Consider the following 55,229-nt stretch of genomic DNA (forward strand, 5'->3'; position numbering starts at 1 on the left):
GCTCATTCGCCCTGCGGGGGCAGGTCCTTGATCCACTGCGGGTCGTGGCTGGTCTTGCCGATCTTCGACGCGCCGCCCGGCGAGCCGAGTTCGTCGAAGAAGTCCACGTTCGCCTTGGTGTAGGCGCTCCACTCGTCCGGGACGTCGTCCTCGTAGTAGATCGCTTCCACCGGACAGACCGGCTCGCAGGCTCCGCAGTCGACACACTCGTCGGGGTGGATGTAGAGCATCCGCTCGCCCTCGTAGATGCAGTCGACGGGGCACTCGTCGATGCATGCCTTGTCGAGCACGTCGACGCAGGGCTCGGCGATCACGTAGGTCACTGCGTTCTCCTGCTGTTCTCTGGTCGGCCGCTCACGGACATTACGCGGTCCCGGCAGGCATCCTAAGCGCAGCCCGCCCTCAGTCGAGCAGCCGTACGGGTGTGCGGACGCCGCCGGCGGTCAGCGACGCTTGCGATCTTCGTTCCGCTTGTCACCGGTGACCACGAACCGTGGCCGGTCCTCACCGTCGGCAGTCTCGGAGCCGCCGGAGCCCTCGCCCTGAGCGTTCACAGCGCGATCGAAGCCCTCGGCGATCTCCCGCACGAGGTCGGCGTTGCGCCGATCGTCCTTGCGCGCGATGCTCATCAGCTCTCCTTTCAGGGCTTTTGGTACCAATCTAGTCATGACCGAGGCCGAGCGGATCGAATCCGCATGCGCGGATGCCTGGCCCGCGCTGACGGAGAAACCGCTCGGTGCGTGGCGACTGCGGGCGGCGGACGGCTTCACCGGCCGCGCCAACAGTGCCCTCGCCGTCGGCGACCCCGGGACCACGCCGGCCACGGCGTTGCGGCAGGTCTGTGACTTCGCCCACGCACACGGAATCCCGCCGATGGTGCAGGTCATCCAGGACGGGCCGATCGAACGGCAGCTGGCCGGGCTCGGCTGGCGGTCCTGCGACGAGTACCCGGCGGGCAACGAGGTCGCGGTCCTGGAGGGCCCCCTCATGGCCGGCGCGGAGCCGGGGCGCACCCGCGTGCTCGCCGAACCGACGCCCGGCTGGTGGGAACTGACCGTGGACCGGCGGGAGCCGGCGGACGCGGAGCGCGCGGTGCTCACCGGGGGCGAGGTGGTCGGCTACGGCGTGGCCGAGCTCGACGGGCTCACGGCAGGCGCGGTCCGCGGCGCGGTCGCGGACGGGTACCTGCTCGTCGCGCGCCTGGCCGTGCGCCCGGAGCACCGCAGACGCGGACTGGCGACCGAGCTGATGACGGCGATCGGCGGCTGGGGCACGCGACACGGCGCCACGCGGTGCGTCCTGCAGGTCTCGGTGGGCAACACCGGTGCGCTGGCGCTCTACGACCAGCTCGGGTTCCGCGAACACCACCGCTACCGCTACTGGGTTCCGTGCGAGGATCGACCCCTGTGACAGAGCGCGGACGCATGGACAAGGGGCAGGCGCTGTGAAGGTCGTGGTCGTGGTCGGCGGAGTGGGCGGTGCTCGCTTCCTGCTGGGGGTCAAAGCCGCCCTGGGACTGCCGCCGACGGGGGAAGGCGAGTCGCCGCACGAGATCACGGCGCTGGTGAACACCGGCGACGACGTCTGGATGCACGGGCTGCGGGTCTGCCCGGACCTCGACACGTGCATGTACACCCTCGGCGGCGGCGTCGATCCGGAACGTGGCTGGGGCCATGCCGACGAGACGTGGTCGATCAAGGCGGAGCTCGAGGCCTACGGCGCCGACCCGACGTGGTTCCAGCTCGGCGACAAGGACATCGCGACGCACCTCGTCCGCTCGCGGATGCTGCGGGCGGGCTACCCGCTGTCGGCGGTCACGGAGGCGTTGTGCGATCGCTGGCGGCCGGGAGTGCGGCTGCTGCCGATGACCGACGACCGGGTGGAGACCCACGTGGTGGTCGACGACCCGGACGACCGGAGCAAGCGCAAGGCGCTGCACTTCCAGGAGTGGTGGGTGCGCTACCACGCGGAGCTGCCCGCCCACTCGATCGTGCCCGTCGGTGCCGACGAGGCCCAGCCCGCGCCGGGCGTGCTGGACGCCATCGCCGAGGCCGACGCCGTGTTGCTGGCGCCGTCGAACCCAGTGGTGTCGGTCGGCACGGTGCTGGCGGTGCCCGGCGTGCGGGAGGCGCTGCGCAAGACCGAGGCGGGCGTCGTGGGTGTCTCTCCGATCATCGGCGGGAAGCCGTTGCGCGGCATGGCCGACGCGTGCCTGAAAGCCATCGGCGTGGAGACGTCGGCGGAGGCGGTGGGCCGCCACTACGGTTCGCGGTTGACCTCCGAGGACGGCCTGCTCGACGGGTGGCTCGTGCACTCCGGCGAGTCCGTGGACGTGCCGGGTGTCGCGGTCCGGGCCGTCCCGCTACTGATGTCCGATGTGGACGCCACGGCGCGCATGGCGCGGGACGCCCTGGAGCTGTCGGGAGTGGACGTTGACTGAGCACGCGGGGGAACGGCTGGAGATCCTGCCCGTCGAGGGCCTGCCCGAGTTCCGGCCCGGCGACGACCTCACCGGTGCGATCGCCACCGCGGCGCCGTGGTTGCGGTCCGGCGACATCGTGGTGGTGACGAGCAAGGTCGTGTCCAAGGTGGAGGGCCGGCTCGTCGCCGTGCCGACGGACCCGGAGCAGCGGGACGCGGCCCGGCGCAAACTCATCGAGGAGGAGTCCGAGCGGGTCCTGGCCCGCATCGGGCGCACCCTCATCACGCAGAACCGTAACGGCATCGTGCAGGCCGCGGCGGGCGTGGACGCCTCCAACGTAGCGCTCGACCGGATCGCGCTGCTGCCCTTCGACCCGGACGCCTCGGCGCTCGCGCTGCGCAACGGACTGCGCGAGCGGCTCGGCGTGGAGGTCGCGGTGCTCGTCACGGACACGATGGGCCGCGCGTGGCGGGTCGGCCAGACGGACACGGCGATCGGCGCGTCCGGGCTGCGGGTGCTGCACTCGTACGAGGGCACGATCGACAGCCACGGCAACGAACTGGCGGTCACCGAGGTCGCGGTGGCCGACGAGATCGCCGCGGCCGCCGACCTGGTGAAGGGCAAGCTCGGCGGGATCCCGGTCGCGGTCGTGCGCGGGCTGGAGATCGGTGACGAGACGTCCACCGCACGCGATCTGGTGCGCCCGGTGGAGGAGGACCTGTTCCGGCTCGGCACCAACGAGGCCATCGCGCAGGGTCGCCGGGAAGCCGTGCTGGTGCGGCGCTCGGTGCGCGAGTTCACCGACGAGCCCGTGGCGGCCGACGCGCTGCGCCGGGCCGTCGGCGCCGCGCTCACCGCACCCGCACCCCACCACACCCGCCCGGTGCGGTTCGCCTGGCTGCGCAACCGTCCACAGCGGACCAAGCTGCTGGAGGCGATGCGGGACGCGTGGCGGGCCGACCTTGCCGCCGACGGCTTCACCGAGGAGCAGATCACCAAGCGACTGCGCCGCGGCGACATCCTGTTCACCGCGCCCGAGGTAGTGGTGCCGTTCCTCGTCGCCGACGGTGCGCACACCTACCCGGACGCCCGGCGCAACGCCTGCGAGCACACCATGTTCACCGTGGCGGGCGGGGCCGCCGTCCAGGGCCTGCTGGTGGCGCTGGCCGCGGAGGGGCTCGGCTCCTGCTGGATCGGCTCGACCATCTTCGCCGCCGACGTGGTGCGGCAGACGCTGGACCTGGACCCGGCGTGGGAACCGCTCGGGGCCGTCGCCATCGGCCACCCGGCGGAGCCGCTCGCCCCGAGATCACCCCGCAGCGACGACGGACTGGTGGAGTTGTAGATGCCGCACGAAGCCCTGCACACCTCGGCGACGTCCACGTTGGACACCTGGCGCCCGGGCACGGCGAGCCAGGAGTCGCTGCGGCAGAGCTATCTCGGCTTTCTCGCGGCCCGGGCGGACGCGTGCGCGCGATCGTGCGAGCCGGGGCACCTCACCGCGTCGGCGGTGGTGCTGGACGACGCCGGCGAGCACGTCCTGCTGACACTGCATCCTCGCGTGGGCCGCTGGCTGCAACTCGGCGGGCACTGCGAGCCCGAGGACGCCTCACTGGCGGACGCCGCCCTGCGCGAGGCTACGGAGGAGTCCGGTATCGCGGGACTGAAGATCGACCCCGAACCGCTGCGGCTCGACGTCCACCCGATCACGTGCTCGCTCGGGCTGCCGACGCGGCACTTCGACGTCCAGTTCCTCGTGCGCGCCCGGGCCGACGCCGAACCGGTGGCCAGCGACGAGTCGGACGACCTGCGCTGGTGGCCGGTCAACGCGCTGCCGCCGGGCACCGAGGACCTGACCGAGCTGATCGCCGCCGCGCTCGAACGTGTCTGACGCACACGACGGCCACTGGACGCCGAGGCCGGAGCGCGAGTGAGGAGTGCGCACCCCGGCCGGGCCCGACCTCAGGGCAGGGCCGCGAAGGCCTTCTTGGTGTCGCGATACCACCCCGTCGCCTTGATCGGGTGCTTCCAGCGGCCCTTCATCTGCTCGTAGGCCGGTTCGTGCGCCGTGTCGCCACCGCGAGCTGCCTCGCGCAGGTGACGCTCCTGCGCCTTGATGACGTCGTCGGCGGTCTCGCCGCTCAGCTCCTGGTCGCAAGGGCCGCCCAGCTGGCGGCAGGTCATGGTCTTCATATGGTGTCCTCCTGTTGGTGAGCCTCAACCGTTCATCCAGCGCGGCGCCGTCGGTGCGAGTCGTTCCTCAACCGCCCGCCCGCCGGACGAGTTCGCCGATCCGCGCCTCGACCTCGGGTGTCACCTCGGCGAGAGCGAAACCCGCCGCCCACATCGGACCGTCGTCCAGCTTCGCCTGATCACTGAACCCGAGGGTCGCGTAGCGTGCCTTGAACTTGTCCGCGCCCTGGAAGAAGCAGACGATCTTGCCATCGAGTGCGTAGGCGGGCGCGCTCGGCCATGATCCGGCGCGAGTCCTGCATCGGGGCGCCTACCGCGCGGTCATCGCCGAGGCTCAGGCGGACCCCGCACTGCGGGCGACCCTGCACGAACGATTCCTGGCTACCGTCGAGCAGCGCACCTTCGATCGGCTCAGCCAAGCCCAGCACAACGGCGAACTGGTCGCCGAGGCGAACCTCGACTACGCCGCGGAGGTGCTGTGCGGAACTCTCTACTACCGCTGGCTGCTGACCCCCGCCCCCATCGACGAGAAAGCGATCGACGGACTGCTGGACATGTTCATGGCCGCATACGGAGTGCCGAGCTAGGTCGGCTTTTGTCCGGATTGCCCGCGCACCCGGCGCTGTGCCAGGCTCACGAACAATGAGTGCGACAAACCACGACACCGTCGTCACCGTGGACGCCACGTCCAAGGTGCCGCCCTACGAGCAGGTGCGCTCCGAGCTCGCCCGCAAGATCAACGACGGCACCCTGGCCGTGGGGACGAAGCTGCCGACCGTCCGTGGGCTGGCCGCCGACCTCGGCATCGCACCCAACACCATCGCCCGCGCCTACCGCGAACTGGAGGAGGCAGGGCTGATCGAGACGAAAGGCCGGTCCGGCACGTTCGTCGGGGCGACCGGGGACCGCAGCAGGCAGCGCGTGCGCGACGCCGCCCGCGAGTACGCGGCCACCGCGCGCAGGCTCGGCCTGAGCGATGAGGAGGCGCTCGCCATCGTCACCGCCGCCCTCGAGGCGTGACGCTCAGGGCAGCTGGAATCCGGAGTCGCGGGCGTCGGTGATCGCCATGTGCCCGGGGGCGTGGCCGATCGCGAACGACGGCTTGGACCGCATCACCGCCGCCTGCGGAGTCACCCCGCAGGCCCAGAACACCGGGACCTCGCCGGCCCGGATCTCCACGGCGTCGCCGAAGTCGGGGCTGCTCAGGTCGTCGATGCCGAGCAGGCCGGGGGCTCCGATGTGGACCGGCGCGCCGTGGACGGCCGGGTACCGCGACGTCACCCGCACCGCCGTCGCCACCAGGTCGGCGGGGACGGGCCGCATCGACACCACCAGCGGGCCGGACATTCCGCCCGCGGGCCTGCACTCGCGGTTGGTGCGGTACATCGGCACGTTCGACCCGGCCTCGATGTGCCGCACCGGCACCCCGGCCTCCAACAGCGCCGCCTCGAAGGTGAAGCTGCAGCCGATGAGGAAGGTGACCATGTCGTCGCGCCACAGGTCCACGACCTCGGTGCGTTCGTCGACGAGGGCGCCGTCCCGGTACACGCGGTAGGCCGGCAGGTCGGTGCGCAGGTCACCGGCGAAGATCGACGCGCTGGTCTCGCCGGGCTCGGTGACGTCGAGCACCGGGCACGCCTGCGGGTTGCGCTGGGCGAAGAGCAGGAAGTCGTAGGCGTACTCGCGGGGCAGGCTGAGCAGGTTGGCCTGCGTCCAGCCCGCGCAGTAGCCGGAGGTCGGCACCCGGAGTCCGGCGCGGAACTTCTCGCGCGCCTCTGGTGGGGTGAGCATCAATGTCCTCCTGTTCGTAACGTGGAGAAGCGCAGCCGCATGCCCGGGCGGGCCTGAGCCGCTTTGTCGACATCGGCGGCGACGACGACCGCGATCACCGGGTAGCCGCCGGTCACCGGGTGGTCGGCGAGGAAGAGCGTCGGCTTGCCCGACGGCGGCACCTGCAGGGCCCCGGCGACCATGCCCTCGCTCGGCAGCTCCTCGTCCCGGGCCCGGGCGAGCTCGGGACCGTCGAGCCGGATCCCGACCCGGTTGCTCTCCGGCGTCACCGTGTACGGCTCGTGCAGCAGGGTCCGCAGCGCGTCCGCGGTGAACCAGTCATGCCGCGGCCCCGGCACGACCCGGAGCACCAGCTCCCCGGCAGGCAACGGGGGAACCGGCGCGAACTCGGTCACCGGGAACCGCCGCGGCGGCGCGCCGACCGGCAGGACCGTGCCGGGGGCCACCGGGTCGGGGCCGACGCCGGCGAGGACGTCGGTGGAGCGCGACCCCAGCACCGGCTCGACGGCGATCCCGCCGCGCACGGCGACGTAGACACGCAGGCCGCGTTCGGGAACACCCAGCCGGAGCTCGGCACCGGCGGGGACGCGCAACACCGCGTTCGTGCCCGCGCCGCGGCCGTCGACGGTGACCGGACAGGGCGCGCCCGTCACGGCCACCGTCAGGTCCCGCAGCGCCCGCGCCGCGAACCCCCCGAAGGTCACCTCCACCGCGGCCGCGCCCTCGTCGTTGCCCACCAGCCGGTTGGCCAGCCGCAGCGAGGCGCGGTCGGCCGCGCCCGACACCCCGACGCCCACGCCCGCGAGCCCGGGCCGGCCGAGGTCCTGGATCGTCGACAGTGGACCGGTGGCGAGCACCTCGAGACCCTTGGTCATCAGCGCCCCCTCGGCCCGGCCGCGCCGGGTTGTGCCGTGTCCGCGCACCGCGTCATCGCTCACTCCGCCTCCACGAACCGCACCCGCACGCCGGGTCGCAGCAGGGCGGGCGGGTCGCGGTCGACCTGCCACAGCACCAGATCCGTGTGCCCGATGAGCTGCCAGCCGCCGGGCGAGGAGCGCGGGTAGATGCCGCTGAACGTCCCGGCCAGGCCGACCGACCCGGCGGGCACCCGGGTCCGCGACTCGGCTCGCCTCGGCACCTCCAGCTTCGGCGATCCGCCGGTGAGGTAACCGAAACCGGGTGCGAATCCTCCGAACGCGACAGTCCACTCCGTCCCCGTGTGCTCGGTGACCACCTCGCGTTCGGTGAGCCCGGTCAGTGCGGCGACCTCGGCCAGGTCGGCACCGTCGTAGACGACGGGCACCCGCAGCAGCTCCCCGCTTCCCTGGGAGACGTCGGCCGGCTCGGCGGTCCGGACGGCGCGCTCCACCTCGGCCGGGTCGGCCAGCGCGGGATCGAGCACCAGCAGGAGGGTCCGCGCCGCGGGCACCAGGTCCAGCACGCCCGCGGGCGGGGCCGCCTCCAGCGCCGCGTGCAGGGCGCGGACCTCGTCGAGCCCGGCCAGCTCGACGAGCAGCCCGGAGTCGGCACACGGCAGCACGCGCATGGTGGGTTCCGTCAGCTCCACAGGTCCGCGATCCCGCTGAGCGAGTTCCACCCGAGGTAGAGCGTCAGCAGCCAGGCGAGCACGCCGATGCCGAGCAGCCAGCGCGGGTACCGGTAACCGCCCATGAGGTCGCTGCGCCGCGCCGCGACCCACAGGAGCACGCCGAACCCGACCGGCAGGATGAGCCCGTTCAGCGCACCGGCGAGGATCAACAGCGTCGTGGGTGCCTGGTTCAGCAGCAGGAACGCCGCGGTCGACACGGCGATGAAGCCGATCACCAGCCAGTTCCGCCGCCGCGCGAGCGCGGGCGAGAACGTCACCACGAACGACACCGAGGTGTACGACGCGCCGATCACCGAGGTGATCGCGGCGGCCCAGAGCACCATGCCGAACAACCGCAGCCCGACCTCACCGGCCGCGTGCTGGAAGGCGTCGGCGGCCGGGTTCCCCGCCGCCAACGTCACGCCGCCCGCGACGACGCCGAGGATCGCCAGGAACAGCACCGCGCGCATCACACCGGTGACGACCAGCGCCACGACCGAGCCCCGCGACACGCGGGCGACCTGCTCGGGGCCGGTGCCTCCGGAGTCGACGAGGCGGTGCGCGCCCGCGTAGGTGATGTAGCCGCCGACGGTCCCGCCGACCAGCGTGGTGATGACGAGGAAGTCGATGGTGTCGGGCAGCACCGCCTGCCGCAGGGCCTCCCCGACCGGCGGCCCCGACACGATGGCGACGTAGGTGGTGAGCCCTATCATCACGACGCCGAGGACCACCACGAGCCGGTCCATCGCGATACCCGCCCGCCGGCTCAGGAAGATCGCGATGGCGATGACCGCCGAGATGGTCCCGCCGATCTTGACGTCGAGCCCGAACAGCGCGTCCATGCCGAGCGACGTGCCCGCGACGTTGCCGATGTTGAACACCAGCCCGCCGAGCACGACGAGTGCCGCCATCACGTAGCCGACCCCCGGCAGCACCTTGTTGCCGAGTTCCTGCGCACGCAGCCCGGAGACGCCGATGACTCGCCACACGTTCAGCTGCACGGCGATGTCCACCAGGATCGAGAGCAGGATCGCGAACGCGAACGCCGCGCCGATCTCGGCGGTGAACGTCGTCGTCTGCGTGATGAAGCCCGGGCCGATGGCACTGGTGGCCATCAGGAAGATCGCGCCGAGCAGAGCGCCCTTCTTGGTGGCGCCCTTCAGCGGATTCGGCTGGGTCGTCGTCTGTCCGGTGCTGTTGGCTTCCTCGGCCATGTGGGGCCTCCCATGCCCTCGGGTTTCGAGAGACGGTACAGAATTGTTCAACAATCCGGCAATACCCTGGTGGAACGTTCTTGTTACACTGCGCCTACCCGCAGTGCGCCAGAAACGGAGGGCGATGACCGCCACGGATCCGTGGGTCGACCTGCTCGCGGGCGACCGCGCGCTGCTCGACCGGACGAGCACCGCCGAACGCGTCGCCGACGTCCTCCGTCAGCGCATCACCGAGGGCGCACTTCCCCCGGGTACCCAGCTCTCGGAGCTCAGTGCCGGCAGGGCCCTCGCGGTGTCCCGCAACACGCTGCGCGAGGCGTTCCGGCTGCTGGTCCACGAACGCCTGCTGGTGCACGAGTTCCACCGCGGGGTGTTCGTCCGGCTGCTCGACGCCGACGACATCGTCGACCTCTACCGCACGCGGCGGCTCCTGGAGACCGGCGCCATCCGGTTCGCCGCCGGCGCGCCCGTCGAGCGGATCGAGCCCATCGCGGCGGCCGTCGCCCAGGCCGAGGAGGCCGCCGCCGAACAACGCTGGCTCGACGTCGGCACCGCGAACATGCGGTTCCATCAGTCGATCACCGCGCTCGCCGGCAGCCCGCGGGTGGACGAGATCATGCGCCAGGTGGTCGCCGAGCTGCGCCTGGGCTTCCACGTGATGTCGCGGCCACGGGAGTTCCACGAGCCCTACATCGAGCTCAACCGCGGCATCGCCGACCTGCTCGGCAAGGGCGATGTCGACGCCGCCGCGCGCAGTCTCGACGCCTACCTCACGACGGCCGAGCAGCAGCTGGTGGACGCCTACCGTCAGATGGCGCGGTAGTCGCGAACCGGGTGCCGCGGCCCGAACCGGGGCCGGGAGAAGCCGGCGGCCTCGAGGTAGCGCACGGCCCGCTGGCGATGCGGCGCGTAGGGCGCCAGCACCTCCTGCAGTCCGGCGTCGTCGAGTTCGTGGCCCACGAGCGCGTGCCCGACGACGGCCGGGATGTGGAAGTCGCCGAAGCTGACCGCGTCCGGATCGCCCCAGGCGCGCTGTGCGACCTCCGCGGCCGTCCAGACGCCGATGCCGGGAACCGTGCGCAGCAACCGGCGTCCCTCGGCACCACGCAGCTCGGCCGCCCGTTCCAGCCGGTCCGCGACGGTCGCCGCCGCCCGCAACGCGCGGCGCCGGGACAGGTCCACGCCTGCCTTGTGCCAGTTCCAATCCACAATAGACAGAATCGCGGCAGGCGTCGGCGGTACGCGCATCCCGGCGGGAGCGGGACCCGGCGCGGGCTCGCCGAAGCGGCGGCACAGCTCCCGCCACGAGCGCCGCGCCTCGTAGCCGGTGACCTTCTGTTCCAGCACAGCAGGCACCAGCACGTCCCACACGCGGCCGGTCGCGCCCAGGCGCAGCAGCGGCAGGCTGCGCCGGGCCCGCGCCACCGCGTCGTGATGCGCGACGAAGCCCGAGTCGTCGTCGTCCGCGCCGAGCAACGCGGGCAGACCGTCGAGCAGGACCTCGGCTCCGTCGCCCCACGCCTTCGCCTCCACGGCACCGTCGGTGCGGTGCACCAGCACCAGCGTCGCCGGACCGAGCGCCGTGTTGCCGGTGAGCCACACGCGGCCCAGCTCGTCCTGGCGCAGGCACGGGTCACCGCGGCCACGCCGGAACGGGGCGAGCACGCCGCCGATGTCGACGACGAACCCGGGCTGCCAGCGGCGGTAGAGCTCAGGCATCGCTGGAGAACCGGATCGACCCGTCGGGCAACGCGGCCCCCGGCCACACCCGGGCACCGTCGAGCAGCTCGCACCCGGCACCGACGGACGCGCCGTCGCCGAGCACCACGCCACGCAGCACGGCACCGGCGCCGACTCGCGCGCCCGCACCGAGCACCGACCGTTCCACCACGGCACCATCATCCACCCGGGCGCCGTCGAAGAGCACGCAACCGGCCACCCGCGCGCCCGCGGCGACCACGCTCCCCGCGCCGAGCGTCGTCCCCCCCGTCACCTCGGCGTCGTCGGCCACGCGTGCACCGTCCAGCCGCAGCGACTCGCCCACCGGGCCCGGCAGCGCCGAGGTCGGCGCGAGCCCCCGCACCAGGTCCGCTGATCCCCGCACGAAGGCCTCGGGCGTACCGACGTCGAGCCAGTACGAGTCGTCCACGAACCCCTGCACGCGCGCGCCTTCGGAGAGCAGGCCCGGGAAGGTCTCCCGTTCCACCGACACCCGGCGGCCCGCCGGAATGGACTTCACCACCTCACGCCGGAAGACGTAGCAACCCGCGTTGATCTGGTCGGTCGGCGGATTCTTCGTCTTTTCCAGAAACGCCGTCACCCGCCCGTCCTCGTCCGTGGGCACGGACCCGAACCGGCTCGGGTCGTCGACCCGCTGCAGGTGCAGGGTCACGTCCGCCGACGTCGTGCGGTGGGTCTCGACGAGCGCGCCGAGATCCGCGCCGGAGAGGATGTCGCCGTTGAAGATCACGACGTCGTCGGCGCGCAGGCAGTCGTAGACGTTGCGGATGGCGCCGCCGGTGTCGAGCGGCTCGTCCTCCACGACGTAGTCGATCTCCAGCCCGAACCGCGAGCCGTCGCCGAAGTGGTCCTCGAACACCGCGGCGCGGTAGGACGTGCCGAGCACCACGTGCGTGATCCCCGCCGCCCGGATCCGCGAGAGCAGGTGCGAGAGGAACGGCACACCGGCGGTGGGGAGCATCGGCTTGGGAGCGGAGAGGGTCAGCGGGCGCAACCTGGTGCCTTTGCCGCCGACCAGCACCACGGCATCGACTCCGGACACGGACGCCATCGCGAGCACCTTTCCTTTCTCCCTCCCCTCGCCCGGCGACAAACCGGGGGGAAACGCTGACGGTATCTGACCGGAGGGCCTACCCTAGACGCAGAATGCGGCGGCCCCGACGAGAGAGGGCCTCGGTGAAGTACGGGGAGGGCGAGGGCATGGACCCCCGCGATCGGGCGGACGCCGTGTTGTCCCGCGCACAAGCACGAGCGGGCGTGGTCACTCCGGACAACATGACGTCCCCGATGGACGCCGCCGACACCCAGCAGATCCCGGGGTCGGTAGTCCGGCAGCTGGAGAAGCAACAGGATCCCGACACCACGACGAAGCTGCCCGCGTCGCTGATCGCGAGCAACGACGCGAGCCATCTCGCTCAGTCGCAGCCGACGGTGCCGCTTCCCACGCCCACGGGCGAGGGCATGCCGGACGGCGCGACGACCCCCATGCCCGTTCCGGCGCGGCCCGCCGCCCCGGAACGGCAACCGGCCGAGGCCGACGCCGGGCCCGAGATCACCGAGGTCGACGGATTGGTCCCGACCACTCGCACGACCGCGGGCAAGTCGGAACTCGCCCGCCGGCTCGAGGGCCTCTAGGGGACACCAGCCAGCTGGGCGAGCGCGTCCGGGTGGAGCTCAGCCGCGCCTGGTCTCGAGGCGCAGCCGCACGGCCAGCCCGAGCCGCACCACGGCGAGGAAGGGCTTCCACTGCAGACCCTGATGCCGGTCGGCGAGGTAGCGGTAGGCGCTCTCGTGGTGGGCGGCGAGCATCTTCGCCGACACCTTCGACGTCGCCTGCCCGCCGATGTGCATCACGGCCGCCGAGGGCACGTAGACGTTGAGCCAGCCCGCCTTGCCGAGCCGGTCGCCGAGGTCGACGTCCTCGAAGTACATGAAGTAGCGCGGGTCGAAACCGTCGACGGAGTCGAACGCCTCACGCCGGATGAGCTGACACGAGCCGGACAGCCAGCCCGCCGTGCGCTCGGTCGGTGCCGCGGTCTCCTGCCGGTAGGCGCGCGTCCACGGGTTGGCGGGCCAGATCTTGCCGAACACGGCGTGCCCGATGCCCCGCCCCGGCGACGGCAGCAGTCTCGCCGACGGGTACACCGAGCCGTCCGGCTCGCGGATGAGCGGGCCGAACGCGCCGCCGCGCGGCCAGCGCTCGGTGGCCTCCAGCAGCGTGTCGAGCGAGCCCGGGTCCCATTCGAGGTCCGGGTTGGCGATGACGACCCAGCCGATGTCGTCGCCGAGTTCGGCCACCCCGCGATTGGCGGCGGTGCCGTAGCCGAGGTTCTCGCCCATCGGCACGAGCCGCACGTTCTCGCGCTCGGCGGCCTTCTCGGGCGCGCCGTCGACCGAACCGTTGTCGGCCAGCACCACCTGGACGTCGCGGTCGGTCGCCTTGTCCAGCGTGTCGAGAAAGCGCTCCAGCGTCTGGCCGGGCGAGTACGTCACGGTCACCACGGCGACGCCGTCACCGTAGGTCTTCGGCTCGGTCACGCGGCCATTGTGCACCCGTCACGCTCGGTAGCCGTTCGGCGGGCCGGGCGTGGCGGCGTCAGCCGGCGGCGCGGCGGTGCCGGTGCCAGGCGCGGTCGTAGGCCTCGCGGTGCCGCTCGGCGCTCGCCGCCCACGAGAACTCCTTGGCCCTGCGCTGGGCGGCCTCGGCGAGCATCGCCCGCCGTGCGGGGTCGCCGAGCAGCTCGGCCAGGGCCACGGCCACGTCGCCCGCGCCGACACCGCAGTAGGCCACCGCGTCGCCGCCGACCTCGGGCAGCGCGAGCCGCTTCGTCGTCAGCACGCACGCGCCCGACGCCATCGCCTCCAGCACGGGCAGCCCGAACCCCTCGCCGAGGCTCGGGTAGGCGACCAGCTCGGCACCGCCGAGGAAGCCGGCGAGCGTGTCGAACGGCAGGTAACCGGCGCGGATCACGCGCAGCCGGTGCGGCACGGAGTCGAGCGCGTTCTCCACCTGGCGGTCCCAACCGGGCTGGCCGGCGAGCACGAGCGCGGGCGGATCCGGCATGCCCTCCACGGCGTGGGCGAACCCGCGGATGAGCGCGGGCACGTTCTTGCGCGGTTCGAGAGCGCCGAGGAAGGCGACGTAGGGCATCTGGCCGAGGCCGATGGCGGCACGGGCGGCGCGGACCTCGTCCGGCGACGGCGGATGGAACCGCTCCTCGTCGACACCATGCTGGATGATCTCGACCTCGGCGCCCGACACGCGCGTCACCCGCGCGAGTTCCGCCGCGGTGGCCGCGCTCGGCACCACGCACACGTCGGCGCGGCGCAACGCCGCCACCGTCCACGCGCGGAAGAACCGCGCCTTGACCGACGAGTGCAGCACGGGGTCGGTGAAGAACGTCGCATCGTGCAGCGTCACGACCGATGCCGCCCGGCTGGCGAGCGGCATCGTGTAATGCGGGGAGTGGACCAGGTCCACGCCGAGGCTGCGCACGAGTCTCGGCAGCGTGGTCTGCTCCCAGGCCAGCCGGGCCGTGCGGGTGGTGGTGGATTCCGCGGTCGGGACCACGCGGGAATGGGGCGCGAGCGTGGCGTACAGGCGGGCGTCCCGCGGCTGGCACACCACGGCGATCGGGGCGCCTGCCTCGTCCAGAGCGGCGACGAGCGAGTCGACGTACCTGCCGACACCGCCGCGGTCGGCGGGCACGGCGGTGGCGTCGATCAACACGCGCGGTTCGGCCACCCGTGCAGCCTACGACCACACGCTCCGTTGTTGGTCAACATCCAACAAAGTCACCGTGTGTGCAGCGCCCACACGGCTTCGGCCGCACGCAGCCAGGAGAACTCCGCGGCCCGGGCGCGTCCGGCGGCGGCCAGCTCACGGACCCGCGCCTCGTCGGTGAGCACCGTGCGCAGGGCGGCCGCGAGGGCGGCGGGGTCCCGGCGTGGTACCACCATTCCGGCTCCACCGGCGACCTCGACGAGCGCGGGCGCGTCCGAGTGCACGACGGGCACGCCGGCGGCCATACCTTCCAGCACCGGCAACCCGAAACCCTCCGCGAGGCTGGGCACCGCGAGCACGGTGGCCCGCCGCAGGACCGTGGCCAGCCGGGCATCGGTGAGCCTGCCGAGCACCCGCACCCGCCCTGGCGGCAACCCGGCGTCGGCCGCGAGGCGTTCAGGGTCCAGACCGCCCCAGCCGGGCTGCCCGGCGAGCAGCAACGGCACGGGGACGTCGGTGAGCTCGGTCATGGCCTCGACCAGCACGTCGATACCCTTGCGCGGTTCGACGGTGCCGACGGCGAGCACGTACCGCTCGGGCAGGTCCATGGGCTCCTCGCCCGCCAGCTCGGTGACGCCGTGGCCGACGACGTGCACCGGCGCTCGCGCGGGCGAGTGTCGGGCGAGCTCGGCGGCGACGGCGTGCGTGGGCACCACGAGGGCGTCGGCGTTCCGTGCGGCTCTGCTGACCGCCGACCGGTGCCAGCTCACGCCGTGCGGCGTGAGCGTCTCGGGATGCGTCCACGGCACGGTGTCGTGCACGGTCACCGTCAGCGTGCGGCCGCGGGGCGCGCGGGGCGGGGCGAGGGGCGTCGGAGCGTGCACGCCGTCACCGCCCGGCCACCACGGCACGCCCAGCCGCCATGCCGCGACCAGCGCACGGCGCGGCAGCGGCAGCATGCGGGGTCCGCGCACGCCCGCCACGCGAGCGGGTTCGACGTCGGAGTGCCGGGCCACGACGCTCGAGACGGTCCAGCCCTCCGGCACGCTCGCCGCGAGCGCGCGCAACAGCTCCGCGGTGTAGCGGCCGGTGCCTCCGGGAACCGGCGCCAGCAGCTGCTCGGCGAGCACGACCAGTTCGGGCACGGCTTCATTCTGCCCAGCGCCGTTCCGCCCGCTGCACCCGATATCCTCGCCGGGTGCCCGCCACCACGGTCGTCGTCGTCACCTGGCGTGGCGCGGCGCACGTCACCGCCTGCCTGGACGGGCTCGCCGCGCAGACTCGTCCACATCGGACCATCGTGGTGGACAACGCCTCCGACGACGGCACGGCCCGGTTGCTCGCCGAGCATCCCTCCCGTCCCGAGGTGCTGCGCCTGCCTCGAAACGGCGGTTACGCGGGTGGGATTGCCGCCGCCCTGTCGCGTGTGGACACCGAATTCGTCGCGTGGCTCAACGACGACGCGGTGCCGGAGCCCGGCTGGCTCGCCGCGCTGGAGGACGCGGCGGGCCCGCGGGTGGCCGCTGTCGCGTCGCGGCTGACCTACGTCGGCGGCCGTGTGCAGTCCGTCGGCGTGGGACTCACCCCGGACGGGCACGGGCGCGACCTGACCGAGGGCGTGCCGTTCGGCTTCTGCGGCGGCGCGGCACTGCTGCGGACGGCGGCACTGCGAGCCGTGGGCGGGGTCCCGGCGGACTTCTTCTGCTACTACGAGGACACCGACACGGCGTGGCGGCTGCGCCTCGCAGGCTGGGAGATCGTCACCGCGCCCGACGCTGTCGTGCGGCACGAGCACGGTGCGAGCACTCACCCCGGGTCGGCCCGGTTCCACCGGTGGAACGAGCGTAACCGGCTGCTCATGCTGCTGCGTTGTGCGCCGGCGCTCGTCGCGCTGCGGGAGCTCGCCCGGTTCGCGGCGATCACGGCGGCACTGCCGCTCCGGACGATCCTGCGCCGGCAGGTGCCGGACGCGGCGAACTTCCGCGTCGCGCTCCGCTGCCGGGTGCTGGCCGACGTCGCCGTCCGGCTGCCCGCGGCCCTGCGCGCGCGCCGGGACGTCGGCCGGCGTTCGGTGGTGCGCCGAGGCGTCCTCTGGCGGCGCTGGGCCGCCGGATAAGCTAGCCGACCAAGGTGGGAGGGAGCGTGACCTTGGCAACGCCGGACCCGGTACGACCGCTGGTCTCGGTCATCGTGGTGAACTACCGCGGCGCCGACGACACGATCACGTGCCTGCGCGCCCTCGCCCAGCACGACTACCCCCGCCTGGAGATCATCTGTGTCGACAACGCCTCGCCCGGTGACGACGCGGCCCGCATCCGCGCCGCCGTCCCCGGCGTGCGGGTGGTCGAGTCCGGGCGCAACCTCGGGTTCGCGGGCGGCTGCAACCTCGGCGCCCGCGAGGCCACCGGCACCGTCCTCGCCTTCCTCAACAACGACGCCCGGCCCGGTGCGGGCTGGGCCGAGGCCGCCGTGTCGGTGCTGCGGGCCGAGCCGACCGTGGCCGCCGTCGCCAGCAAGGTGCTCGACTGGGAGCGCACGGGCACCGATTTCGTCGACGCCGGCCTCACCTGGTTCGGCATGGGATACAAGCGGCACGCAGGCAGCCCGCTCGCCGACGTTCCGGCCGCCGAGCACGAGACCGCCAAGGACGTCCTGTTCGCCACCGGATCGGCGATGTTCGTCCGCGCATCGGTGTTCGCCGAGCTGGGCGGCTTCGACGAGCGCTTCTTCATGTTCTACGAGGACGTCGACCTCGGCTGGCGGCTGAACCTGCGTGGCTGGCGGGTGCGCTATGTGCCCGAGTCGGTCGCCTACCACCGCCACCACGGCACGATGTCCACAGTGGACACGCCGGACAGCGGCCGCGAGACGTTTCTGCTGGAACGCAACGCGTTGTGCGCGCTCTACAAGAACCTCTCCGACGAGACCCTGGCCACGGCGCTGCCCGCCGCGCTGGCACTCGCCGTGCGCAGGGCCACCGCGCGCGGGGAACTGGACGCCACGCAGCTGGACCTGGGGCGCGACGCCGGGCCCGCCGAGACGGCGCCGGTACCCGTCCCGCGGGGTGCGCTGGCCGGGGTGCTCGCGATCGACCAGTTCGTCGAGCTCCTGCCCGCCCTCGCCGAGGCGCGGGCCGCCGAGCAGGCCGCGCGGGTCCGCACCGACGCCGACCTGCTCCCCCTGCTCCGCAACGCGCTCGAACCGGCGTATCCGCTCCCCCGCTACCTGGCCGCGCACGACATCCTCGTCGAGGCGTTCGGCATCGAGCAGGCGTTCGGCAGGCGGCGCAAGGTCCTGGTGCTCACCGGGGACGCGATCACCGAGCGCATGGCGGGCCCCGCGATCCGGGCGTGGAACATCGCCGAGGTCCTCTCGGGCGAACACGACGTCCGGCTCGTCACCGTCAACCCGCTCGCCGACCCACCGCCCGCGCCGTTCCCCGTGAGCGCCGCGCGCCGGCGCGACCTCACCGAGCCCGTCGAGTGGGCCGACATCGTCATCCTGCAGGGGCACGTCCTGGAGATGGCGCCGGCGCTGAAGGCGGAGCACGCGCACAAGATCGTCGTGTGCGACCTGTACGACCCGATGCACCTGGAACTGCTGGAGCAGGGCAAGGACGCTCCCGACGACCGGCGCGCGGCCGACCTCGACGGCGTCACCCGGGTCCTCGACGCGCAGCTGCAGCGGGGTGACTTCTTCCTGTGCGCCTCCGAGCGCCAGCGGCACCTGTGGCTCGGCCACCTCGCCGCCAACGGCAGGCTCACGCCCCGGCTCTACGACGCCGACCCGACCACGCGCTCACTGCTGTCGGTGGTGCCGTTCGGGCTGCCCGCGCGTCCGCCCGAACGCACCGGACCGGGGCTGCGCGCCGCACTGGACGGCGTCGGCGAGCACGACCGCGTCGTGCTGTGGGCAGGCGGCGTCTACAGCTGGTTCGACCCGCTGACACTCGTGCGCGCGATCGAGCGGCTCAGCATGCGCCACCACGACGTGCGGCTCGTCTTCCTCGGCATGAAGCACCCGAACCCCGAGGTCGCCGAGATGGACATCGGGACGCGCACGATCCGGCTCGCCGACGCGCTCGGGCTCACCGGCAAGCACGTCTTCTTCAACGAGCAGTGGGTGCCCTACGGCGAGCGGCAGAACTGGCTGCTCGACGCCGACTGCGGCGTCACCACGCACTTCGAGCACATCGAGACCACGTTCGCCTTCCGCACCCGGGTGCTCGACTACCTGTGGGCGGGCCTGCCGATCGTCACCACCGACGGTGACGCGTTCGCCGACCTCGTGCGCGAGGAAGGCCTCGGTGTCGTGGTGCCCGCCGAGGACGACGAGGCACTGGCCGAGGCCCTCGAACGCTCCCTCTACGACACCGAGTTCGCGACGGCCTGCCGCGAACGGATCGCTGTGGTGGCGCAGCGATACACGTGGCCGAGCGTGCTGGAGCCGCTCGTGCGGTTCTGCCGCGATCCGCGTCCAGCCGCCGACCGGCTGCCGGGTGCCGGTGACCTCACTCCGTCGGAGCCACTGCGCGGTGCCCAGCTCGTCCGACGGGACCTGGCGCTGGTCAAGGAGTACCTCGCCGACGGCGGTCCGGTCGAGCTCGCGCGGCGCGCGGGTGGCCGGCTGCGCAAGCTCGCCCGCCGGGGACTGCGCCGTGGCTGAGAAGCCGTTGCGGGTGCTGCTCGACGGGACACCTCTGCTCGGCGACCGCACCGGCATCGGCCGCTACACGGCTTCCCTGTCCGAAGAGCTCGCTTCGCTGTCCGGTGTGGACACCCGCGCCGTGGCGTTCACGCTGCGGGGCTGGCGCAAGCTCCGCACGGTGCTCCCGCACGGTGTCCGGGCGCGGGGCATGCCGGTGGCCGCCCGGGCTCTGCGGAAGATGTGGCTGCGTTCGTCGTTCCCGCCGGTCGGACTGTTCGCCGGCTCGTGCGACGTCGTACACGGGACGAACTTCGTGCTCCCGGGCACGTTCCGCGCCGCGGGTGTGCTGACTGTCCACGACCTCGCCTTCCTCGACGCGCCCGGCGAACTGCCGCCCAGCGACGCCGAGCTGCCCGAACTGGTCCGCCGGGGCGCCGCGCGGGCCGACGTCATCTGCACCCCCCACGGCCGCGGTCGCCGACGCGGTGGCCGAGCGGCTGGACGTCGACCGCGGCAAGATCGAGGTGACGCCGCTCGGCGTCGACGCGGGCTGGTTCACCGGGCGCCCGCCGAGCCCGCAGACGCGGGAACGACTGGGACTGCCGACCCGCTACCTGCTCTTCGCCGGCGCCGCCGGTCCGCGCAAGGGGCTCAACTGGCTGCTCAAGGCCCACGCCGCCGACCCCGAGCTGCCGCCGCTGGTGTTCGCCGGCCCCGGGGCGTTCCCGGCGACCGACCGCACGCAGCACGTCGGCTACCTCTCCGACCTGGACCTGCAGCGCGTGGTGGCCGGGGCGTCGGCGCTCGTGCTGCCGTCCCGCGACGAGGGATTCGGCCTGCCGGTGCTGGAGGCCATGGCGTGTGACGTGCCCGTGGTCTGCACCGATGTCCCGGCCCTGCGCGAGGTGTCGGGCGGGCTCGCCCACCTGGTGCCCTACGGCGACGTGGACGGGCTGACTGCCGAGCTCCGCGCCGCCGTGGAGGAGCCGAACGCCGCGTCGACGGCGGCCACCCGGCGCGCCCACGCCGCGGGGTTCACGTGGCTGCGATGTGCCGAGGCCACCGTCGCCGCCTACCGCCGCGCCGTCGAGTCCCGCTGACGAGCCGGAGCGCCGGCGGGGTGAGCGGCCGCCGCGTCGTGTCTGCCGTTCCCGTCGCCGTGTCTGCCGTTCCGGTAGCCGTGTCCGCCGTTCCCGTCGCCGTGTCCGCCGTTCCGGTAGCCGTGTCCGCCGTTGGTGGCCGGGCAACGCCGACCAGCCGGCCACGTGACCTACGCCGACACCGCTCAGGACACCACCAGCGCGTCCCGTCGTTCGGCCACGAACGCCGACAGCGCCTCCCGCCACGGCCGTAGCGGGGTGAGCCCGGCGGCACGCCAGGCCGCGTCGGACAACACCGAATAGGCCGGACGCGGCGCCGGGCGGGGGAACTCCTCGGTGGTACATGGCCGCACACGGTCCGGGTCGGCACCCAGCTCCTCGAAAATGGCCCGCGCGAAGCCGTACCAGGTGGTGTCGCCGCCCCCGGTGCAGTGCAGGATCCGCTGCCGCGGAGCGGACCCCTCGGCGATCCGCGCGGCCAGTTCGAGCAAGCCGCCCGCCAGATCGGCCGACCACGTCGGCGAACCCCGCTGATCGTCCACAACGGACAGATGCTCGCGCTCGCGTTCCAGGCGCGCCATGGTCTTGACGAAATTGGATCCCGTGGCCCCGTACACCCACGCCGTACGCACGATCCACGCCCTCGCGCCGGACCCGAGCACGGCATCCTCACCCGCGGCTTTCGTGCGCCCGTACGCACTCCGCGGCGCGAGCGGAGCATCCGGCTCGTAGGGCGTGTCGGCGTCGCCTGCAAAGACGTAATCCGTCGACACGTGCACGAGCGGCACGCGCCGCGACGAACACACCGCCGCGAGCACCCTCGGCCCGTCGGCGTTGACAGCGAACGCACGGTCCTCGTTGTCCTCGGCGGCGTCCACCGCCGTGTACGCGGCCGCGTTGACGACCACGGGGAACCGGCCGTCCGCACGCGCCGTCTCCGTGAGCTCCGTGACGGCCTCGATGACCGCGCCCGGCTGCGTGACGTCCAGCTCCGCCGACGACGCGGCACGCACCAGCACCTCGTCGCCGGACCGTTCGCCACCTGCGGCGAGGTCGCTACCGAGCTGGCCGGTGCCACCCGGGACCAGTACAGCGAGGCGTGCCATTCGTCATCACCCTCCCGTCACCGCAGCGCGGCTCTTGAGCGGCTCCCACCACGCCCGGTTCTCGGCGTACCAGCGCACGGTGTCCGCGAGCCCGGTCTCGAAATCGATGCGGGGACGATAACCCAGTTCGGTGCTGATCTTGGTGATGTCGACGGAATAGCGCCGGTCGTGCCCCTTGCGGTCCTCCACCGGCCGCACCATCTCCCAGCCCGCGCCGACCGCGGCGAGCAGCCGCTCGGTGAGCTCCCGGTTGGTGAGTTCCGTGCCACCGCCGATGTTGTAGATCTCCCCCGGTCGTCCGCCCTCGGCGACCAGCTGGATGCCGTAGCAGTGGTCGTCCACATGCAGCCAGTCCCGGACGTTGAGCCCGTCGCCGTACAGCGGCACGGGGATGCCGTCGAGCAAGTTGGTGACGAACAGCGGGATGACCTTCTCCGGGAACTGGTACGGCCCGTAGTTGTTCGAGCACCGGGTGACGCATACGGGAAGCCCGTACGTGCGGTGGAACGAGCGGGCGAGCAGATCCGAGGACGCCTTCGACGCCGAGTACGGCGAGTTCGGTTCGAGGACATGGTCCTCCGGCCAGGATCCCTCGTCGATCGAGCCGTAGACCTCGTCGGTGGAGACGTGCACGAACTTGCCCACCTCGGCGTCCAGAGCCGCCTGCAGCAGCGTCTGCGTGCCGAGCACGTTGGTGAGCACGAAATCGGCGGAACCGAGGATCGAGCGGTCCACATGCGACTCGGCGGCGAAATGCACGACGAGGTCCACACCCCGCATGACCTCGGTCACCACGCCCGCGTCACAGATGTCGCCACGCACGAAACGCAGACGGGCACTGTCCGCGACCGGCTCCAGGTTGGTCTCGCTGCCGGCATAGGTCAGTTTGTCGAGCACCACGATCTCGGCATCCCGCAGCGCCGGGTACGCACCGGTCAGCGCCTGCCGCACGTAGTGCGAGCCGATGAACCCGGCGCCACCCGTGACCAGCACCCTCATCTGTCTCCTCCTGTGCCCTCTGCGCGCAGTCTGTCACGGCCGTTCGAGCACGGAAAACGCAACATCCAGGCAACATTGCGCGACCGAACGACCGCTACACAAGTAGATCAGTAATGTGAAACGCGGGACCGACTGGGAGGAGCGCACGTGACCGACTGGCCACGGGGACCGGTCGAGACGTCCACGAAGCGCCGCCGGCGACGCGTGGGCGTGTTCGCGCTGCGGAGCGGCAAAGTCGTCATCTCGCTCCTCTCCGTGATGGTGCTGGCGCTCACCTGGTACGGCTGGCAGTTCATCGGCGACGTCAACTCCGGCGTCACCACCACCGACCTCTTCGACGGCGCCGATGTCGAGGCCGAACCGCTCGACGGCGCCGTCGACATCCTCCTGGTCGGCCAGGACAGCCGCACCGACGCGCAGGGCAACCCGCTGCCCCGGGAAGTCCTCGACAAACTGCACGCCGGCGACGAGAAGGGCGACCGGCAGACCGACACCATGATCCTGGTGCACATCCCCCAGGACGGCACGCGGGCGGTGGCGATCTCGTTCCCGCGCGACGCGTGGGTGGAACTGGCGGGCGGCTACGGGGAGCACAAGCTCAACAGCGCCTTCGTCTACGCCTACAACGACACCTTCCAGACCCTGCAACGCGAGGGCGGCACGGACCTCGACGAGATCGACGAGGAAGCCAAGGTGGCCGGCCGCAAGAACCTCATCGCCACCATCGAGGAGCTCATCGGCAAGCCCGGCCTCGTCGACCGCTACGCCGAGGTGAACCTGGCCACCTTCTACGAGGTGACCCAGGCGCTCGGCGGCGTCGAGGTGTGCCTCAACAATCCCGTGCGGGAACGCTACTCCGGGGTCGACCTGCCCGCGGGACGGCAGACGCTGCAGGGTGTGCAGGCGCTCGCGTTCGTGCGCCAGCGCTACGGCCTCGAGAACGGCGACCTCGATCGCATCGCCCGCCAGCAGGCGTTCCTCTCCGGGCTGGTGCGCAAGATGCTCTCCTCCGACGTCCTGCTCGACCCCGGCAAGATCTCCGACGTCGTGAGCGCCGTGCAGAAGTCGGTGGTGCTGTCGAAGGACTGGGATTTGCTGCAGTTCGCCGCGCAGATGCGCAACCTCACGGGCGGCAACGTCGAGTTCCGCACCATTCCGGTGGTGGGCAATGCGTGGATCGGCGGGGCCTCGGTGCTCGAGGTCGACGTCGACGAGGTGCGGGAGTTCGTCGACACCGTCGTCTCCGACGGCAGCCAGGAGGAGGACCCGGAGCCGGCGGCACAGGCCGTCGAGGGCGCCGAGACGTACACGGTCGACATCTACAACGGAACCGGCGACCGGGATCTGGGCTTCGCGGTGCGGGAATCGTTGCGGGCAGCAGGTTTCCTGGGCGAGAGCGCGGCCACAGTGGACGATCTTGCCGGCACGGTCGTGCAGCACGCGCCCGGCGAGGAGGGCGCCGTCGAGCTGGTCGCCGAGGCACTGGGCGTCGAGGTGACCGGCGAGGAGGACCCGGACCTGCCGAGCGGGCAGCTCAGGATGTACCTCGGACCCGGGTTCACCCGCGAGGAAACGGGCGGTCCGCGACCCGCCGGTTACGCCGGTGACGGCCCGCAGTTCCTCGCCGCCCCCGCCACCACCGAACCGCCCGCCGAGAAGCCGTCGGAACCGGCCATTACCGCGGGTGACGTCCCCTGCGTCAACTAAGCTGTGCAGTCTCGGGGAGCGCGCGGGGTGGGGAGGAGCCAGCGTGGACGAGCACGAGCAGCGGGGCGCCGGGGAACCGGCCTCGGAGCCGTCCGCGACAGCGCCGGATGGGGGCGGAGCGGACGAACCGGCCGACGCCGGCGCCGGGTCGGACTCGGCGGGCGGGTCGCCCCCGGCGGACGGTGACCCGGAACGTCCGCGGCCGCGTCCCACTCCGTATCCGCGCTCCCGCCCGGCGCCGGAAGCTGTGCCCGCGCCGGAACCGCGGCGTCGGCTGCGCTCGGTCGGCCGGGGCATCGTGCGGACGGCGGTCGCGCTGCTGTCGGTCGTGGCCCTGACCGCGACCGGCTACGCCTACACGATGCTCGACGACCTGCAGAGCTCGGTCGAAACCACCGACGCGCTCGAGGAGGATCCCAGCGGCGACGAAGCGCCTGCCCCGCCGCAGGACGACGGCGCGACCGACATCCTCCTCGTCGGCGCCGACTCGCGCACCGACATGCAGGGCAACCCACTCCCGCTCGCCGTGCTCAAGCAGCTGCGCACCGAGAGCAAGGCCGGGATCAAGACCGACACGCTGATCATCCTGCGCATCCCCAAGGACGGCAGTGCGCCCACCGGGATCTCCATCCCGCGCGACACGTGGGTCGACGTCCCGCACGGCGGCAAGGACAAGATCAACTCGGCCTACGGCACCGCCAAGGAAGCCGCGAGCGAACGGCTTCGTCGCGAGGGCATGACCGACCGCGCGCAGCTCGAGCGCGACTCCAATCAGGCCGGACGGCGCGCGCTGGTCAAGACCGTGCAGGACTTCACGCAGGTGCACATCGACCACTACGCCGAGATCAGCCTGCTCGGGTTCTACCTGCTCACCGAGGCCCTCGGCGGCGTCGAGGTGTGCCTGAACGCGCCGACGTCGGACAAGGACTCGGGCGCCGACTTCGCGGCCGGACCCCAGGTGGTGTCGGGCGGCGAGGCGCTGTCGTTCGTGCGGCAGCGCAAGAACCTGCCACGTGGCGACCTCGACCGGATCGTCCGCCAGCAGGTGTTCCTCACCTCGGCGCTGCGGAAGGCGCTCTCCACGGGAACGCTCACCGATCCGGCGAAGCTCGCGGGCCTCACCGACACGGTGCGTCGCTCGCTGGTGCTCGATCCGAACCTCGACGTACTCGGCTTCGCCGACAAGGCCAAGGAACTCGCCGGCGGGAACATCGAGTTCGTGACCATCCCGGTGGAGCAGGTCGGCGCCCGCAGCCACGACGGCCAGAGCATCATCACCGTGGATCTCGGCGACGTGCGCAGCTTCGTCCGGTCGCTCGCCCACGGCGATCGGACGCCACCGGGCGAGGCACAGCCGGACGGCGCGCGGCGCGGAGCGTCGGTGCCGCCTGGCGTGCAGCCCGCTGGCGGCGGCTCGGCACTCGCGGCCCGCGTGGCCGGCGTGCCCTGCGTGAACTGAGCCCGGACGGCAAGCTCGGCGAGGCGAGCGGCAGACACGGCGACGCGAGCGGCAGACACGGCGACGCGAGCGGCAGACACGGCGACGCGAGCGGCAGATGCGAGGGCCATAGAGTGTCGGCGTGAGCCTCACCGACCACCTGCTGCGTCCGTTGCTGTCCTCGTCCGCCCGCCCTCTTCTCACGCACTACGACGATGCGCTGGGCAGCCGGGTCGAGTTGTCGGTCGCCACCCTCGCGAACTGGGCCGCCAAGACCGCGAACTGGCTGGTCGAGGAGTTCGACGTCGAGCCCGGCGACCCGGTCGCCGTGACGTTGCCCGCCCACTGGCAGACGGCCGGGGTGCTGCTCGGGACGTGGTGGTGCGGTGGGCACGTCGTCGCGGACGCGGCGCAGGCGCGCGTGACGTTCGTCGGCCCGGACGCCACCGCAGGCCTGGGCGGGGCCACCGCGGTGGTGGCGCTCGATCCGCTCGGCCGCGGGCTCGGCGGCAACGTCCCGGACGGCGCGCTCGACTACCTCACCGAGGCACGCCTCGCGGGGGACACGTTCTCGCCGCTGTTCCCGATCGAGGCAGACACGCCCGCACTACTCGGCAGCAGCGTCGACGAGGTCCTCGCCGCCGCCCGCGAACGGGCGACGGCGCTCGGGATCGGGCGGGACGACCGCGTCCTGTCGACTCGCGAGTGGACCCTGCCGGACGGTGTGCTCGACGCCGTGCTGGCGCCCCTTTCCGCGGGCGCGCACGTGGTGCAGGTGACGCAGGCGAGCGCGGAGAAGCTGCCCGCCCACCGCAGCGCCGAACGCACCACCGTCGAGCTCACGTGACGCTCAGCTGTGCTGCAGCTCCGGCTCGGCGGCGTTCACGGCGGCACGCTTGCGTCCGAAGAGCAGGTGGTCGAGGGAGAACCTGCCGCCGTTGAAGCCCAGCGCCAGCCCGGCCAGCGCGAGCACCAGGACGAGCTCGTAGCCGCCCTCACCGGTGAGCCCGGCATCGAGGTGGACGAAGAACACCGCACCGAGCCCGGCAATCGCATAGCCGATACCCACGAGCGGCAGCGCGACGCCCACGATGAACAGGATCGAGCCGATCACCTCGACCGCGATCAGGAAGATCGCGGCGAGTGTCGGCAGCGGCACGCCGACACCGCTGAGCATGTCCGCCGTCGCACCCACGCCCTGGTTCCACTTGTCGAGACCGTGCGCGAGGAAGACCACGCCGACGGCGATCCGGCCGATCAACGCCGTGAGGTCCTGGATGCGAGCGAACATGGGCGAGCCTCCTATAGATGAACTTTCAACTAGTTACCGGATCATACCGGCGCCACGTAAAGCCGCGGGAAAGGAACTCACCGGATCGGTTAATGCTCAGGAAAGCTCTCGCTCGAACCAGCACTCGGCGTAGGGAGCATCACCGTACGAGGGAATCTCGCGGTAGCCATGTCTGGCGTACAGCGCGCGGGCCTCGAGAAGATCGAGCCGGGTGTTGAGGCGCATGAGCGGCAACCCCATCGCGCGGGCGTGGTCCTCCGCTGTGACGAGAAGCCGGCCCGCCACACCGCGGCCCCGGAACTCCGGCAGCACGAACATGCGGGTGAGCTCGCCGAAGCCGGTCCGCCGCCGGACGCCCGCGCAGCCGGCGACCACTCCGCCGATCCGCGCCATGAGGAACACGCCGTGAGGCGGCACGAGGTCGTCGCTCGGATCCTCGCTCATGGCGGCGTCGAGCTCGGCCTCCGTGGCGGGCCGCCGGTAGTAGCGCAGGGACAGATCCGCGAAGTACCGGCGCAGCAGCTCCGCCGACTCGGCATCGGCGACCGGCGCCGGTGCGATGAGGCAATCCTGGGTGGTCATGCGCGTGATCGTGGCAGAACGACGCACCTCACCGGCACCGATTTCCCGTGCCGGCCAAGCCGGCGGGGACGCCATCGCGGGCCGCCGGAGCCGGGCAGCTCACCCCATCGCGGCAGGCATTCCTGCGAATCCTTGACATAGTTTTGGCCCGCCGTGACACTCGGCGCTGCACGATCTCGCCCGCAGGAAGGGGACATCGATGACGATGTTGACGACGAGCGACGGCGTCGGGCTCCATGTCGAGGAAGCGGGCGAAGGTCCGCCGCTACTGATTCTCCCCGGCTGGGGCGTATCGGCGTGGTGGTTCCGGGAACAGTTCGCCGCCCGCCTCACGTCGCAGTTTCGGGTGATCTGTTACGACCCGAGGGGCCAGGGCGAATCGGAGAAGACCGAACGAGGTCAGCGAGTAGGCCGCATGGCTGCCGACCTTGCCGAGGTCATCGAGCACATCGACGAGCCGCGGGTGAACCTGGTGGCATGGTCCGGTGGCGGTTCCACGGCCCTGCACTACATCGAACTGTTCGGCACGCAACGACTAGAGTCCCTCACGCTCATCGGCGCCGGACCGAAGCTGCTCAAAAGTCCCGAGTGGGACCACGGATTCCTCGAACTCACCGAAGCCACGGCGTGGGTCGACCTCATCCGGCATGACTTCGACGCCGCCGTGCGCGGCCTGGCCCCGCAGTTCTTCGCTCGGCATCCCGGAGACGAATTCCTCGAAGCGGCGATTCGCGACATGCTGAAGTGCCACCCAGCGGGTATGTCACGCGCTTCCTGGGACTTCCTCAACGGCGACTTCCGCGACATGCTCGACCAGGTCGACGTGCCGACGCTGGTCGTCACCGGCGAACAGGACACCTCGGTACCGGCCGGCAACGCGCCGTATCTCCACGAGAAGATCTCCGGTTCACAGCTGACGGTGATCGGCGACGCAGCGCATTGCCCCTTCCTGGAGCAGCCCGACCAGTTCAACTCGGCCTTGGTCGACTTCCTGAAGACCAAGCAGGTCGAACCGTACCGACGTGCGGCGCATCGGTGAGGAGTGCCGCCGAAGGCCGACTGCGCCGCCGAGACCGTCGACGCCGTTGTTCCCGTGGCGTCGACGGCCCCGCCGAAGGCCCGACAGCAGGAGGCGATCAGCGTCCGGAGCGCGACTTAGCCCTTGAGCAGCTGCCTTGCCATGACCATGCGCTGGATCTGGTTGGTGCCTTCGTAGATCTGGGTGATCTTGGCGTCGCGCATCATCCGCTCGACCGGGAAGTCCCGCGTGTAGCCGGCGCCACCGAAGAGCTGCACGGCGTCGGTGGTGACCTCCATGGCGATGTCCGAGGCGTAGGTCTTCGCGGCCGAGGCCATGAACGAGGCGCGCGCGTCACCGCGTTCGCTGGCCGCCGCCGAGGCGTACACCATGTGCCGGGCGGTCTCGATCTTCATGCCCATGTCGGCGAGCATGAACTGCACACCCTGGAAGTCCGCGATGGACTGGCCGAACTGCTTGCGCTCCTTGACGTAGGCGATCGATGCGTCCAGCGCGCCCTGCGCGATGCCCAGCGCCTGCGCCCCGATGGTCGGCCGGGTGTGCTCGAGCGTCTTGAGCGCGGTCTTCAGGCCGGTGCCCGGCTCGCCGATGATCCGGTCGGCGGGGATGGTGCAGTTCTCGAAGTAGATCTCCCGCGTGGGCGAGCCCTTGATGCCCAGCTTCTTCTCCTTCGGACCGACCGAGAAGCCGGGGTCGTCCTTGTGCACGGCGAAGGCCGAGATGCCCTGGGACTTCTTCGGAGCGTCCGGGTCGGTCACGGCCATCACCGTGTACCAGGTGGACTCGCCGGCGTTGGTGATCCAGCACTTGGTGCCGTTGAGCACCCACGTGTCCCCGTCCCGCTGGGCGCGTGTGCGCATCGACGCGGTGTCCGAGCCCGCCTCCCGCTCCGAGAGTCCGTACGAGGCCGAGGCGCCTGCCGCGATCTCCGGCATGACCTGCTTCTTCAGCTCCTCCGACGCCGCCAGCAGCATCGGCTGGGTGCCCAGCTTGTTGACGGCCGGGATCAGCGAGGCCGACGCGTCGACGCGCGCCACCTCCTCGATCACGATGCAGGCCGCGACCGCGTCGGCACCCTGGCCGCCGTAGGCCTCCGGGATGTGCACCGCGTGGAACCCGGCCTTGACCAGCGCGTCGAGCGCCTCGCGCGGGTAACGCTCCTGCTCGTCCACCTCGGCGGCGTAGGGCGCGATCTCCTTCTCGGCGAGCGCCCGCACCGCCGCGCGCAGTTCCTCGTGCTCCTCCGCCAGCTGGTAGAGGCCTGGGCCCTCGCTCACCTGCGCCACCTTTCCTTGGACGTCCTACTATTCGCACCCAATGTTAGGCGTCGTTCACGTCGGCGGCCTGTGGTCTTGGCCGCACCGCAGATGTTACTCGCCCGTACGGACGCGGCGACGCGAGATGGCGACCCCGACGAGACACAGCGCCCCGCCTACGAAGCCGTACACCGTCGGCACCTCCGACAACAGCAGCCACGACAGCGCCACGGACACGGCCGGCACGGCGTAGGTGGAGGCCGACAGCCTGCCCGCGTCCATCCTGTGCAGCGCGTACGCCCACGTCGTGAAGCCGATCGCGGTCGGGAACAGGCCGAGGTAGACGGCGCCGGCGACGGCACCGGCGGGCGCGGTCGCCAACTCTGTCACCAACCGCGGAGCCCACGGCAGCAGCACCACCACGCCGGCGAGGCACGCGAGCCACGTGCCGGTGAGCCCGTCGATGGTGCGCAGCGACACCTTCTGGATCAGCACGCCCGCGGTGTAGAGGACGGCGGCCGTCAGGCACAGCACGACACCGAGCCAGTCGCCTCCGCCACCGGAGCCGAGCGCGATGATCCCCACCCCGCCGAGTGCGACGAACGAGCCGATGATCAGCGGTTTCGGAAAGCCCTCGCCGAGCAGCTTGCCCGCACCGAACGCCGTCAGCAGCGGCGAGACGTTCACCAGCAGCGCCGCGGTTCCGGCGTCGACGTGCTGCTCGCCGGCGTTGAGCGCCACCGTGTACAGCGCGAGCCAGAGCACGCCGTACGCGGCGACGAGCGCCAATGTCCTGCCCCGCACCCGTGGCAGCCTGCGGGAGCGCACCAGCACGAACACGGTGAGCGCGACAGCGGCGACCGCGAGCCGCAGCAAGGCCATCGGCCCCGGGGAGAGGCTTTCGCCGATGTCGCGGATCGCCACGAAGGACGATGCCCACAACACCACGGTGATCGTCGCCGCGACGGCGGCCTTCCGGCGCTCCGATTTCGGCTGGGTGCGGATGTCGACCGATGAGCTCACGACTCGATCCTCCTCACCCCCGACACGTCAGCACAAGCGAATAGTTCTACACAAGCGTTAATCAGACATGTACGTTCGAGCCCATGCTGGACGTTGCGAGGCTGCGACTGCTGCGAGCCGTCATCGCGACCGGCTCCATCCGCGCGAGCGCGACCGCGCTCGGGTACACCCCGTCGGCGGTCAGCCAGCAACTCGCGGCGCTGCAACGAGAAACGGGTCTGCGCCTGTTCGACCGCGTCGGCAGGGGCATCGAGCCGACCGTCGCGGGCAAGACCCTGGCGGCCGAGGCCGAAGCGGTGTTCGAAGCTCTGTCCAAGCTGGACGGTGTGGTCGACGACCTGCGCGCGGGCCGCGTCGGCAGCCTGTCGATCGGCTACTTCGCCTCCGCGGGCGCGACCTGGCTGCCGCCGGTGGTGGCCACGTTGCAGTCCGAGTTCCCGGAACTCCGCCTCGAGCTACGGATGACCGAGTTCCGCGACGGCCTCGTCCTGCCGGACATCGACCTGTTCGTGGACGCGCCGCACGTCGAGCATTCGCCGCAGGCCGACGTGCACCGGCTCGTCGACGACGAGTACCTCGCGGTCGTCCAGGACACCGACCCGCTCGCCGGGCGCGATGAGGTCCCGCTCGCGGAGCTGGCCGAGCGACGCTGGGTGGACAACGACCTGCACCGCGGAACCTGCCGTCGCGTGCTGCTCGACGCCTGCGCCGAGGCCGGTTTCTCGCCGCAGTTCGCCGTCGAGACACACGACTACCGCACCGCCATCCCGTTCGTGGCCACCGGAATCGGCATCACGGTGATCCCCCGGCTCGGCATCGGCGACCTGCCCGCCGGGCTGACCACGGTGCGCCTGGTGTCACCGACACCGGTGCGGCACATCGCCGTGTCGGTCAAGAAGACGGTCGCGGCACACCCCGCCGCCCTCCGCGCACTCGAGGAGCTGCGGCGCGTGGCGGGCGGGTAGCTACGACAGCTTCTTGCGCAGCGCCTCGTCCTTGTCCAGCACCAGCCGTTCCAGATCGGACTGGAACGCCAGCATCCGCTCGCGCAGGGCATCGTCGTGCGCGGCGAGCATCCGTACCGCGAGCAGGCCCGCGTTGCGCGCGCCGCCCACCGACACGGTCGCCACCGGCACACCCGCCGGCATCTGCACGATCGACAGCAGCGAGTCCAGCCCGTCCAGGTACTTCAGCGGCACGGGCACGCCGATCACCGGCAACGGCGTCGCCGAGGCCACCATGCCCGGCAGGTGCGCCGCCCCGCCGGCGCCCGCGATGAGCACCTTGAGGCCGCGCCCGGCGGCCGAACGCGCGTAGTCGAGCATCCGCTGCGGGGTCCGGTGTGCCGAGTAGACGCCCACCTCGTAGGGCACCTCGAACTCGTCGAGCGCCTGGCCCGCGGCCTCCAGCACGGGCCAGTCCGAGTCGCTGCCCATGATGACGCCGACGACCGGGTTGGTCACAGAAACCTCCGAAGTACGTCAGTGAATCTCGTAGCCGTCGAGCCACACCGCGTGCGAGAGCCAGTGCGCGGCGAGCCGGGCCTTGCGCCGAGTGTGCTCGTCGATGGGACCGAGCACGTTGACGTGGCCGAGCTTGCGGCCCGGCCGCTCCCCCTTGCCGTAGACGTGCACACGCACGTCGGGGAAGCGGGCGAAGAGGTGGTGCAGCCGCTCGTCCGGGCGCATCGCCGGGGTCTCGGGGGCGCCGAGCACGTTGGCCATGACGGTCGGCGAAAGCAGGTCGGTGGTGCCCAGCGGGTAGTCGAGCACGGCGCGCAGGTGCTGCTCGAACTGCGACGTGTGGCTGCCGTCCATGGTCCAGTGGCCGGAGTTGTGCGGACGCATGGCGAGCTCGTTGATGAGCAGCCCGCCGTCGGTCTCGAACAGCTCCACGGCCAGGATCCCGACGACGTCGAGCTCGTCGGCGATCCGCAGCGCGAGCTCCTGTGCCTCGTGGGTGCGCCGGTCGGTCAGGCCGGGGGCGGGCGCCAGCACCTCGGTGTTGATGCCGTCCGACTGCACGGTCTCCACGATCGGCCACGCGGCGCCCTGACCGAACGGCGATCGGGCCACCAGCGCCGAGAGCTCCCGACGCATCGGCACCTTGGCCTCGACGAGCAGCGATGTGCCGGCGTCGAGCAGCTCGGGAACGAGCCTGCGGGCGTCGTCGGGCGAGTCGAGCATCCACACGCCGCGGCCGTCGTAGCCGCCGGTGGCGGCCTTGAGCACCACGGGCCAGGAGTGCGCCTCACCGAACTTCAGCGCGTCCTCGGGCGAGGACACCTCGGCGAACGCCGGCCCGGGAAAATCGTGGGCTGCCATGCGCTCGCGCATGAGGAGCTTGTTCTGCGCGAACGCCAGCGCACCCGGGCCCGGTCGCAGGAGGAAACCCTCGGTCGCCAGCGTCAGCAGGTGCTCGCCGGGAACGTGCTCGTGGTCGAACGTCACCACGTCCACGCCGCGCGCGAACGAGCGCAGTGCCTCGAGGTCGGTGTGATGGCCGTAGACGACCTCGCCGGCGACGAGGCCTGCCGATTCGTTCTCCCCCGCCGCGAGGACCCGCAGCGACTGGCCGAGCGAGATGGCCGCCTGGTGGGTCATCCTGGCGAGCTGGCCACCGCCCACCATGCCGACGACGGGAAGTCCGGTGCGAATATCCATAGCCGCTTCAGCTTATCGGGGCGTGTTTACGCAGCTCACGCGCGGTCAGCACGGCGAGCACGGCTATGACGGCGAGCACATAGGCGTTGCCGGCCACGGACTCGCCAGGCCCCCACGAGAACTCCACGCCGTTGCCGTTGGGCACGAGCATCACCACCGCCGACGCGAACAGCACCGTCACCGCTGCGGCCCAGGCCCGAGCGCCGCGCAGCAGCAGCCCGGCCGCGAGCGGCACCGCCCACACCCAGTGGTGCGACCACGACACCGGCGAGAGCAGCAGCGCGTAGAACGCCGTCACCAGCACCGCGGCCAGTGACTCGCCACGCCGGTGCAGGCGCACCACCAGCCACCCGGCGGGAGCGGCCAGCACGGCGCCGAGCGCGACCGCCACCCACAGCGCCCACGGTGCGCCGTCGGCGGCCCGGCTGACCATGCCGTGCAGCGACTGGTTGAAGATCCAGTGCACGGAGCCGATCCGCTCGGGATCGGAGGCGGCGGTGGCCCAATAGCGCGCGGCATCACGCGGCGCCGGCACGAACATCACCGCCTGCAGCGCCACGAACGTCACCGTGGCGCGCAGGGCCTCCTTCCGCCGTCCGGTGAACAGCAGGTGCGGCACGAAGATCAACGGTGTGAGCTTGACCGCCGCGGCGATCCCGACGAGCACCCCGCCCCACCGGCTGCCCCGGGCGCAGACCACCAGCACGTCCACGAGCACGGCGGCCATCAGCAGCAGATTGACCTGCCCGAGGAAGAGCGTCTTCCACACCGGTTCCAGGCCCAGCGCGAGCAACGCCAGCGCCACCACCGGCAGCCACCCGATGCCCGGCCGCACCGACCGCGCGCTGACCCGCACGGCCACCACGAGCGCCAGGACGGACGCCGCCGTCACCGCTGCCCACACCAGTCCGGCGGGCAACGCGGCCAGCGGCAGGAACACGAGCACGGCAGCGGGCGGGTAGGTGAACGGCAGCGCCACGCCCTCGGGCAGCGCGGCGAGCCGGGCGTGCGTGTAAAGCTCGTCGCCGCGAAGGAACGTCAGCGCGCCCGCGCGGTAGACCGCGCTGTCGGCGCCCACGCGCCACCCGGCCAGCCACGCCACGACCCCGAGCACGAGGGCACCGGCCACGAGGGCCAGGACGGCGAGCCTGCCCGGCTCCGGGGCGCGCGGCTCAGCGAGCCGGGGTGAGGTCCGCATCGCGATCGGTCCCGCGCACCGAACGCCGGCGCCACAACCAGCGGCCGAACAACACCGCGGCCAGCACGATCGGCACCAGGATGTAGGCGCTGCCGACGACGTACTGCCAGAACGCCCAGTGCAGCTCCAGGTTGCGGCCGTTGGGCAGCACCAGCAGCACGCAGCTGACGAACACCACGAATACGGCTCCGGCCCCGAGCCAGCGTTTGCGCGCGGTCGCCGGGTCGGCCTGCGGGAGCTTCGAGACCAGCACGACGATCAGCGGCACCGCCCACACCCAGTGGTGCGACCACGACACCGGCGAGATCAGCAACGCGTAGAACGCCGTCACCAGCAACGCCTCGAGCGCCTGGCCGCGACGGTGGAAGCGCAGCATCAGCCACACGGCGGGCGGGGCGAGCAGCACGCCGATGCCCAGCGCCGCGGTGGACGCCCAGGGCGCGAGATCGGTGACCCGGTTCAGCAGGCCGTTGAGCGACTGGTTGCCCGCCCAGTGCATGGGGCCGATGCGGCCCTGGTTCATGACGGTGTGGGTCCAGAACCGCCAGGCGTCGTGGGGAATGAGCACGAACATCAGCGCCTGCATGGCGAAGAACGTCAGCAGCGCCCGGATCGCATCCATCCGGCGGCCGGTGAAGAACAGGTGCGGGATGAAGATCAGCGGCGTGAGCTTGACCGCCGCGGCGATCCCCACGAGCACACCGCCCCACCGGCTGCCCCGGGCGCACACGACGAGCACGTCCACCACGACCAGAGCCATGAGGATGAGGTTGATCTGGCCGAGGAAGACGGTGCGCCACACCGGTTCGAGAGCGAAGAACAGGACCGCGAAGATCAGCGTGGTGCGGGCGGGCGAGGCCCAGCGGGGCAGCGCGCCGGTCGGCCGGGGCAGCGCTCCGATGGCCACCCGGATGACCAGCGCCATCGCCAGGAACGACACCGCGGCCACCACGCCCCACGCCACCTGCACGGGAAGCACGGCCAGCGGGACGAACAGCAGCGCGGCCGTCGGCGGGTAGGTGAACGGCAGCAGCGCCCACCACGGCTCCGGCCCGAGGGTGTTGCCCTCGTAGAGCGGCTCGCCGTGCAGCAGGGTCAGCGCGCCCGCGCGGTAGACGGCGCTGTCGACACCGAGTTTCCAGTCCAGCAGCCAGCCCGCGATGCCGCCGAGCACGGCCAGGGTCGGCAGGAGCAGCAGCAGCGCCACCGACCGCGGGCGCACGGAGAGCCTGCTCAGCGACGTGCGCAGGGCGAGCCGCGGGGCCTGCGCCGGCGTGGGCGCGGCCGGTTCCGGGCGCAGCTCCCTCACCGCCTTGGCGATGGCAGGTCCCACCTTCACGGGACTGCCCGCCGTACTGCACGCGACGCGCGGGCGTCGCGGGGGCCATGCGTGCTCACCGTGTTCCATCTCCGCCGCTCGGTGGTCGCCTCGAGGTGCGCCGCCGATGCGGGCCACCTCACGCCCTCTAGGAAATCACGAAACGACACCGCGGCGGTCGCAAGCCCGGTCAACGACGGCCCAGCGTGTCCAGCAGTTCGCAGGCGTCGGCGTATTCGGGCGGCAGGCGGACGACGTTGACGCGTGGGGCACCGACCTCGGCGAGGTGGACATCCACGGCCACGCGTTCGGTGAGCTCCCTGCGCAGCCGGACCGCGCCGGAGGCCACGCCCGCGTCCCGGGAGACCACGGCCGCCACGGTCGACGGCCCGAGCACGGCGAAGCTCTCGCCGCCGTCGAAGGCGGCCTTGAGCGCATCGGCGGCGAGGATCATGCCTCCCAACCGCGCCCAGCCCGCCGCCCGCTCGAAGCTCATCGACACCACGACGAGCGCGTGGCCCTCGGCGACGCACGTGCGGTCACGCGCGGCCCGGCGGTACAGCTCGGCCAGCCGGGTGCGCAGGTAGGCGACGGTGGGCAGGCCGGTCAGCGGGTCGGTCACCTGGGGCCGCGACAACTCGGCGAGGGCCACCTCCGCCCAGGCCACGGCCACCACGCGCAGCAGCCGGACCGGGATCGCGTCGACGTCCGGCGCGACGAAACCGTCGGTGCCGTCCGGCTCGGCCAGCACGGCGTGCAGGGCGGCGAGGTCGGTCAGGGTCTCCTCGAGTCCGGTGCCCGCGGCCGCCCGTGCCCTGGCCAATCCGGCGAGCGCGGGCTCGGCCGCGCGCGCCTCGCCGTGCCGGACGACGGCGGCGCACACGGCGTCCACCTCGGGCAGTCCCCAGTCGCCGGGAAAGCGCCAGCCCGAGCTCAGGCTCGCCGCCCGCCAGCGGGCGCGCAGCGCGCGCGCCATCCGGTCGTGGGCCGCGTGTGGCGCCACCGGGCGCAGCCGTGGTCCGGGCGGCCCGCCCGTAGCAGGCACGTCCATGGGGCACCGCCTTCCTCCCGAGGTTCACCCGACCATGGGACGCCGCTGTGCACGGTTCGTGACGGCACTGGGACGGGCCGCGGCGGGAAACGGTTTCGGCCGGGACCCCGCAACGTGACCAGTTCTCCTCTGTCCGTCACACTTTGGTCCGCAGCGCGTCCCATCAGGGACCCCTCGAGAGGAGAGCCGTGACGACCGCCCCCGCCGACCCCCAGGGCATGAGCGACGCCGAGCTCATCGCGTCGGTGCGAGCGGGCAAGCTCGAGTGCTACGGAACACTGTACGAACGCCACGTCGCGGCGGCGTACAACCTGGCCCGCCAGCTCGCACGCACGCCCATGGAAGCCGACGACCTGGTGTCGGAGGCGTTCTCGAAGGTGCTCGACACCCTCCGGGGCGGCAAGGGGCCGGACAGCGCGTTCCGGGCGTACCTGCTGACGGCCGTGCGGCACGGCGCCTACGACAAGACCCGCAAGGACAAGCGGGTCGACCTCGCCGAGGACATGACCGCCGTCGGGGGCGCTGGCGCCGAGGCGCTGACCGTGCCGTTCTCCGACACCGCCGTGGCCGGCCTGGAACGCACGCTGGCGGCGAAGGCGTTCGCCCGGCTGCCCGAGCGCTGGCAGGCCGTGCTGTGGCACACCGAGATCGAGCAGCAGTCGCCCGCGGAGGTCGCGCCGCTGCTGGGCCTCACCCCGAACGGGGTCTCCGCTCTTGCCTACCGCGCCCGCGAGGGGCTGCGGCAGGCCTACCTGCAGGTGCACCTCGCGGAGGTCAGCGCGAGCCGCTGCCGGGCGACGGCCGACCGGCTCGGCGCCTGGACCCGCGACGGGCTGTCCAAGCGGGAACGCGCGCAGGTGGAGCAGCACCTCGACGAGTGCGACGACTGCCAGGCGCTCGCGGCCGAGCTCGCCGACGTCAACGGCGCGTTGCGGGCGGTCGTGGCTCCCCTCGTGCTCGGTGGCGGGGTCCTCGGTTACCTGGCGCTGTCCGGTGCGGGCAAGGCCGGCGCCGCCACCGCTGTGGGCGCGGGGGCGGCAGCCGGCTCGGCCGGTGGGGCCGCGAACGCCGCCGCGTCGGCGCCTCGGCAGTTCGTCGGCGTCGCCGCGTCGGGGGTGGCCATGGCGGCCGCGGTCGCCGTCGCCCTCACGGCGGGTGGCGGAACCCCGCACATCCCGGTCGCGGTGGCCCCGGCGCCGCCCGCCGCGCAGGCACCGGCCGTGCCGGGACCGGCCGCCCCGGTTCCGGCTCCACCGGCACCGCAACCGGCCCCGCCTGCACCCGCACCTGCGCCGGCACCCGCACCGGGACCGCAACCGGCGCCCGCTCCGGCACCGGAACCACCAGCGGCGCCCGCCCCAGCGCCGGCGCCCGCGCCCGCGAATGTGACCGCCGAGGCCCCGGCCGACGGCGTCGCACTGGAAGCGGGAGGGGATCCGGTCGAGCTGCCGATCACGGTCCGCAACGACGGGGGCACGACCTCCGACCCGGTCACGGTGACGCTGAACCTGCCCGACGGCGTGACCGCACTCGGCGCCGCGGGTGGCGGTGGCAGCGCGCCCACCGGCGGTGGCGGCGCCCCGGCCGGGGCGGCGCGGCAGGCCGGTCCGTCCGAGCGGATCGACTGCCCGGGCGGCTCCGGAACGGTCACGTGCGCGACGAGCGAGGGCCTGGCCCCGGGCGAGTCCGCGACGCTGGTCTTCCGGCTGCGGGCGCTGCCGCATGCGCAGTCGGCCGAGATCACCGGCTCGATCAACTCCGGAAGCCCGGTCGAGGTGTCGCTGCGCGTGCCCGTGTCGGTCGCACCGGCACCGGAGGACGACATCACCCTTGTGCTCGATCGGCACTTCGGGCACAGCGTGGTGGTCACCGTGCGTAACAACGGCGAGACGACCGGAACCGCCACGCTGCGGTCCGACCGGTGGGCGCATGCCGTGTGGCTCGACCGGCGGCTGGACTGCGGTCACGGCCTCGGCACACCGCTGTCCTGTGAGACCACCGAGCCGCTCGAGCCCGGTGAGAGTGTGCGGGTGTTCGTCGTCGTGCCCGCCCGTCCGGGCCAGGCACAGGACGTCACCTTCACCGCCACCCTCGGCGACGCCAGCGACAGCGGCACCGTGCGGTTCCCGTGCTGGCCGCTGTGCCTGCCGGAGGAGGACGACGAGCCGGACGTGCCGCCGATCGTCCCGCCGACCACCGGCGGCGGCACACCGACGACCACCGCACCCGCCGGCACGACACCGAGCGAGCCGTCCGACACCGCCACGCCGTCGACCGGCCGGCCGTCCACCGAGCACCCACCGACGCAACGACCGTGGGGCGAGTGGCCGCGTCCCGAGCCGGGCAGTGTCGTGCCCACACCGACGGCCCCGGGCGTGTTCCGGCCGGAACCGCCACACCGGCCGGCGCCGCCGACGGTCACCGAACCGTCCCGCACCAGGCCGAACCCGCCCTGGCACCATCCGGGACGCGGCCACGGCGCGCCCCGGTTCGACTGACCGGAGTAATGCCCCTGGCTAGACTGCGGGCGTGGCCGTCGTCGAATCCGTGCTCGCCCGCGTGCCCGAGCCGCTGCGCTCGGTGCTGATCAAGCACCGGGAACTGCTGAAGTTCGCCATCGTCGGCGGCACGACGTTCCTGGTCGACAACGGCATCTGGTATCTGCTGAAACTCACGGTGCTGCTGGACAAGCCGACCACCGCGAAGGCCATCGCGATCATCGTCGCCACCATCGTGTCGTACGTGCTCAACCGCGAATGGTCGTTCCGCACCAGGGGCGGCCGGGAGACACGGCACGAGGCGGCGCTGTTCTTCATCATCAGCGGCGTCGCCGTCGTGGTGAACCTCGTTCCGCTCTACGCCTCGCGCTACGTCTTCGACCTGCAGCGGCCACACGTGTCGCTGTTCGTGCAGGAGACGGCCGACTTCGTCAGCGGCTCGATCATCGGCATGCTGCTGGCGATGGTGTTCCGGTTCTGGGGCTTCCGGAAGTGGGTGTTCCCGGACGAACTGGGCCACCGCCGCCGCGAGGACGAGGAGCCGCTCGCCCAGCAGGCCGAACGCCCGGCGTAGGGCCGGTGTCCTCAGCGGTTTGACCCCCGGACACACACCGCCGGCCGCCTAGCGGGGCACGCGTTCGGCCGGCCAGTCGACGGCGGCCACGTCGGTGGGCGAGGGCACCCGCAGGAAGAGGCTGAACGTCGCCGGGCTGCGGCCCGACAGCTCGAGCCGCCCGCCGTCGGCCTCCGCGAGCGCGCGGGCGAGCGCGAGCCCCACACCCGTCGACCCCGCGCCGGAGAAGCCGCGCTCGAAGACGTGCGGCACCAGCTCCTCGGGCACCCCGCTGCCGCTGTCGGACACCTCGACCACCACGGTGCCCTCGGTCTCACCGCGCCGTGCCGCGAGCGTCACCGTGCCGGCGCCGTGGCGGAGCGCGTTGTCGAGCAGCACGCCGATGATCTCCCGCAACCGCGCGGGCGTGGCCCTGGCCATGAGGCCGTCGGAGATCCGCATCCGCAGCGTCCGCCCCTCGGCCTTGAGCAGCTGCCGCCACTCCTCGCTGACCTCGGGGAGCATGGTCGACAGGCTCACCGGCTCGGCCCCGACCTCGCTCGCCGCACGCGCGGCCGCGAGGAGCTCGTCGAGTGCCTCGGCCAGCCGGTCGGCCTGTTCGAGTGCCTCCTTCGCCTCGTCGGCGACGTCCTCGGCCGGGTGCAAGGTGAGTGCCTCCAGCCGGAGCTGGAGGGCGGTGAGCCTGCTGCGCAGCTGGTGTGAGACGTCACCGACGAGCTGGCGTTCCCGCTGTACCAGTTGCGCGAGCGCGCTCGCCGAGGCGTCCAGCGCGTCGGCCACCATGTCGAGCTCGGCCACCTCGTAGCGTCTGCCGTCCGGGCGGAAGTCGCCGCCGCCGAGCCGGGCGGCGCGGTCGGCGACGTGCCGCAGTGGCCGCGCGAGCCGGTTGGCGGTGACGGTCGCGACCACCGTGCCCGTGCCCACCGACAGCACCACGAGCAGGACCGCGGCCATGGCCACCTGGGTCTGCTGCGTGCGCAACGGGCCCGCCGGGATGGCCAGCTCCACCGTGCCGCGCCCGGCGATGGGCACCGACTCGACCACGACCTCGGGCCCGGGGTCGGGCCCATAGGTGAGCGGTCCGGAGCCGGGGCGGTGGACGGTGAGCTGCCCGGACTGCGGCACCGCAGCCCGCACCTGGTTGAGGTCGAGCGGGCGGCCGTTGGCGAGCTGGTCGTCCAGCGTCGCGGCGATCCGCTGGGCGCTGGCGGCGAGGTCCTCGCGGGAGAAGTTCTCGACGAGCAGCCAGCCCGTGACCCCGAGCGGACTGCCCAGCGCGACGCCGGTGACCGTGACCGCCAGCAGGATGGCCAGGAGGATTCGCCGCCGCATGCGCTACTCGGTATTGAACCGGAAGCCGACACCGCGCACGGTGGCGATGTGCTCCTCGTTGGTCTTGCGCCCGGACCCGTTCTCGGTGGCGACGGCCAGCTTGCGACGCAGCCACGACATGTGCATGTCCAGCGTCTTCGATGTCTTCGACTCGAGGTCGTTCCAGACCTCGGAGAGGATCTCCTCCCGGCTGACGACCTGGCCCGCCCGGTTCATCAGCACGCGCAGCAGCTCGAACTCCTTGTTGGCGAGCTGCACCTCCTTGCCGTCGACCGTCACCAGGCGGGCGCCCACGTCCATGCGCACCCCACCGGCTTCGAGGACGCCGGGAGCGCGGCGGCGCAGCAGCGCGCGAATGCGGGCAAGCAGTTCGGCGAGCCGGAACGGCTTGGCCACGTAATCGTCGGCACCGGCGTCGAGGCCGACGACGAAGTCGACCTCGTCGGTCCTGGCCGTCAACATGAGCACCGGGAGGCCGGTGCCGTTGGCGCGCAGCCTGCGGCACACCTCGAGACCGTCCATTCCGGGCAGGCCGAGATCGAGCACCAGCAGGTCGACGCGGTCCCTGGACGTCAGATCGAGCGCGGACGGACCGTCGGCGACGATGGTCACCTCGTAGCCCTCCCGCTCCAGCGCGCGGGACAGCGGTTCCGCGATCGCCGGATCGTCTTCGGCAAGTAGGACCATGCTCACCTCGCCAACTTTACGGCCGGGACGCATGAAAGCATCGTGACCGTGTCCCGCTATACCGCCGATGTGTTACTGGCGGCCGAACTGGCCGACGCGGCTGACGCCATCACCGCCGACCGGTTCCGTGCCCAGGATCTGCACGTCTCCCGCAAGCCCGACCGGACGCCCGTGACCGACGCCGACACGGCCGTCGAGGACGCCATCCGCGGGGTGCTCGCGGCCCAGCGGCCCACCGACACGGTCGCGGGTGAGGAGCGCGGCGGATCGGTGACCGCGCCGGGCCGGGTGTGGGTGGTCGACCCGATCGACGGCACGAAGAACTTCCTGCGCGGCAACCCGGTGTGGGCCACGCTGATCGCCCTCGTCGAGGACGGCACGCCGGTGGTCGGCATGGTCAGCGCTCCCCTGCTGGGCAGGCGCTGGTGGGCGAGCGCGGGTGGCGGCGCATGGTCGCGCGACGAGACGGGTGAGCGCAGGCTGTCGGTGTCGAAGGTGCCCGAGCTGCCCGACGCCTACCTGTCGACCACCGACCTGGGGTCGTGGACGGAGTACCACTCCCGCGAGGCCTACCTCGCACTGGTGGACGCCTGCTGGGAGAGCCGCGCGTTCGGCGACTTCTGGCACCACTGCCTCGTCGCGGAGGGCACGCTGGAGATCGCGGCCGAGCCGATCGTCAATCCGTGGGACGTCGCCGCGGCGCAGGTGCTGGTGACCGAGGCGGGCGGCCGGTTCACCGACCTCACGGGTGCGGCGCGGTTCGACGGCGGGTCGGCGCTGTCCACCAACGGCCTCGTGCACGACGCCGCGCTGGAGCTGATCCGGCAACGGTGAAACGGGAACGGTCACCCCGCGACGGGGGAAACGCGGGGTGACCGTTCGCGAGGGCGTGCGGCGACTGCCGTCACGCGTAGGCGACCGTCTTCACCACCCCGCCGTGGTCGGGGAAGTTGACACCGGTGCCACCACAGTTGATCCGCGTGCCGTCCTTGAAGTGCAGGGTCAGCTTGCCCCGGCACTCGAAGGCCTTGAATCCGGTCCACGTGCGCGTGCCCGGCTTCAGGCACAGGGCGTCCTTGCCGGCCCGGCGCATGTAGCCGGAGAAGCCCTTGCCGCAGGTCGTGATGACGTCGGCGGGCATGGCGGTGACCTGGGCCGGGCCCGCCGCCGGTTCGGCCGACGCCCCGGCGACCGGCAACACCGCGGCGACACCGGCGAGGCCGGCGATCACGACCGCCTTGCGAAGCGCGTTCATGCTCGTTCTCCTATCAGTAGCAGCGGTCGGACGTGATCTGGTACGTGTAGTTGTTCGACGCGTCGGAGTCGACGTTGAACTCGATCGTGTAGCCGATCGGCCGCTCGCCGAAGACGTCGGTCTTGGTGGTGCGCGACTTGCCGGGCGCGATGACGCCCTTGAACAAAGTCTTCTTGCGGCCCTTGTCGCGGATGGACAGCAGCATGCCGCGGAAGTCGTGGTTGCTGACCTTGATCCAGATCACCTGGTCGGCCGACACCGACACGGTCTTCGTGGCGCCGCCGTTGAGCGGTCCGCTGGAGCAGGTCTGCGCGGCCGATGCCGCGGGCGCCAGCACGATCGGCGCGGCCACCGCCAGCGGCAGCACGGCCGTGACTCGTTTGATCCATTTCGACATCCGGACGATCCCCTCGTGGTCGATCGGGTTGGTTGGGATGCCGACGACGCTAGAAAGGTCCGGACCGGCTGAGGAAGTGGTTGGCCGGCCACACCGCGGCCGGTGGTCAAAGCCGGATGTCCATGCAGGTCAGCGATTTGGCCACCGGCGCCGATGGTCAAATCCGGGCCGGATCAGTCGACGATCTCGACGAAGAAGTAGACGGCGCGCACACCGGGCAGCAGCAGCCGTCCCTTGGCGTCGACCATCTTCCAGTACACCTGGCAGTACCCGGGCTGGTCCGGTGCCCGGACCTCCACCGACACGCGCACCGTCTCGCCCGGGCGGGTCTCGGGAATGGGCACGCGATCGGGCGTCACGCACCCGTCGCCGTCGCCGAAGGAGCCCTCGCGCCGCAGATACCGGCCGACCCACGCGACGGTGCCGGCGTTGCGGAACTCCCACGTCTTGGTGAACACCGTTCCGGTGGGAATCTCGGTGCCGTCGGGCACCGAGAGGTCGCTCAGCAGCACCGACCGATCGCCGGGGATCAGCGGCGCGAGCGGCACCCGGGTGGCGCCGGCGTCCGGCGGCCCGGGCGGTGTGCGCAGTATCCGCATCGCCGCGATCACCCCGCCCGCCAGCAGGACCACCGCCGCGACGACCGCCACGATTCCGACCGCACGGCTCCGGCGCCGCCGACGTCCACTCCGTCCGGGGTCCGGCCGCGGGGTTGGCGGGTGTGCGGTGTCCCCGGTGGGGCCGGCTACCGACTGTCCGGCATTCCCGGCTTCCGGCAGTGCCGCCCCGGTGACGGCCGTCGACTGCTCCTGCGTGGGCTGTTGTGACCCTGGCCTCCCGGGTCGTCCGGGCTCCCTCGGCACGGGTGGCGTCGCTCCCGGCTGCTCGGCTCGCCGCTCGCCCGCGGCCGCCGCGTCGCGCGCCCGTTCCCAGCGCGACCGCCAGCGCGCCCGCACCACGTCCTCCGGCTCGCCCAGCACCCGGACGGCGAGCACACGCACGAACTCCCACGTCGTGTCCCACGACGGCAGCCGCTCACCCCGAGCCGCAGCCGACAACGCGGACTTGGACGCGAGCGCGCCCAGCTCGGTGCGCATCCGGTCGTAGGACGGGTCGCCCGCGGCCTTCTTGAGTTCCCACAGGCCGCGCGCGAACTCCGCGACGGGGCCCTCGGCGTCGGGACAGGTGGCGGTCCGGCCCCGCCGCCCCGAGTTGTCGATCACGAACGAGCAGGGTATCGGCGGCGTGTTACGAGCAGCACAAATCACGGAGGAGTTCAGCCGGTGGTGCGGCTCAGGGCAGCAGACCGACGGCGCCGCGGGCGACCTGGGCCCACGCGAGCCTGCCGAACAGGTAGTGGCAGGCCACCTGCTCGTTGGTGAAGCGCGCCCAGTCGTAGCGGTTGCCCTGCTCCCGCCAGAAGACCTCCCACGCGGCCTCGCCCGTGCCCTCGGGGTCCTCCTCGCGCAGCAGGCACCACGTGTTGTCCGCTTCGCTGCCGATCGACACCACCTCGTGCGGCACGCCCACGGCCTCCAGCCAGCGCATGATCGACTCGGTGTTCATGCAGCCTCCACCATGTCTTGCGGGACACCCGCACCCGGTCGGCCGCATGACCAAGAGGCTCCGCGAGTGTCAATCATGCAGCCTCCACCATGTCTTGCGGGACACCCGCACCCGGTCGGCCGCATGACCAAGAGGCTCCGCGAGTGTCAATCATGCGACCTCCTTGAAGGTGACGTCGGCCAGGTAGCCCAGATGCACCAGCTCGGCGGCGGAGTAGACCGACCGGTACCGCACCCCGCCGCCCGGCTGGCCGAACCAGCCGGCCGAGACGGTCCGCCACATCGGGACCTCCCGCACGACGCGGTACCGCCGGTAACCCGCCTCCAGGTAGGACGGCGGCAGCGACCGCTGCGCGAACGGCGTGCCGTCCGGGGCGAACACGCGCCCGTGGGCGGTGCCGAAACGGTCGAGCAGGGTGCCCTCGGCCAGCAGCTCCGGCTCGCCCTCGGCGGTACCGCCCTCGGGATACCGCTCCCCCGGCGGCCACACGTACTCGACCCGCTCCCCGTCCTCGGCCAGGTAGCGGCTGTCCCACTCGCGCTCGTGCAGGCCGCCGAGCGGGTCGTAACCCTGCCGCAGCGCGTCCGGCGGGCACGGCAGGACCTCGGCGGGCGGCGGCGCGGGCTGACGCCAGCCCTGCCGGAGCCACGCCAGCGCCTGCCCGGAGTCGACCACTGCGGAACGCGGATGGTCGTGCGGTGGGAAACAGCGGAGCCGCACCGGGGTCGCGTCGTCGCGGGCGGGCACGGGCAGCTGGCGCGCGGGCCGGTCGGAGGCGACCGGCAGGTGCCCGATCGGGAACATGTGCACCAGGAACAGCGCGACGATGCTCTCCCGTTCCTGACGCGGGGCGCCCACAGGCACCGCAGCGGCGGACGGCTGCGCGCGAACGGGTTCGGGCGGCCGTTGCGGGTAGTGGGGTTCGGCGGACGGTCCCCACCGGGCCGGGGCGTTCCGCGGCCCAGCGGCTGGGGGTCCCGGCACCACGGGTGGCGGTGCCATCGGCGGCGGTGCGTTGCGTGGTGCGCCCGGCGCCGCGGGCGGGGGCCCCGCCGGCGGCAGGCCGGGTGGCGCGTTGCGCACGACGGGCGGGGGCGCCGCTGGGTGCTGGCCGGGCGGAGCCGGTGGCTGCTGCGGGCCGGGGGCGATCGGCACAGGAGACCCCGCCTGGCCCGCGAACGGCTGGCCGAACGGCGGCGCGTAGCCCGGAGCGCCGTACGGCTGCTGCGCCACCGGCGGCACGGGCGCCACCGGCTGCTGCATCGGCTGCGCACCCGGGGCCGGCGCCGGGCCGCCGGAGTAGCCGGCGAGGTGCGTCTGCCCGGACGCGGCCGCGGGAAACGCCGTGCCGCTCGGGGGTGTCGGGGCGTCGGCGAACCCTCTGGGCAGACCGGCGAGGCCGCTCGGCGGGGTCGGTGCGTCCGGCAGCGCGATCGGCCCGGTTCCCTCGTCGCCGGATCCGGCCACGGGCGATCCCGGAACACGCAGGTCCGGGGCCGGCAGGTCGCTCCCCGGCGCCTCCGGGCCGGGCAGGTCGGTGTGGTCCCGGAGGTGGTCCGGCAGCCCGGATGGCGGGCCGGACTCGCCCCCCCGGCAGCGGCAGGCCGGGCGCGGCGCCGCCCTGGTGTGCCGGCAGCCCCGGCCCACCGGGTTCGCCCCGCTCGCCCGCATCTTCCGGCAGCCCCGGCACGCCACCCTCGCCGAGCCGCTCGAGCAGCCCCGGCTCTCCGGGGCCGCCACGCTGCTCCAGCAGTCCCTGTCCGCCGGGCTCGTCGAGGCCGGCGAGCGCGTCCGGCGCGGACTCCACGCCCGCGAGCGCGTCCTCCACCACGGACCGGGGCAGCCCGGTCACCGTGCTGAGCAGGCCGGACTGGCCGTCGGCCGTGTGCGCCCCCGGGTGGGCATTGACGACGTCGCCGACCGGCCGCGCCGGACCGTCCACACCGGCGCCGACCGCGTCGACCAGGCCGCTGGTGACCGCACCGACGTTGGTCGCGGTGCCGCGCAGGACGGTGTCCAGCCCGGCCAGTGCGGCCGGGTGGCCGGACTCGGCGGCGACCATCGCGGCATCCCGGTTCCGCGCGGCGTCCACGAGGTTGCGCACGATCTCGACCTTGGCCGCGGCGACCTGCTCGGCGGCACGATCCAGCCGGTCGGCGGCCTGCTGGGCTCCCTGCGCGGCCGTGGTGAGCCGGCCACCGTCCGGGTCGACGAATCCGCTCCACTTCTGCCTGGCCGCCTCGGCGGTGTCGCCGGTCATCGCGCCCAGCGCCTTGCCGGCGACCGTGTCCGCCTCGGCGGCCAGCGTGGTCAGCTCCTGCGCCGCCTGACGCCATGCACCGGCCTGCGCGCGCATGGCGTCCTCGTCGGCCCGCGGCCAGTTGACCCCGGTTGCTGCGGCGACGTCGGCCAGTTCGGCGGGAAGCTCGATGCCCATCGGCGCCCCTACCCGGCCGAGCCCGCGTCGGTGACGTCGCCCGCGGCGGCGTCGTCGGCGCTCCGGTAGGCGCGAGCGGCGGCGGCGAAGGCCTCGCCCATCTCGGTCAGTCCGCCCGCGAGGCCGTCGATGGCGGCCAGCGTGTCGTCGGCCTGCCGGCGGTGCACCGCCGCGAAGCTCCGGCCGACCTCGTCGTCCCCCCACGGCGCGGTGCCGAGCGACTCCCGCAGGCCAGCGACGATCCGGCCCGCGCGCTCGGTGAGCCCGGCGAACTCGGCGGCGTGCGTGCCGAGCCGCTCGGCGTCGACGCCGAAACCCCGGCCGCTCATCGGGACCTCTGCCAATCGGCGTCGTCGAGCCAGTTCTGGTCCTCGAAGCTGTCGTCGTCACCGACGTCCTCGGGGGCGAGCTCGGCGGCCCCGAGGTCGGCGGTGCCGAGCAGCAGGGCCTGCGGGTCGGTGCCCGACGGCAACGCCGGTGCCAGCACCTCGCCCGCGCCCGTGAAGGCCTTGACCGTCGCGGTGCCGGTCAGCTTGACGATCTGCGCGGCGAGCTCGGCGGGCCGGTAGCGCTCGTAGGCCTCGTCGGCGATCTCGAGCCCGGTGAGCACACCCCGGGCGCCGACCATGGCCGTGATGAGGCCGTCGTCACTGCTGGCCGACGCGGTGATCGACGCGAGCTGCCGCTGCACCTCGGCCAGCTGGTCGCGGCTGCGTCGGTAATCGGCGAGTAGCTGCTCCACCTGTGCGCGATGGTCGGTCACGGCACTCTCCCGACGTCCGTTGGTGCGTGTTCACAGCGCCCGGCTAGGTCTCGGACGCAGCAGGGCGGCCCCCGGTTCCCTCCGTCACCACGATGTTGTGCACTCGTGCCGTCGTGGTGCTGCGGCCTCGCTAGCCGGCGAGGGCCTTGACCACCCGCGAGGGACTGGGCCTGCCGAGCCGCTGCGCCATCCACGTGCTCGTGGCCACCAGGGCGTCGAGGTCGGCGCCGTGCTCGATGCCGAGCCCGTCGAGCATCCACACCAGGTCCTCGGTGGCGAGGTTGCCGGTGGCCGACTCCGCGTACGGGCAGCCGCCGAGCCCGCCCGCGGAGGAGTCCACAGTGGAGACCCCGCGGCGCAACGCGGCGAGCGTGTTGGCCAGCGCCTGCCCGTAGGTGTCGTGGAAGTGCACCGCGAGCGCGTCGACGCCGACCCCGGCGGCCACGAACGCGTCGATCAGCCGCTCCACCTGGCCCGCCGTGGCGACGCCGATGGTGTCGCCCAGCGACAGCTGCGAGCAGCCGAGGTCGAGCAGCCGCTTGCCGACCCGCACGACCTGCTCCGCGCTCACGACGCCCTCCCACGGGTCACCGAAGCACATCGAGAGGTAGCCCCGCACCTCCATTCCCTCGGCACGGGCGCGGGCGAGCACGGGCTCGAACATCGCGAACTGCCCGTCCACCGAGGTGTTGAGGTTGCGCTTGGCGAAGGTCTCCGTGGCGCTGCCGAACACCGCGATGTGGCCGACCCCCGCCGCGACCGCGCGGTCCAGACCACGCTCGTTCGGCACCAGCACGGGGTAGCGGACGCCGGGCCGCCGGTCCAGCCTGCCGAGCAACTCCTCGGCGTCGGCGAGCTGTGGCACCCACTTGGGGTGGACGAAACTCGTCGCCTCGAGTGTCGTCAGGCCCGCGCCGGCCAGCCGGTCGAGGAACTCCAGCTTCACGTCCACGGGCACGGTGGCCGCCTCGTTCTGCAGGCCGTCGCGAGGGCCGACTTCCCAGATCGTGACCCGGCTCGGCAACTCCCCGGTCGCGGTGAGGCGTTCCGGCAGTCCCAGCTCACGCACCCCCATGCCGCTCAGCGCCCCCGCCCGCGCGGCGGCTCCTGGCGGCCCGGCAACGGCTGGGTGGACTGGGAGCCGTGGTCGGGCTGGACACCGTAGTCGTCGTACGGGTTCTCGTTGACCTGCCGGTAGATGAGCGTGTGCACGCGTTCCACACTCGGGATGTCATCGAAGGTCAGCGGCTCGTCCGAGGCGGACTCGATGATGAGGGTCCCGCAGCCGAAGATCCGGTCGAGCAGGCCGTGCTCGAACTGCACGCTGTTGATGCGGCCCATCGGGATGTCGATGCCGGTGCGCTTGACGACGCCTTCACGGGCGATGACCCGGTCGGTGGTGACGATGAAGTGCGTGGTGCGCCACCGCACGAACGGCGTCAGCACCAGCCACACCAGCAGGATCAGACCCACCACACCGACCGCGATCAACCCGACCGTGTTCCACGGCGACTCCAGGTCACGGGCGAGCAGCGCGAACCAGGTGCCGAGACCGGCGATCACGATGAGCATCAGCACCGGGAAGATCAGCATCTTGAAGTGTGGATGCTTGTGCGTGACGACGCGCTCGCCCTCGCTGAGCAAACCGTCCGGATAGGCCACCGCGAACACTCCCCGCAATCTGTCGTCGCCGCCCGTGCGATCACCGTACCGCCATCGGCGGCGATTCACTCGCTCACCGGGCGAAGGTGCACGACGTCGCCCGCGAACACCGTCCGGCGCCCGCCCTCCTGCGGTTCGATGACGAGCGCACCGGTGGAATCCAGGTCCACGGCGTCGCCGACGAGGGTGCCGCCGCCCGCGATCATGATCTTCACGTGCCTGCCGAGCGTCGAGCACCGCGAGCGGTACAGCTCGAGCAGCCCGGCCTCGGCGAGGTCGCCGCCCGCCCGCCGCCACGCGCTCTCGCGCTCGTGCAACGCGGTGAGCAGGGACAGGCAGATGCCGGTGCGATCCGTCGTCCGCGCCCCCAGATCGGCCAGCGACACCGGCGGCAGCCCTCCGGGGGCGGGCGGCACGGCGTCGCGGGGCGGGTCGACGTTGATGCCGATGCCGAGGATCACCGCCTGTTCCTCCGAGGGTGCCGCCTCGGAGAGAATCCCGGCGCACTTGCCTGCGCCGTCGGCGGCGAGCACGTCGTTGGGCCACTTGAGCGCCGCGTCGACGCCGAGCTCGTCGGCGAGGTCGAGCACGGCGAGCCCGGCCACCACCGCGAGCGAACCCAGCCCGGCCACCGGCACCCCGGCGGGGCGCAGCAGGACACTGCAGTACACGCCGGTCCCGGCGGGCGAGGACCAGGTCCGGCCGCGCCTGCCCACTCCCGCTGTCTGTTCCTCGGCGATGAGCACGGTGCGGTCGGCCGCGCCGTCCACCACGGCCTGGCGCAGGTCCGCGTTGGTCGAGCCGGTGCTGGGCACGACGTCGATCCAGGCGTAGGGGCCCACCGGGTGGATGAGCCGGGCCCGCAGCCGGGAGGCGTCGATGTGTTTCCGCGCGACCACGCGCAGGACCCTAGCCGCACCCGACAACGGCGCCGGACCGGCCACACGGCGTCGCAGGGGTTGGCTACGCCACACCGGCACCGTGGCGCCGGAAGCTAAGCTGCCGTGCTATGAGCAGCGCAACGGAGCCGATCGGGACCCCTCCCGATGCAGAGCCGGACATTCACACGACGGCGGGCAAGCTCGCGGACCTCTACCTGCGCTACGACGAGGCCGTGCACGCCGGTTCGGCCCGTGCCGTGGAGCGCCAGCACGCCAAGGGCAAGAAGACGGCGCGGGAGCGGATCGACATGCTGCTCGACCCCGGCTCGTTCGTCGAGCTGGACGAGTTCGCCCGGCACCGCTCCACCAACTTCGGGCAGGAGAAGAACCGCCCCTACGGCGACGGCGTGGTCACCGGCTACGGCACCATCGACGGCCGTCCCGTGTGCGTGTTCAGCCAGGACGTCACGGTGTTCGGCGGCTCGCTCGGCGAGGTCTACGGCGAGAAGATCGTCAAGGTGATGGACCTGGCCATCAAGACCGGCCGCCCCATCATCGGCATCAACGAGGGCGGCGGCGCGCGCATCCAGGAGGGCGTGGTCTCGCTCGGGCTCTACGGCGAGATCTTCCGCCGCAACACGCACGCCTCCGGGGTGATCCCGCAGATCTCGCTCATCATGGGCGCCAACGCGGGCGGGCACGTCTACTCCCCCGCGCTGACCGATTTCGTGGTGATGGTCGACCAGACCTCGCACATGTTCATCACCGGCCCGGACGTCATCAAGACGGTGACGGGCGAGGAGGTCACCTTCGAGGACCTCGGTGGCGGACGCACGCACAACACCAAGTCCGGCAACGCGCACTACCTCGGCTCGGACGAGGAGGACGCGATCGCCTACGTCAAGGAGCTGCTGAGCTTCCTGCCGTCGAACAACCTGTCGGACCCGCCGGTGTTCGAGGCGCCCGAGCCGTCCGAGGCCTCGATCGCCGACGACGTCACCGACACCGACCGGGAGCTCGACACGCTGGTGCCGGACTCGCCGAACCAGCCCTACGACATGCACGAGGTCATCACCCGCGTCGTCGACGACGGCGAGTTCCTCGAGGTGCAGGAGCTGTTCGCGCCCAACGTCATCGTCGGCTTCGGCCGGGTGGACGGGCACAGCGTGGGCGTGGTGGCCAACCAGCCGACGCAGTTCGCCGGCTGCCTGGACATCGACGCCTCCGAGAAGGCGGCGCGATTCGTGCGCACGTGCGACGCGTTCAACGTCCCGGTGCTGACGTTCGTGGACGTGCCCGGCTTCCTGCCCGGCACCGACCAGGAGTGGAACGGCATCATCCGGCGTGGCGCGAAGCTGATCTACGCCTACGCCGAGGCGACCGTCCCGCTGGTCACGGTCATCACCCGCAAGGCCTACGGCGGCGCGTACGACGTCATGGGCTCGAAGCACCTCGGCGCCGACATCAACGTCGCGTGGCCGACCGCGCAGATCGCGGTGATGGGCGCGCAGGGGGCGGCCAACATCGTGCACCGCAAGACGCTGGCCAGCGCCGCCGACAAGGGCGAGGACGTGGAGGCGCTGCGGGCTCGACTCATCCAGGAGTACGAGGACACGCTGTGCAACCCGTACGTCGCGGCCGAGCGCGGGTACGTCGACGGCGTGATCCCGCCCGCGCACACGCGCGGCTACGTGGCGCGCGCGCTGCGGATGCTGCGGGAGAAGCGCGAGACCCTGCCGCCGAAGAAGCACGGGAACATTCCGCTGTGACCGCTGACGAGACACCACAGGAGGAGCAGCCGCAGCGGCCGCTGCTGCGCGTCGTCCGGGGCAACCCGGACGACGCCGAGCTGGCGGCGCTGACGGCCGTGATCGCGGGCCTCGCCGCGGCGAGCCCGGAACGGGAGGAGCCGCCCGCCCGGTCGCGCTGGGCGGACCGGGCGGCGCTGGTCCGGGCACCGCTACACCCGGGTCAGGGCGCCTGGCGAGCGTCCGCCTTCCCGCGCTGAGGACTCCGCGGGCGGCGTGCCCGCATGCGCCCGGAGCCGCACCACCCCGATGACGCCGGCCACGGCCAGTGCGAGCGGAACACCGAAGGCGAGCCGGTGCGCGTTCTCGTCCCGGACCCCGGCGGCGAGCAGCGCGTCCAGCAGCACGCCCGCCCCGAGCTGCGCCACCACGGCGAAGGTGAACCCGCCCATGTTGGCCAGACCGCTGGCCACGCCGGCGCGGTGACCGGGATTGGCGGAGCGGGCGAGGTCGAAGGCCAGCATGCTCACTCCACCGCCGACGCCGATCGCGGCGAGCACCACGGCCAGCACCCACGCCGGGGCGGCCGCGGGCAACGCCACGAGTAGCGCGGAGCAACCGAGTGCCAGCAGTACGGCCGCGAGCACGAGCCCGCCGCGGGCCGCCGGCCTGCGCGAGGCCAGCTGCCCCGCCGCCGTGCTGCTCACGACGAAGCCCACCACGACCACGGCGAGCAGCGCACCGGCCGTCCCCTCGGACAGCCGGTGCGCGCCGACGAGGTAGGGCTGGCCGAGCACGGCCGTGAACGTGACGAACGAGCCCATGAGCGTGAAGTGCGTGAACAGGGCGTGCCGGGTGCCGCGGTTGCGCCAGGCGAGCCGGACGCTCTCCCCAAGCGGCTCCCGCGGACCGTCCGAGGGGACGTCGGTGGCCTCGCCGGCCTCGGTGCGGGGTGCCTCGCGCAGGCCGGCAGCGGCGGCGACCAGCAGCACCACGGTGGCGGCCCCGGCGACGAGGAACGCGCCCGTCCATCCGCGCGCCTGCAGCAGCGCCGCGAGCGGCGCCGTCGCGACGAGCTGGCCGAGCCCGCCGATCATGCCGGTCAGCGCGGCCACGAAGGCGTAGCGGTTGCCGGGGAACCAGTTCTGGGCGATGCGCAGGACGCTGACGAACATGCAGGCGTCGCCCGCGCCGATGAGCGCGCGGCCCGTCATCGCTGCCGGGTAGCCGGTGGCGAGCGCCAGCACGACCGAACCCGCAGCCATCAGCGTCATGCCGCCGAGCAGCAGCTTGCGGGGGCCGAGGCGATCGTTGCCGACGCCGACGGGCACCTGCAGCAGCGCGTACAGCGCGAACTGCACCACCGAGAACGCCGCGAGACCGGTGGCGTCGATGCCGAAGCGCTGCTGGGCAGTCAGCCCGGCCACGGACAGGCTCATCCGGTGGAAGAGCGCCATGAGGTAACACAGCGCACCGATGCCCCACATGAGCCACGGCAGCCACGGTCGGGTCCGCACCACACTCCCCCTTGCCCACATCTTGCATCTATCTTGTATCCAAGGTGGCGGCTACCATGCGGGCATGTCAACGAGCGCCCGATCACAGCCGAAGGCCGCGGGCGAACGCGCGTACCACTGGGTGAAGGACCGGATCCTCGACGGCCGCTTCGAGGGCGGCCAGCTGCTCAGCGAGGGCGAGATCGCCACCGCGCTGGAGATCTCGCGCACGCCGGTGCGGGAGGCGTTCCTGCGGCTGGAGGTGGAGGGCCTGCTCAAGCTGTATCCGAAGCGCGGGGCCCTGGTGGTGCCCGTGTCGGCGAACGAGGTCGGCGAGGTGACGCAGGCCCGCATCCTCGTGGAGTCGCACGCGGCGGAGACGGTGATCGGCCGCGGCGAGCACACCGAGGTGGCCGATCGGATGGCCGCGTTGCTCACCGAGCAGCGCGCCGTGGAGGTGCCGCGCGACACCGCGCGGTTCTCGGTGCTGGACCGGCGGTTCCACGCGACGCTGGTGGAGGCCGCGGGCAACAGCCTGCTCACCCAGTTCTACTCCGGGCTGCACGACCGGCAACTGCGCATGGCGAACTCGGCCCTGCACCGCTCGCCCGGCCGCTACAGCGCGATCCTCGACGAGCACGAGGGGCTGTGCGGCCTGCTGCGCGCGGGCGACGGCAACGGTTTCCGCACGGCCCTGGTCAGCCACATCACGGGCACGCACGGCGCCCTGCTCGACAGCTGACCACCTCGAGCCTGCCCCTGCGGCGATCGCTTAGCCTTGCCGCGTGCGATTCGTGCTTGCCTCCGCGTCCCCGGCCCGCCTCGCCGTGCTGCGCGCTGCCG

At 72.4% G+C, this 55,229-nt stretch carries 59 protein-coding genes and 3 pseudogenes (2 of these 62 only partly in view); 23 read left to right on the plus strand and 39 right to left on the minus strand.

The genetic code is table 11. The features are described from left to right. From dapC to ACFSZT_RS27640, 3 genes are all read right to left on the minus strand, one after another. Positions 1-6, minus strand: partial view of a succinyldiaminopimelate transaminase gene (gene dapC / locus ACFSZT_RS27630; RefSeq protein ID WP_377393166.1) — the beginning only. Its footprint begins 1,086 nt before the window's first position; 6 of the gene's 1,092 nt are visible here — the first part of the coding sequence; it begins with the start codon at positions 4-6; its stop codon lies off the left edge, out of view. Then, positions 3-323, minus strand: a complete 321-nt coding sequence (fdxA, locus tag ACFSZT_RS27635) for a ferredoxin (RefSeq protein ID WP_377393163.1) — start codon at positions 321-323, stop codon at positions 3-5. Before fdxA ends, dapC begins: the two co-directional genes overlap by 4 nt. 120 nt (positions 324-443) lie before the next feature. Then, on the minus strand, positions 444-629 hold the full coding sequence (locus ACFSZT_RS27640; RefSeq protein ID WP_377393160.1) for a hypothetical protein: 186 nt from the start codon (positions 627-629) through the stop codon (positions 444-446). Positions 630-666: 37 nt separating this feature from the next. On the opposite strand from ACFSZT_RS27640, the gene ACFSZT_RS27645 reads away from it, so the two are divergent. Genes ACFSZT_RS27645 through ACFSZT_RS27660 form a run of 4 tightly spaced genes read left to right on the plus strand, consistent with a single transcriptional unit; the run spans position 667 to position 4,313 of the window. Beyond that, on the plus strand, positions 667-1,410 hold the full coding sequence (locus tag ACFSZT_RS27645; RefSeq protein ID WP_377393157.1) for a GNAT family N-acetyltransferase: 744 nt from the start codon (positions 667-669) through the stop codon (positions 1,408-1,410). A gap of 34 nt (positions 1,411-1,444) precedes the next feature. After that, a complete protein-coding gene (cofD, locus tag ACFSZT_RS27650; protein ID WP_377393153.1) occupies positions 1,445-2,440 on the plus strand; it encodes a 2-phospho-L-lactate transferase in 996 nt (331 codons plus the stop codon). Beyond that, a complete protein-coding gene (locus ACFSZT_RS27655; protein WP_377393150.1) occupies positions 2,433-3,767 on the plus strand; it encodes a coenzyme F420-0:L-glutamate ligase in 1,335 nt (444 codons plus the stop codon). Before cofD ends, ACFSZT_RS27655 begins: the two co-directional genes overlap by 8 nt. Next, on the plus strand, positions 3,768-4,313 hold the full coding sequence (locus tag ACFSZT_RS27660; RefSeq protein ID WP_377393147.1) for an NUDIX hydrolase: 546 nt from the start codon (positions 3,768-3,770) through the stop codon (positions 4,311-4,313). Positions 4,314-4,384: 71 nt separating this feature from the next. On the opposite strand, the gene ACFSZT_RS27665 is transcribed toward ACFSZT_RS27660, so the two are convergent. Together ACFSZT_RS27665 and ACFSZT_RS27670 are read right to left on the minus strand one after the other, a co-directional pair. Next, positions 4,385-4,615: a DUF1059 domain-containing protein gene (locus tag ACFSZT_RS27665; protein ID WP_377393144.1), complete on the minus strand. Its 231-nt coding sequence runs from the start codon at positions 4,613-4,615 to the stop codon at positions 4,385-4,387. Positions 4,616-4,682: 67 nt separating this feature from the next. Further along, positions 4,683-4,895, minus strand: a pseudogene (locus tag ACFSZT_RS27670) (hypothetical protein); the annotation flags it as partial. A gap of 16 nt (positions 4,896-4,911) precedes the next feature. Between ACFSZT_RS27670 and ACFSZT_RS27675 the strand changes: the two are divergent. Further along, positions 4,912-5,202: a TetR-like C-terminal domain-containing protein gene (locus ACFSZT_RS27675; RefSeq protein ID WP_377393553.1), complete on the plus strand. Its 291-nt coding sequence runs from the start codon at positions 4,912-4,914 to the stop codon at positions 5,200-5,202. A gap of 55 nt (positions 5,203-5,257) precedes the next feature. After that, positions 5,258-5,635 (plus strand): GntR family transcriptional regulator, encoded by a 378-nt coding sequence (locus tag ACFSZT_RS27680; protein ID WP_377393141.1) that lies wholly within the window; start codon positions 5,258-5,260, stop codon positions 5,633-5,635. Between the two features lie 3 nt (positions 5,636-5,638). Here ACFSZT_RS27680 and ACFSZT_RS27685 read toward each other — a convergent pair whose 3' ends face one another. The 4 genes from ACFSZT_RS27685 to ACFSZT_RS27700 are packed head-to-tail and all read right to left on the minus strand — an operon-like array spanning position 5,639 to position 9,208. Beyond that, the gene (locus tag ACFSZT_RS27685) at positions 5,639-6,406 is read right to left on the minus strand and encodes a putative hydro-lyase (RefSeq protein ID WP_377393138.1); all 768 of its coding nucleotides are present in this window, start codon (positions 6,404-6,406) and stop codon (positions 5,639-5,641) included. Beyond that, positions 6,406-7,281, minus strand: a complete 876-nt coding sequence (locus tag ACFSZT_RS27690; RefSeq protein WP_377393550.1) for a 5-oxoprolinase subunit C family protein — start codon at positions 7,279-7,281, stop codon at positions 6,406-6,408. The genes ACFSZT_RS27685 and ACFSZT_RS27690 overlap by 1 nt, the downstream gene beginning before the upstream one ends. Before the next feature lie 59 nt (positions 7,282-7,340). Further along, positions 7,341-7,952, minus strand: a complete 612-nt coding sequence (gene pxpB / locus ACFSZT_RS27695) for a 5-oxoprolinase subunit PxpB (protein ID WP_377393135.1) — start codon at positions 7,950-7,952, stop codon at positions 7,341-7,343. Positions 7,953-7,963: 11 nt separating this feature from the next. Further along, the gene (locus ACFSZT_RS27700; RefSeq protein ID WP_377393132.1) at positions 7,964-9,208 is read right to left on the minus strand and encodes an NRAMP family divalent metal transporter; all 1,245 of its coding nucleotides are present in this window, start codon (positions 9,206-9,208) and stop codon (positions 7,964-7,966) included. Between the two features lie 124 nt (positions 9,209-9,332). Here ACFSZT_RS27700 and ACFSZT_RS27705 point away from each other — a divergent pair, with 124 nt between their 5' ends. Next, the gene (locus tag ACFSZT_RS27705; protein ID WP_377393129.1) at positions 9,333-10,031 is read left to right on the plus strand and encodes a GntR family transcriptional regulator; all 699 of its coding nucleotides are present in this window, start codon (positions 9,333-9,335) and stop codon (positions 10,029-10,031) included. Here ACFSZT_RS27705 and ACFSZT_RS27710 read toward each other — a convergent pair. Together ACFSZT_RS27710 and ACFSZT_RS27715 are read right to left on the minus strand one after the other, a co-directional pair. After that, positions 10,016-10,927 carry a DNA-3-methyladenine glycosylase family protein gene (locus ACFSZT_RS27710; protein WP_377393126.1) on the minus strand — a complete coding sequence of 304 codons (912 nt, stop codon included), beginning with the start codon at positions 10,925-10,927 and terminating at the stop codon, positions 10,016-10,018. The two genes, ACFSZT_RS27705 and ACFSZT_RS27710, sit on opposite strands and share 16 nt — an antisense overlap. Further along, positions 10,920-11,999: a sugar phosphate nucleotidyltransferase gene (locus ACFSZT_RS27715; protein ID WP_377393123.1), complete on the minus strand. Its 1,080-nt coding sequence runs from the start codon at positions 11,997-11,999 to the stop codon at positions 10,920-10,922. Before ACFSZT_RS27715 ends, ACFSZT_RS27710 begins: the two co-directional genes overlap by 8 nt. 149 nt (positions 12,000-12,148) lie before the next feature. Here ACFSZT_RS27715 and ACFSZT_RS27720 point away from each other — a divergent pair, with 149 nt between their 5' ends. Continuing rightward, positions 12,149-12,583: a hypothetical protein gene (locus tag ACFSZT_RS27720; protein ID WP_377393547.1), complete on the plus strand. Its 435-nt coding sequence runs from the start codon at positions 12,149-12,151 to the stop codon at positions 12,581-12,583. 39 nt (positions 12,584-12,622) lie between these two features. Here ACFSZT_RS27720 and ACFSZT_RS27725 read toward each other — a convergent pair whose 3' ends face one another. The 3 genes from ACFSZT_RS27725 to ACFSZT_RS27735 are packed head-to-tail and all read right to left on the minus strand — an operon-like array spanning position 12,623 to position 15,817. Continuing rightward, on the minus strand, positions 12,623-13,486 hold the full coding sequence (locus ACFSZT_RS27725) for a glycosyltransferase family 2 protein (RefSeq protein ID WP_377393120.1): 864 nt from the start codon (positions 13,484-13,486) through the stop codon (positions 12,623-12,625). Between the two features lie 58 nt (positions 13,487-13,544). Continuing rightward, complete coding sequence (locus ACFSZT_RS27730) at positions 13,545-14,693, minus strand: glycosyltransferase family 4 protein (protein ID WP_377393117.1); 1,149 nt, start codon at positions 14,691-14,693, stop codon at positions 13,545-13,547. Positions 14,694-14,743: 50 nt separating this feature from the next. Further along, a complete protein-coding gene (locus ACFSZT_RS27735; protein ID WP_377393114.1) occupies positions 14,744-15,817 on the minus strand; it encodes a glycosyltransferase family 4 protein in 1,074 nt (357 codons plus the stop codon). Between the two features lie 53 nt (positions 15,818-15,870). Here ACFSZT_RS27735 and ACFSZT_RS27740 point away from each other — a divergent pair, with 53 nt between their 5' ends. The 3 genes and pseudogenes from ACFSZT_RS27740 to ACFSZT_RS27750 all read left to right on the plus strand — a co-directional run bounded on the left by ACFSZT_RS27740 (position 15,871) and on the right by ACFSZT_RS27750 (position 20,419). Beyond that, positions 15,871-16,788 (plus strand): glycosyltransferase family 2 protein, encoded by a 918-nt coding sequence (locus tag ACFSZT_RS27740; protein WP_377393111.1) that lies wholly within the window; start codon positions 15,871-15,873, stop codon positions 16,786-16,788. Positions 16,789-16,820: 32 nt separating this feature from the next. Then, positions 16,821-19,337 (plus strand): glycosyltransferase, encoded by a 2,517-nt coding sequence (locus tag ACFSZT_RS27745; RefSeq protein WP_377393544.1) that lies wholly within the window; start codon positions 16,821-16,823, stop codon positions 19,335-19,337. Further along, positions 19,330-20,419: pseudogene (locus tag ACFSZT_RS27750) on the plus strand (glycosyltransferase family 4 protein). Before ACFSZT_RS27745 ends, ACFSZT_RS27750 begins: the two are co-directional and overlap by 8 nt. A 185-nt stretch (positions 20,420-20,604) precedes the next feature. On the opposite strand, the gene rfbD reads toward ACFSZT_RS27750, so the two are convergent. Both rfbD and rfbB read right to left on the minus strand, forming a co-directional pair. Next, on the minus strand, positions 20,605-21,525 hold the full coding sequence (rfbD, locus tag ACFSZT_RS27755; protein ID WP_377393105.1) for a dTDP-4-dehydrorhamnose reductase: 921 nt from the start codon (positions 21,523-21,525) through the stop codon (positions 20,605-20,607). Between the two features lie 6 nt (positions 21,526-21,531). Beyond that, positions 21,532-22,524, minus strand: coding sequence for a dTDP-glucose 4,6-dehydratase (gene rfbB, locus ACFSZT_RS27760; protein WP_377393102.1), 993 nt, complete (start codon positions 22,522-22,524; stop codon positions 21,532-21,534). A 147-nt stretch (positions 22,525-22,671) separates the two neighbouring features. Between rfbB and ACFSZT_RS27765 the strand changes: the two genes are divergently transcribed. The 3 genes from ACFSZT_RS27765 (at position 22,672) to ACFSZT_RS27775 (ending at position 26,516) form a co-directional block, all read left to right on the plus strand. Beyond that, entirely contained in the window at positions 22,672-24,231 is a 1,560-nt protein-coding gene (locus ACFSZT_RS27765; RefSeq protein ID WP_377393099.1) for an LCP family protein, read from the plus strand. Positions 24,232-24,274: 43 nt separating this feature from the next. Beyond that, positions 24,275-25,690 carry an LCP family protein gene (locus tag ACFSZT_RS27770; RefSeq protein WP_377393096.1) on the plus strand — a complete coding sequence of 472 codons (1,416 nt, stop codon included), beginning with the start codon at positions 24,275-24,277 and terminating at the stop codon, positions 25,688-25,690. A 121-nt stretch (positions 25,691-25,811) separates the two neighbouring features. Further along, positions 25,812-26,516 (plus strand): TIGR03089 family protein, encoded by a 705-nt coding sequence (locus tag ACFSZT_RS27775; RefSeq protein ID WP_377393093.1) that lies wholly within the window; start codon positions 25,812-25,814, stop codon positions 26,514-26,516. A gap of 3 nt (positions 26,517-26,519) precedes the next feature. Here the strand turns inward: ACFSZT_RS27775 and ACFSZT_RS27780 are convergent, their stop codons facing one another. Together ACFSZT_RS27780 and ACFSZT_RS27785 are read right to left on the minus strand one after the other, a co-directional pair. After that, on the minus strand, positions 26,520-26,960 hold the full coding sequence (locus ACFSZT_RS27780) for a DoxX family protein (RefSeq protein ID WP_377393091.1): 441 nt from the start codon (positions 26,958-26,960) through the stop codon (positions 26,520-26,522). 96 nt (positions 26,961-27,056) lie between these two features. Next, positions 27,057-27,542, minus strand: a complete 486-nt coding sequence (locus ACFSZT_RS27785) for a GNAT family N-acetyltransferase (protein WP_377393088.1) — start codon at positions 27,540-27,542, stop codon at positions 27,057-27,059. A gap of 199 nt (positions 27,543-27,741) precedes the next feature. Here ACFSZT_RS27785 and ACFSZT_RS27790 point away from each other — a divergent pair, with 199 nt between their 5' ends. After that, entirely contained in the window at positions 27,742-28,581 is an 840-nt protein-coding gene (locus ACFSZT_RS27790; protein WP_377393086.1) for an alpha/beta fold hydrolase, read from the plus strand. Positions 28,582-28,697: 116 nt separating this feature from the next. Here the strand turns inward: ACFSZT_RS27790 and ACFSZT_RS27795 are convergent, their stop codons facing one another. Together ACFSZT_RS27795 and ACFSZT_RS27800 are read right to left on the minus strand one after the other, a co-directional pair. Then, positions 28,698-29,867: an acyl-CoA dehydrogenase family protein gene (locus ACFSZT_RS27795; protein WP_377393083.1), complete on the minus strand. Its 1,170-nt coding sequence runs from the start codon at positions 29,865-29,867 to the stop codon at positions 28,698-28,700. Between the two features lie 84 nt (positions 29,868-29,951). Then, positions 29,952-30,860 carry a DMT family transporter gene (locus ACFSZT_RS27800; RefSeq protein WP_377393080.1) on the minus strand — a complete coding sequence of 303 codons (909 nt, stop codon included), beginning with the start codon at positions 30,858-30,860 and terminating at the stop codon, positions 29,952-29,954. A gap of 83 nt (positions 30,861-30,943) precedes the next feature. Here ACFSZT_RS27800 and ACFSZT_RS27805 point away from each other — a divergent pair, with 83 nt between their 5' ends. Then, positions 30,944-31,825, plus strand: coding sequence for a LysR family transcriptional regulator (locus ACFSZT_RS27805; protein ID WP_377393077.1), 882 nt, complete (start codon positions 30,944-30,946; stop codon positions 31,823-31,825). Here ACFSZT_RS27805 and purE read toward each other — a convergent pair whose 3' ends face one another. From purE to ACFSZT_RS27830, 5 genes are all read right to left on the minus strand, one after another. Continuing rightward, on the minus strand, positions 31,826-32,323 hold the full coding sequence (gene purE, locus ACFSZT_RS27810; RefSeq protein WP_377393074.1) for a 5-(carboxyamino)imidazole ribonucleotide mutase: 498 nt from the start codon (positions 32,321-32,323) through the stop codon (positions 31,826-31,828). It abuts the gene before it with no gap. 18 nt (positions 32,324-32,341) lie between these two features. Next, on the minus strand, positions 32,342-33,523 hold the full coding sequence (locus ACFSZT_RS27815; protein WP_377393071.1) for a 5-(carboxyamino)imidazole ribonucleotide synthase: 1,182 nt from the start codon (positions 33,521-33,523) through the stop codon (positions 32,342-32,344). 7 nt (positions 33,524-33,530) lie between these two features. Continuing rightward, positions 33,531-34,721 (minus strand): glycosyltransferase 87 family protein, encoded by a 1,191-nt coding sequence (locus ACFSZT_RS27820; protein ID WP_377393068.1) that lies wholly within the window; start codon positions 34,719-34,721, stop codon positions 33,531-33,533. Continuing rightward, positions 34,696-36,021: a glycosyltransferase 87 family protein gene (locus ACFSZT_RS27825; protein WP_377393541.1), complete on the minus strand. Its 1,326-nt coding sequence runs from the start codon at positions 36,019-36,021 to the stop codon at positions 34,696-34,698. The genes ACFSZT_RS27820 and ACFSZT_RS27825 overlap by 26 nt, the downstream gene beginning before the upstream one ends. Positions 36,022-36,229: 208 nt before the next feature. Next, positions 36,230-37,090, minus strand: a complete 861-nt coding sequence (locus ACFSZT_RS27830; RefSeq protein ID WP_377393065.1) for a GGDEF domain-containing protein — start codon at positions 37,088-37,090, stop codon at positions 36,230-36,232. A 188-nt stretch (positions 37,091-37,278) separates the two neighbouring features. Between ACFSZT_RS27830 and ACFSZT_RS27835 the strand changes: the two genes are divergently transcribed. Next, positions 37,279-39,588, plus strand: coding sequence for a sigma-70 family RNA polymerase sigma factor (locus tag ACFSZT_RS27835; RefSeq protein WP_377393062.1), 2,310 nt, complete (start codon positions 37,279-37,281; stop codon positions 39,586-39,588). Between the two features lie 31 nt (positions 39,589-39,619). Then, on the plus strand, positions 39,620-40,162 hold the full coding sequence (locus ACFSZT_RS27840) for a GtrA family protein (protein ID WP_377393059.1): 543 nt from the start codon (positions 39,620-39,622) through the stop codon (positions 40,160-40,162). Between the two features lie 48 nt (positions 40,163-40,210). Here the strand turns inward: ACFSZT_RS27840 and ACFSZT_RS27845 are convergent, their stop codons facing one another. Both ACFSZT_RS27845 and ACFSZT_RS27850 read right to left on the minus strand, forming a co-directional pair. After that, complete coding sequence (locus tag ACFSZT_RS27845; RefSeq protein ID WP_377393056.1) at positions 40,211-41,494, minus strand: ATP-binding protein; 1,284 nt, start codon at positions 41,492-41,494, stop codon at positions 40,211-40,213. A 3-nt stretch (positions 41,495-41,497) separates the two neighbouring features. Continuing rightward, positions 41,498-42,181: a response regulator transcription factor gene (locus tag ACFSZT_RS27850; protein WP_377393538.1), complete on the minus strand. Its 684-nt coding sequence runs from the start codon at positions 42,179-42,181 to the stop codon at positions 41,498-41,500. A 42-nt stretch (positions 42,182-42,223) separates the two neighbouring features. Between ACFSZT_RS27850 and hisN the strand changes: the two genes are divergently transcribed. Continuing rightward, a complete protein-coding gene (gene hisN, locus ACFSZT_RS27855; RefSeq protein WP_377393054.1) occupies positions 42,224-43,015 on the plus strand; it encodes a histidinol-phosphatase in 792 nt (263 codons plus the stop codon). Between the two features lie 70 nt (positions 43,016-43,085). Here hisN and ACFSZT_RS27860 read toward each other — a convergent pair whose 3' ends face one another. The 11 genes and pseudogenes from ACFSZT_RS27860 to ACFSZT_RS27910 form a co-directional block, all read right to left on the minus strand. Beyond that, positions 43,086-43,436 (minus strand): hypothetical protein, encoded by a 351-nt coding sequence (locus ACFSZT_RS27860; protein ID WP_377393051.1) that lies wholly within the window; start codon positions 43,434-43,436, stop codon positions 43,086-43,088. A gap of 13 nt (positions 43,437-43,449) precedes the next feature. Further along, positions 43,450-43,833, minus strand: coding sequence for a hypothetical protein (locus ACFSZT_RS27865; RefSeq protein ID WP_377393048.1), 384 nt, complete (start codon positions 43,831-43,833; stop codon positions 43,450-43,452). A gap of 173 nt (positions 43,834-44,006) precedes the next feature. Continuing rightward, positions 44,007-45,056: an NBR1-Ig-like domain-containing protein gene (locus tag ACFSZT_RS27870; protein WP_377393045.1), complete on the minus strand. Its 1,050-nt coding sequence runs from the start codon at positions 45,054-45,056 to the stop codon at positions 44,007-44,009. A 70-nt stretch (positions 45,057-45,126) separates the two neighbouring features. Then, positions 45,127-45,399 (minus strand): hypothetical protein, encoded by a 273-nt coding sequence (locus tag ACFSZT_RS27875; protein WP_377393042.1) that lies wholly within the window; start codon positions 45,397-45,399, stop codon positions 45,127-45,129. A gap of 150 nt (positions 45,400-45,549) precedes the next feature. Continuing rightward, entirely contained in the window at positions 45,550-46,866 is a 1,317-nt protein-coding gene (locus tag ACFSZT_RS27880) for a TNT domain-containing protein (RefSeq protein WP_377478375.1), read from the minus strand. A 682-nt stretch (positions 46,867-47,548) separates the two neighbouring features. Next, positions 47,549-47,836, minus strand: a pseudogene (locus ACFSZT_RS28425) (WXG100-like domain-containing protein); the annotation flags it as partial. Between the two features lie 8 nt (positions 47,837-47,844). Further along, the gene (locus tag ACFSZT_RS27890; RefSeq protein ID WP_377393036.1) at positions 47,845-48,165 is read right to left on the minus strand and encodes a hypothetical protein; all 321 of its coding nucleotides are present in this window, start codon (positions 48,163-48,165) and stop codon (positions 47,845-47,847) included. Then, complete coding sequence (locus tag ACFSZT_RS27895) at positions 48,162-48,599, minus strand: YbaB/EbfC family nucleoid-associated protein (protein WP_377393033.1); 438 nt, start codon at positions 48,597-48,599, stop codon at positions 48,162-48,164. Before ACFSZT_RS27895 ends, ACFSZT_RS27890 begins: the two co-directional genes overlap by 4 nt. Positions 48,600-48,729: 130 nt before the next feature. Continuing rightward, positions 48,730-49,674 carry a hydroxymethylglutaryl-CoA lyase gene (locus tag ACFSZT_RS27900; RefSeq protein WP_377393030.1) on the minus strand — a complete coding sequence of 315 codons (945 nt, stop codon included), beginning with the start codon at positions 49,672-49,674 and terminating at the stop codon, positions 48,730-48,732. Positions 49,675-49,679: 5 nt separating this feature from the next. Further along, positions 49,680-50,261, minus strand: a complete 582-nt coding sequence (locus ACFSZT_RS27905; protein WP_377393027.1) for a PH domain-containing protein — start codon at positions 50,259-50,261, stop codon at positions 49,680-49,682. A 65-nt stretch (positions 50,262-50,326) separates the two neighbouring features. Further along, on the minus strand, positions 50,327-51,160 hold the full coding sequence (locus ACFSZT_RS27910) for a biotin--[acetyl-CoA-carboxylase] ligase (RefSeq protein WP_377393024.1): 834 nt from the start codon (positions 51,158-51,160) through the stop codon (positions 50,327-50,329). Between the two features lie 110 nt (positions 51,161-51,270). Here ACFSZT_RS27910 and ACFSZT_RS27915 point away from each other — a divergent pair, with 110 nt between their 5' ends. Continuing rightward, positions 51,271-52,911, plus strand: a complete 1,641-nt coding sequence (locus tag ACFSZT_RS27915) for an acyl-CoA carboxylase subunit beta (RefSeq protein WP_377393021.1) — start codon at positions 51,271-51,273, stop codon at positions 52,909-52,911. Continuing rightward, positions 52,908-53,150 (plus strand): acyl-CoA carboxylase subunit epsilon, encoded by a 243-nt coding sequence (locus ACFSZT_RS27920; RefSeq protein ID WP_377393018.1) that lies wholly within the window; start codon positions 52,908-52,910, stop codon positions 53,148-53,150. The genes ACFSZT_RS27915 and ACFSZT_RS27920 overlap by 4 nt, the downstream gene beginning before the upstream one ends. Here the strand turns inward: ACFSZT_RS27920 and ACFSZT_RS27925 are convergent. Next, a complete protein-coding gene (locus tag ACFSZT_RS27925) occupies positions 53,103-54,407 on the minus strand; it encodes an MFS transporter (RefSeq protein ID WP_377393015.1) in 1,305 nt (434 codons plus the stop codon). The two genes, ACFSZT_RS27920 and ACFSZT_RS27925, sit on opposite strands and share 48 nt — an antisense overlap. Positions 54,408-54,471: 64 nt before the next feature. Here ACFSZT_RS27925 and ACFSZT_RS27930 point away from each other — a divergent pair, with 64 nt between their 5' ends. Continuing rightward, positions 54,472-55,128 (plus strand): GntR family transcriptional regulator, encoded by a 657-nt coding sequence (locus ACFSZT_RS27930; RefSeq protein WP_377393012.1) that lies wholly within the window; start codon positions 54,472-54,474, stop codon positions 55,126-55,128. Between the two features lie 43 nt (positions 55,129-55,171). After that, positions 55,172-55,229: the beginning of a Maf family protein gene (locus tag ACFSZT_RS27935; RefSeq protein ID WP_377393009.1), read on the plus strand. Its footprint extends 563 nt past the window's final position; 58 of the gene's 621 nt are visible here — the first part of the coding sequence; its start codon is at positions 55,172-55,174; the stop codon falls past the right edge of the window.

Origin of the sequence: Prauserella oleivorans (genome assembly GCF_042685745.1) — a bacterium.
GTDB lineage: Bacteria > Actinomycetota > Actinomycetes > Mycobacteriales > Pseudonocardiaceae > Prauserella_A > Prauserella_A oleivorans.

Excerpts from the sequence above, each read along its gene's own strand:
- ACFSZT_RS27820 (WP_377393068.1), bottom strand. The coding sequence starts at position 34,721 with ATGCGGACCTCACCCCGGCTCGCTGAGCCGCGCGCCCCGGAGCCGGGC.
- ACFSZT_RS27700 (WP_377393132.1), bottom strand. The coding sequence starts at position 9,208 with ATGGCCGAGGAAGCCAACAGCACCGGACAGACGACGACCCAGCCGAAT.
- ACFSZT_RS27790 (WP_377393086.1), top strand. The coding sequence starts at position 27,742 with ATGACGATGTTGACGACGAGCGACGGCGTCGGGCTCCATGTCGAGGAA.
- ACFSZT_RS27805 (WP_377393077.1), top strand. The coding sequence starts at position 30,944 with ATGCTGGACGTTGCGAGGCTGCGACTGCTGCGAGCCGTCATCGCGACC.
- ACFSZT_RS27680 (WP_377393141.1), top strand. The coding sequence starts at position 5,258 with ATGAGTGCGACAAACCACGACACCGTCGTCACCGTGGACGCCACGTCC.
- ACFSZT_RS27665 (WP_377393144.1), bottom strand. The coding sequence starts at position 4,615 with ATGAAGACCATGACCTGCCGCCAGCTGGGCGGCCCTTGCGACCAGGAG.
- ACFSZT_RS27705 (WP_377393129.1), top strand. The coding sequence starts at position 9,333 with ATGACCGCCACGGATCCGTGGGTCGACCTGCTCGCGGGCGACCGCGCG.
- ACFSZT_RS27875 (WP_377393042.1), bottom strand. The coding sequence starts at position 45,399 with ATGAACACCGAGTCGATCATGCGCTGGCTGGAGGCCGTGGGCGTGCCG.
- ACFSZT_RS27660 (WP_377393147.1), top strand. The coding sequence starts at position 3,768 with ATGCCGCACGAAGCCCTGCACACCTCGGCGACGTCCACGTTGGACACC.
- ACFSZT_RS27850 (WP_377393538.1), bottom strand. The coding sequence starts at position 42,181 with ATGGTCCTACTTGCCGAAGACGATCCGGCGATCGCGGAACCGCTGTCC.
- ACFSZT_RS27785 (WP_377393088.1), bottom strand. The coding sequence starts at position 27,542 with ATGACCACCCAGGATTGCCTCATCGCACCGGCGCCGGTCGCCGATGCC.
- rfbD (WP_377393105.1), bottom strand. The coding sequence starts at position 21,525 with ATGGCACGCCTCGCTGTACTGGTCCCGGGTGGCACCGGCCAGCTCGGT.
- ACFSZT_RS27860 (WP_377393051.1), bottom strand. The coding sequence starts at position 43,436 with ATGAACGCGCTTCGCAAGGCGGTCGTGATCGCCGGCCTCGCCGGTGTC.
- ACFSZT_RS27715 (WP_377393123.1), bottom strand. The coding sequence starts at position 11,999 with ATGGCGTCCGTGTCCGGAGTCGATGCCGTGGTGCTGGTCGGCGGCAAA.
- ACFSZT_RS27890 (WP_377393036.1), bottom strand. The coding sequence starts at position 48,165 with ATGAGCGGCCGGGGTTTCGGCGTCGACGCCGAGCGGCTCGGCACGCAC.
- ACFSZT_RS27900 (WP_377393030.1), bottom strand. The coding sequence starts at position 49,674 with ATGGGGGTGCGTGAGCTGGGACTGCCGGAACGCCTCACCGCGACCGGG.
- rfbB (WP_377393102.1), bottom strand. The coding sequence starts at position 22,524 with ATGAGGGTGCTGGTCACGGGTGGCGCCGGGTTCATCGGCTCGCACTAC.
- ACFSZT_RS27815 (WP_377393071.1), bottom strand. The coding sequence starts at position 33,523 with ATGGATATTCGCACCGGACTTCCCGTCGTCGGCATGGTGGGCGGTGGC.
- ACFSZT_RS27685 (WP_377393138.1), bottom strand. The coding sequence starts at position 6,406 with ATGCTCACCCCACCAGAGGCGCGCGAGAAGTTCCGCGCCGGACTCCGG.
- ACFSZT_RS27915 (WP_377393021.1), top strand. The coding sequence starts at position 51,271 with ATGAGCAGCGCAACGGAGCCGATCGGGACCCCTCCCGATGCAGAGCCG.
- ACFSZT_RS27780 (WP_377393091.1), bottom strand. The coding sequence starts at position 26,960 with ATGTTCGCTCGCATCCAGGACCTCACGGCGTTGATCGGCCGGATCGCC.
- ACFSZT_RS27930 (WP_377393012.1), top strand. The coding sequence starts at position 54,472 with ATGTCAACGAGCGCCCGATCACAGCCGAAGGCCGCGGGCGAACGCGCG.
- pxpB (WP_377393135.1), bottom strand. The coding sequence starts at position 7,952 with ATGCGCGTGCTGCCGTGTGCCGACTCCGGGCTGCTCGTCGAGCTGGCC.
- ACFSZT_RS27690 (WP_377393550.1), bottom strand. The coding sequence starts at position 7,281 with ATGACCAAGGGTCTCGAGGTGCTCGCCACCGGTCCACTGTCGACGATC.
- ACFSZT_RS27645 (WP_377393157.1), top strand. The coding sequence starts at position 667 with ATGACCGAGGCCGAGCGGATCGAATCCGCATGCGCGGATGCCTGGCCC.
- ACFSZT_RS27865 (WP_377393048.1), bottom strand. The coding sequence starts at position 43,833 with ATGTCGAAATGGATCAAACGAGTCACGGCCGTGCTGCCGCTGGCGGTG.
- ACFSZT_RS27720 (WP_377393547.1), top strand. The coding sequence starts at position 12,149 with ATGGACCCCCGCGATCGGGCGGACGCCGTGTTGTCCCGCGCACAAGCA.
- ACFSZT_RS27710 (WP_377393126.1), bottom strand. The coding sequence starts at position 10,927 with ATGCCTGAGCTCTACCGCCGCTGGCAGCCCGGGTTCGTCGTCGACATC.
- ACFSZT_RS27830 (WP_377393065.1), bottom strand. The coding sequence starts at position 37,090 with ATGGACGTGCCTGCTACGGGCGGGCCGCCCGGACCACGGCTGCGCCCG.
- ACFSZT_RS27640 (WP_377393160.1), bottom strand. The coding sequence starts at position 629 with ATGAGCATCGCGCGCAAGGACGATCGGCGCAACGCCGACCTCGTGCGG.
- ACFSZT_RS27845 (WP_377393056.1), bottom strand. The coding sequence starts at position 41,494 with ATGCGGCGGCGAATCCTCCTGGCCATCCTGCTGGCGGTCACGGTCACC.